This window comes from Rugamonas sp. GW822-FHT03B10, assembly GCF_058801745.1.
On the sequence record NZ_JBXANP010000006.1, the window covers coordinates 112676 to 169107 of the forward strand.

Genomic DNA, 56432 nt, shown 5'->3' on the forward strand with positions numbered 1-56432 from the left:
CGCGTTGATGCGCGGCGGACGCAGATCGAGCTGCGCCAGGCTGTCCACACCGCACACGCCGCAGCCGCTGCGGCCGGCCAGCGTGCGGCGCCGGTCCTTCAGGCGCATGAACGCTTCCTGGCAGATGGTCAGTTCCACCTCGGCGCCGTCGTCGCTCTCGCGCAGCACCAGGTCGTAGATGTCGTCGCGGTGATCGACCACGCCTTCGGACAGCGCGAAGCCGAGCGCGAACGCTTCCAGGTCGCGCGGCGTGGCCATCATCACCGCTTGCGAGACGCCGTTGAACACCAGCGCCACCGGCATTTCCTCGACCACGCGGTCGGTGGTGCGCGATTGGGCCTGACCCTGGTGGCGCACCACGGTCCGCTGCTGGAAGCCGTCCCGTTCCAGCTCTGTGTCAAATAGCATGCCGCCTCCGCGCTCGTATCATGTTGCCATGATACATGCGCGGCGGCGGCGGCGCAGCTTCTCAGGCGGCTTCGCCGGCCACGCCGTAATGACGGGCGTAGCGGTTGTCCAGGTTCCCCAAGGGCAGCAGCAGGAACAGGTCGGCGCTTTCGAAATCAGGATCCCAGGCCGGTTCGCCGCAAATCCACGCGCCCGAGCGCATGTAGCCTTTCAGCAGCGGCGGCACTTGCGCCTTGGCGGACGCCTCCAGTTTGCTGATCGGGAATGGCAGGTGGGGCGTGACGCGGTACTCGGGCGGGGCGATGTGCTGGGCGGCCAGCGCCCGGTAGACGGCGACGGCATTGTGGCCGCCGTCGGCCAGGCTGATGCTGGCGCAGCCGATCAGGTAGTCGCACTGTTCGCGCCGCATGTATTCGGCCAAACCCGACCACAGCAGCATGATCACGCTGCCGCCACGGTAATCGGGATGGATGCAGGCGCGCCCCGCCTCCACCATGCGGCCGCGCAGGTTGTTCAGGCGGCCCAGGTCGAATTCGTTCTCGGAGTACAGGCGGCCCAGCTTGCGGGCGCGCGTGGGGCTCAGCAGGCGGTAGGTGCCCACCACTTTCAGCGTGTTGGTGTCGCGCACGATCAGGTGATCGCAGTGTTCGTCGAATTCGTCGCTGTCGAGGCCATCCTCGCGCGCCAGCGAACTGAGTCCCATCGTCTCGATGAACACCTTGTAGCGCAAGCGCTGCACTTCGCGCAGCTCTTCCGGTGTGCTTGCCATGCTGAGCACCAGCTTGGCCGACGCTGCCCTGACGTCTGCTTGTACGATCGAATGTTGCATGCTTCATCCTTTCAGTGGGTGACGAAGCAAGCGTAACGGTCTAATACTTCAAGAAAATGACAAGCCGGTGTCGGTTCCGTGACATCAGGACAGTGTTGTTTTTTTGCTAGTTCTTTTTCGGACGGCCCGTCTTCAACTGCGGCAGCGCGGACAACACGTTCTGCAGCGTGGCCAGGTCGATCTGGCTGATCAGGGCCACGCCGATGCGCAGCAACTCGCTCTTCTTGATCTCGAAGCCCGCCTTCAGGCACGCCTTCTTGACCTGACCCAGCACCGCGTATTCCTGCTCGGGCATGGTGAAGCTGTCGCGCACCAGTTTGTCCTTGCGCTGTTTATCCTTGGCCGGCTCCACCGGACGGACGGCCGGCGCCTTGGCTGCGGCCTTGGGCGCGGCCTTGGGGGTGGCTTTCACGGCAGCCTTGGCGACCGGCTTGGCTGCCGGTTTGGCCACAGCTTTAACGGCTGGTTTGGCGGCTGGTTTGGCCGCCGGCTTGGCGGTCGCCTTCGGCGCGGCCTTGACGGCTGCTTTGGCGACCGGCTTGACTGCGGCCTTGGGCGCAACTGCCTTCGCAGCCGCCTTCGGCGCCGCCTTGGCGGCTGGTTTCGCGACTGGCTTCGCCGCCGCTTTCACCGTGGTTTTGGCGACTGGCTTGGCGGCCACCTTCGCGGCGGGTTTAGCGGCCGGGGTCGCGGCTTCGGCGCGCGCGGCCGGCTTGGCCTTGGCGGCGGGCGCCCTGACCACCGGCGCCTTGGTCATCTTGGGCAGCGGCGCCGCCTTGCCGTTGGCGACCGGGTCACCGGCCGTGGATTTCATGGCGATTGCTTTGCTCATCATCACTCCTCGTTAACAATATAAATAATATATACTATTTTTGAAGATTGTGTTTGAGCAATATCACGCCAGGCAAAGGCAATTCAGGTACCGGCGCGGATGCTGAAGTCCACACCCACCTCGTCCCACAGCTCCTGCTCCTTCTCCATCCAGTACGACACGGTGGGATGGTCGGCCACCCAGTCGCGCCGGATTTCCAGCTCGATGCGGTTCTTCATGCGCAGCTTGAGCTGGCGGAAGTCGACGTCGATCCGCGCGTGCATGAACAGGATGGCCAGCCGCAGCGCCACCACGGCCTTGGCGAAATCGGGTTCCGCCAGCGCCTCGCCCACCTTGCGCAGATTGCCCTTCTGGGCCACGATCAACCGGCTCATGGTCTTCTGCTCGCGCGTGGTGAAGCCGGGCAGGTCGGCGTTCTCGATCATGTAGGCGGCGTGCTTGTGGTAGCCCGTTTGCGACACCACCATGCCCACCTCGTGCAGCAGCGCGCTCCAGAACAGCGGGCGGTTGTACGTGTCCGAGGCCGGTTTCATCTGCCCGTAAAGGGCCAGCGCGTCGTTCGCCACCCGCTCGGCGCGGTGCTCGTCGACATGGAATTTCTGCTGGAACGCGCGCACGGACTGCTCGCGCCGGTCACGCTTGGTCGAACGCAGGTACAGGTCCCACATCACGCCCATGCGCAGGCCGGCCTCGATCGGCTGCACCACGGGGATATCGAGTTCATGCACCAGCGCGATCATGATGGCCAGGCCGCCGATGATGGTGGCGGCGCGCTCGGGGCGCAGTCCGGCCATTTCGATCTTGCCCACGTGGCCGATCTGGATGAAGCGCTGTTTGAGCGCCTCCAGCGTGGCGGCGTTCATCTCGCGCCCCAGGCCATTCTTGATGATGATCTCGGCCAGCGTGCGCGCCGTGCCGGACGAGCCGTAGCACTGGCGCCAGTATTGCGGATGGTAAGGCGGCGCCGCGTCCTCCAGATGGCTGCGGGCCGACAGGATGGCCGCCTCGAACGAGGGCGCGTCGATGCGCCCGCCCACGAAGAACGACAGGCTTTGCTTGACCGTGCCAAGACTGAACGACTCGACCCGCTCGATCTCCTGTCCCCGTCCCAGGATCAGTTCCGTGGAGCCGCCGCCGATGTCGATCACCAGCCGCCGCTCGCCCGGCAGCGCCAGCGCGTTGGACACGCCCATGTAGATCAGGCGCCCCTCCTCCTCGCCGGAGATCACCTCGATCGGATAGCCGATGGCCTGTTCGGCGGCCGGCAGGAAGGCGGCCACGTTGCGCGCCACCCGCATGGCCGACGTGGCCACCACGCGCACGGCTTCGAGCTGGTAGGCCGCCAGCGTGACGCGGAAGCTCCGGAGGCAGTTCAGGGCCGATTGCATGGCCGCCTCGGTCAGGTTGCCGTTGGCGTCCAGGCCGGCCGCCAGCCGGATCGGCTCGCGCACGCTCTTGAGCACGCGGATCGCTTCGCCATCGTGCTTGCCGATGTGCAGGCGGAAGCTGTTGGAACCCAAATCTACTGCTGCATACATAGGAGAAGCCTCTTTTCTGATGAACACCGCGAAGGCTTTCAGAATATCAGGTGAAAAATCCTCACACAGTAAGCGTCTATTGTGACGGGCCGATGACAGCCGTACCGTGCGCCACGCCTCAGGCCTCGAGCGGGCTCTCCGCGCGCGCCTCGACCACGCGGTTGCGGCCAGCCAGCTTGGCTTGCTGCAACGCCTCGTCGGCCCGCTTGAACAGGCTCACTGTGCTGTCCTCGGCGCGGATGGTGGTCACGCCCAGGCTGGCCGTGAGGTTGATCACGGCCCGCTCCGTCTTGACCGGGTGGCCGGCCACGGCGTTGCGGATGCGCTCGGCCACCATCAGCGCGTCCGGCAGGGCCGTGCGCGGCAACTGGATGGCGAACTCGGCGCCGCCCAGGCGGCCCATCAGGTCGCTGTCGCGCAACTGCTTCTTGCACACGTCGACCATGGTCTTGAGCACGGTGTCGCCCACCGGGTGGCCATAGCTGTCGTTGACGCGCTTGAAATGGTCGAGGTTGAGCACGATCAGGGCGGTCGGCATGCCGGGCCGGCGCGCCAGCGCCATCCACGGCGTGAGCGCCTGGTAGAAGCCGCGCCGGTTGGGCACGTCCGTCACCGTGTCGACCGTCTCCAGCCGCGCCAGTTCGCCCTGCAGCGATTCGCGCGAGAGCAGCAGGTAGCCGAAGGCGTTGGTCAGCATCATCAGGTACAGCACGGCCAGTCCCAGCCATTGGATCATCACCGCGCTGACCCAGCCCCAGCCGTCCGGCGCCAGCACGGCCAGCAGGCCGCGCGCGGCCACGGCCAGCGACAACAGCACCATGGTCACGACGAGGAAGCGGCGCAGCATGCTGCCGTCGCGCCAGCGCAGGGCCAGCGCCAGCACGCCGGCCAGGAAGAAGCCGGCCACGATCAGCGCGCCGGCCGCGGCCCGGATCGCCTTGTCCAGTTCGCCGAGGTAGGCGCCCAGGAACACGGCCACGGCCAGCGCCAGCGCGGGCGCCAGGTAGCGGCGCCAGATGGGGCGGCCGGCCAGTTCCCACAGCGCGGCCGCGTCCAGCGCCATGCCGGCGAACAGCAGGGCGTTGCCCACGCCGATGCTGAGCAGGTCGGGCAGGGTGCCGCGCAGGTACAGCAGCAGCCAGGCGCCGGCCTGGCACTGCTTGGCCACGGCCCAGGTCGACAGGCTGAGCGTCTGCTTGCGCTCGTACTCAAAAAAGAACAGCGCCGCGCACAGGCTCAGATTGCCCAGCGCCAGCGCCAGCAGCAGTGTTTTGATATCCATGGATGCAACGATGCACGGCGCGCCGGGGCGCGCCGCTTACACCTCGTGTTCGACGTTGGTGCTGCCGTCGCCGATCTTGCTGCCCCAGGCCTTGACGAAGTAAGCCTTCTCTTCCTCGGATGGCGCCTCGTGCCAGAAGACGATCAGCGTGCCCTTGTGGTCATGAATCTGGGAAAACTTTTCGATGAAACCCGTATTGCCGGCCAAATCGGCCAGCGCCACCACGTAGCCGTACACGCGGGTCAGGCGTTCGATACGGTCCGGCTCGGTGAAACTGTTGGTCGCGGTGATGGTGGGGTGGTCTAGAAACATCTTTCTCTCCAATGTGGCCGACAGGCTGCCAGCGGGGCTGGCACTGGCTTTCGCCAATGTACCTACAAATTGCTCATCTGTAAATGCGGATGACCGGCCCGCCGCCCGCATGCTACTATAAAAACACGCCCGGCCGCCGTCAACTGGCGGCTCGCCCGCCCTCCTCCGCCCCTTCACCAATGCCGACGAACAACCCGACGCCCAAGCCGACGCCCGAGCCGCTGCCGGCCCCGCCGCCCGGTCCCAGCGCGCCGCGCGTGCGCACGCGCGGCGACTGGCGCTCGCTCGAATTCCTGCCCGGCATGGTGCAAAGCGAGATGCGCCTGTCGCGGCCCGACGCGCTCGTGCTCAGCTACGCGCGCGCCATGATGTGTTTCGTGCTGTTCCAGCCACAGCCCGAACATATCCTGATGGTGGGTCTCGGCGGCGGCTCGCTGGTCAAGTTCTGCCACCGCTACCTGCCGCGCACCCGCATCACGGTGCTGGAGTTGCGGGCCGACGTGATCGCGCTGCGCGACCAGTTCGCCATCCCGCCCGACGATGCGCGCCTGCGCGTGATCCACACCGACGCCGTGCACTACATGGCCAGCCAGAGCGCGTGCGCCGACGTGCTGCTGGTCGACGGCTTCGACGCATCGGGCCTGCCGCCGGCGCTGGGCAGCGCCAGCTTCTACGCCGACTGCCGGCGCGCGCTGCGTCCCGGCGGCGTGCTGGCGGCCAACATCTTCAGCTACGACCCGCTCTATCCGGCCATGCTGCGCCGGCTGCGCCAGACGTTCCAGAACCAGTTGTGCTGGTTCCAGGGCGCGGCCGGCAACAACCGCATCGTGTTCGCCGTCAAAGGCGGCGGCCGCTCGCCGGCGCTGGCCATGCAGCGGCGCGTGGCGCGCCGCCAGGGGCTGGGGCTGGCCGTGCTGAACCGGCTGCTGGCGCACTGGGTGGTGCTGCGCTTGCGCTGGGCGGCATAGGGCCGGCCCCGAGGGGGCGCCCCTGGCTCGACCCGCGCGCCCTATTCCTGCGCCGGCTTCTTCTTGGCGCCATGCACCATCTGGCGCGCCTGCTTGCGCAGCTGGGCCTGGGCGTGGCGCGAGAGCTGCTCGGGCGTGACCGGCACCAGCGGCGGCACGGCCACCGGCTTGCGGTGCTCGTCCACGGCCACCATCGTGAAGTAGCAACTGTTGGCGTGGCGCACCATGCGCTGCTGGATATTCTCCGTCACCACCCGGATCCCCACCTCCATCGAGGTGCGGCCCGTGTAGTTGATCGAGGCCAGGAACGTGACCAGCTCGCCCACGTGGATCGGTTGCAGGAACATCACCTGGTCCACCGACAGCGTCACCACATAGCTGCCCGAATAGCGGCTGGCGCAGGCGTAGGCCACGCTGTCGAGATATTTGAGGATGGTGCCGCCGTGCACGTTGCCGGCGAAATTGGCCATGTCCGGCGTCATCAGGACCGTCATCGTCAGCTCGTGGGCGGACCAGGTCATCGGTTTTTCCATCTTTATTCCTGTGTGAGTGCGTGGGGATGCCATCATCCTATCCGCTCAGGCCGTCACTAGCAAATACTCAGTGGCGCGCATGTGGCACGTTACAAAGCCGTGTCCAGATGGTAATGTATGCCATTGAGTCCGCCACCCGCTCCCCGGTCCGCAACAACGAGCCCATCCATGCCAGCCAGTTCACCGCCCGCTCCCAACCTCGACACCCTGGTCAAACTGCGCAAACTCTTCACCCGGCTGGTCGCGGCGGTGGCCACCGTGTTGCTGATCCTGTCCATTTTCGTCGTCCACGCGCTCAACCAGAGCCGCCTGCGCTACTACGCGGCGGCCGGTGAAACGTCGCGCAACCTGTCGGTGGCGCTGGAGAACTTCCTGCTGTCGCACTTCCAGGAGGTGGACTTGTCGATGCGGCGCGCGGCGCAGGAATTCCGCGCCATGCAGGCGAGCGGCCATTTCGACGACGCCGCCTTCAGCGCCTACCTGCGCACGCTCAAGGAGCGCACGCCGCACGCGCAGTCGGTGCGCGGCTCGAACGCGGACGGGCTGGTGATCTACGGCGACGAGGTGGACCCGGCCCACCCGCAGGACCTGAACATCCGCGAATTCTTCCAGCGCGCCCGCACCGAGCGCGATCTGATCTTCGGCGTGCCCGTCAAGTCGCGCATCAGCGGCGAATCGGTGCTGCCGCTGATGTACGCGCTCACCAAGCCGGACGGCAGCTTCGGCGGTACCGCCTACGTCAACATGAACACCTCGCGCATCACCGAACTGTTCGCCTCGCTCAACACGGGGCCGCACGGCGTGATCGTGCTGATCGACAGCCAGCGCCGCATCCTGCACCGCTATCCGGAAGCGCCCGGCATCGTCATCGGCAGCCCGGTGCGGTTGTCGGCCGCCACCGAGGCGGTGCTCGCGGCCGGCAGGGCGCACGCCACCTACCGCGCCGAAAGCCGGCTCGACGGCCAGTGGCGCGTGTTCAACGTCGAACGCATCGGCAACTACCCGGTCTACGTGCTGGTGGGCCTGTCGAGCGACGACTTCCTCGTGCCGTGGCACAAGGAGATCCGCAACGCCACCATCTTCCTCAGCGTGATGTACTTGCTGGCCGGCGCCTTCCTGGCCAGCGTGCGGATCGCCATGCGCAAGCAATACCAGTCGCTCACGCAACTGGTGGAGAAGGACGCCGCGCTGCAAAGCTCGCTGGCCCGGCTGACGGCGTCCGAGTCGCGCTGGCGCTCGCTGACGGAAGGCTTGCCGCAGATGGTGTGGACCACCACCCCGGCCCTGCAGCTGGACTTCCTCAGCCACCACTGGCACGACTACACGGGCGTGCCGACCGCGCAGTTGCTGGAGCGCGCGCGCTGGTCGGCCATCGTCCACCCCGACGACGAACCGGCGCTGGCGGCGGCCTGGCGCCAGGCCCAGGCCAACGGGCGCGAATTCCGCTTCGCCTGCCGGCTGCGCCGCCACGACGGCCAATGGCGGCTGTTCGACAACCATGCGCTGGCGCAGCGCGACGCCGACGGCACGGTGTTGAGCTGGGTCGGCAGCAGCACCGACATCACCGAGGCGCGCGCCGCCCACGACGCCCTGCTGCTGGCCAAGGAGCAGGCGCTGCAGGCGGGCCGCGCCAAGTCGGAATTCCTGGCCAACATGAGCCACGAGATCCGCTCGCCGATGAACGCCGTGCTGGGCATGCTGCAACTGCTGCAGCAGACGGCGCTCGACGGCCGCCAGCACGATTACGCGAGCAAGGCGGAGACGGCGGCGCGCGCGCTGCTGGGCCTGCTCAACGACATCCTCGACTTCTCCAAGGTGGAGGCCGGCAAGCTGGCGCTCGACCCGCACCCGTTCAGCCTCGACAAGCTGTGGCGCGACCTGGCCGTGATCCTGTCGGCCAACGTGGGCGACAAGAACGTGGAGGTGCTGTTCCGCATCGACCCGGCCCTGCCCTCGTGGGTGGTGGGCGATGCGCTGCGGCTGCAGCAGATCCTGCTCAACCTGGCCGGCAACGCCATCAAGTTCACCGCCTCGGGCGAGGTGGTGCTGTCGGCCACGCTGGCCGGGCGCAGCGAACGGGGACTGGCGATCGCGTTCGCCGTCAGCGACACCGGCATCGGCATCTCGCCCGACCATTGCCGCCACATCTTCGACGGCTTCTCGCAGGCCGAGGCGTCGACGGCGCGCCGCTACGGCGGCACCGGGCTGGGCCTGGCCATCAGCCAGCGGCTGGCGCGCATGATGGGCGGCACGCTGCAGGTGGACAGCAAGCTGGGCCAGGGCAGCGTGTTCAGCTTCGTGATCGATTTGCCAGCGGCGCCCGCGCCGGCCGCGGCGGCGCAGCCGGTGGCCTTGCCGGCGGCCGACACCCTGCGATTGCAGAACCTGGAGTGCCTGGTGGTGGACGACAACGCCAGCGCGCGCCAGATCCTGAGCGAGATCGCCCATTCGTTCGGCTGGCGCGTGGACGTGGCCGACAATGGCTACGACGCGCTGGCCGCCGTGGCGCGGCGCGCCCCCGAGCGCCCCTACGACGTGGTGTTCATCGACTGGCGCATGCCGGCACTGGACGGCTGGGAAACGAGCTGGCAGATCCGCCGCCTGCTGCCGGCGGGAAAGACGCCGCTGATCGTGATGGTCACCGCCTACGACCGCGAACTGCTGGCCCGGCGCCAGGCCGAGCTGGAGCCCGTGCTCGACGGGGTGCTGGTCAAGCCGATCACGGCGTCGATGATGTTCAACGTGGTGGCCGACGCGCGCCTGCACCAGCGCGACCCGGCGAAGGCCGTGGCGCCGCGCTCGCAGCAGCGGCTGGCGGGCCTGCGCCTGCTGCTGGTGGAGGACAATCCCACCAACCAGCAAGTGGCCGGCGAGCTGCTCGGCAACGATGGTGCCGACGTCGAGGTGGCCGGCGGCGGCCAGGCCGCCATCGACGCGCTGCTGCGCTCGGGCCAGCGGCCCGACCTGATCCTGATGGACATCCAGATGCCGGACATGGACGGCTACGAAGCGACGCGCCAGATCCGCGCCCGGCTGGGCGAGCTGGCCCCGCCCATCGTGGCCATGACGGCCAACGCCATGCCGGCCGACCGCGCCGCCGCGTTGGCGGCCGGCATGGTCGACCACATCGGCAAGCCGTTCGACCTGAGCCAACTGATCGCCGTGATCCTGCGCCATGCGCGTCCGGACGCCGGCGCGGCGGCGCAAGCCGGAGCCGGAGCCGGTGCCGATGCCGGTACCGATGCCGATGCCGGTGCCGGTGCCGGTGCCGGTGCCGCCCCTATGGCCACGGCCACGGCAGCCGATCCCGCCAATCCCGCCGGCAATGCCGATGAGCGCGCCACGTCCGCACAGAACGACGCGGCCGCACCATCCGTCCAGCTGAACAGCGCGGCCGCGCTGGCCCGCATGGGCGGACTGGCCCCGGTCTACCTGATGGCGCTGCGCAGCTATGCGGCCGAGGTCGAGCGCAGCAGCGCCGCCCTGCGCGACGCCGTGGCCGCACGCCAGCTGGACACGGCCACCCCGGTGCTGCACACGCTCAAGGGCGTGTCGGGCACGGTGGGCGCCGAGGCGCTGGCCGCCTTGGCGGCGCAGGCGGAGGCGACGTTGCGCGGCACGGCCGATCCGGCCGCCTGTACCGCCCAGATCGAAGCCGTGCTGGCCGCGCTGCCGGCCACCGCCGCCGCCGTCGCCCGATTGGCCGACCAGATGCAAGCGCAGTCGGCCGCCCTCGGCGCCTGAGCCCGGACGGCCATGCCGGCCGTCCGCGCCGCCCGCATGGCCGCGCACGCGCGCGCCCCGCACTGCACAATCCTGTTAGGCTGACCGCTGCGTCGAGACCGGCGTCCGGCGCGCACGCCCTCCCCTCAACGACAGGAGCACGTCATGGTCAGCATACAAAGGATCACTCCCTGCCTGTGGTTCGATCACCAGGCGGAAGACGCGGTACAGCACTACACGAGCATCTTCAACAACGCGAAAATCACCAGTGTGTCGCGCTATGGCGAGGCGGGACAGGAAATGCATGGCAAGCCGCCCGGTTCCGTGATGGTGGTCGCGTTCGAACTCGACGGCGTGGGTTTCACGGCGCTCAACGGCGGCCCGCAGTTCCACTTCAACGAAGCGCTGTCATTGCAGGTCAACTGCGACAACCAACAGGAAGTGGATTACTACTGGGGCCGGCTGACGGAGGGCGGCGACCCGGAGGCGCAGATGTGCGGCTGGCTCAAGGACAAGTTCGGGCTGTCATGGCAGATCGTGCCCACCCTGCTGCCCGCCCTGCTGATGGATCCCGATCCCGCCAAGGCCGGACGCGTGATGCAGGCCATGATGAAAATGAAGAAACTCGACATCATGCAGTTGCGCCAGGCCAGCGCGGGCTGAGCCGCGCGGCGCAACGGCGCGCGCTTACAGGCCCTGGCTGTCGATATCGGCCAGCGATTCGCGGCCCTTGTCGGTCAGGGTGAAGCCGGCGCCATCGGCGTTGGCGGCGATGTGGGATTTTTTACCGAGGAAGTTGGCCACGTCCGCGTCCAGCGGCGCCAGCGGATCGGCGTCCAGCGCCCGCATGCTGACGATGCAGCGGCGCAGGAACAGCGCTTGCTCGCCCTTGTCCGTCAGCGACAGACGGCCATTCTTGGCGACGCTGAACAGCTTGATGCCGGCCAGCCGTTTGGTGTTGCGGCCCACGCAGGCGCTCACACGGTCGCCCTTGAGGCCGCGCGCCACTTCGGCCAGTGCGTCGTATTCGTCTTGCGTCAATTTCACGTTTTTCATTACCAATTTTTCCATAAGAGACAACAGCGGCCCTCATGGTACGCGCACGGCCCAGCCTCGGCAAGGCAAGCCGCTCCCTACGCCCCTCCCGGGCGGGAGGGTGCGCGGTGTCGCAGCGGCGCGCAGGTGATCAACGCGCTTACTTGAACGCCCGGATCGCCAGCCACACGAGGCCGATGCTGGCGAACGCCCCGACACAGAGCATCGCTTGCACCCGCTTGCTGTTCAGCACTGCGACGCTACGGCGGCCGAGGTAGATTTTGTTGTGTAAGGAATTGCCCATGATGGCCTCCGTGAACGGGAAAACGATGTCGCGAATAAATTATATAAACGCTTCCGTGACGGCTGTGTGACGGCGGACACAAAGCCGCAGATTTGTATCCGATGAGCAACAAAAATGAAACAAACATACGAAATCGCCGGCGCCTGCCACAGCGCCGCCGCTGCCTCAGCACGCGCCGATCAGGTCTGGATCGGCGTGCGGGGCGGGGTCGGTTCCTCGATCGGCGCGTGCTCGGGCGAAGGCATCTCGTCCGGCGGCGGCTCTTTCTCGGGCTTGGGCGGGGGCATGTCCGGCTCCGGCGTGGTGTGGGCACGCCACACTGGCTCGGGCACGGTGGACATCGTGGCGGGGATCATCATGTCGTCCTCCTCAACTGTCAGGCAAAACACCTTCCAAAACAGATCGGGGACGGAACGCGGTTTTTCAAGGGCGCCGCGCCGGACACGCGCGCGACGCGCGCGGCCGTCAGCGGCTGATCGCCGTCAGCAACACAAACGTTTCATGACGGATGGCCGGTTCCGCCTCCTTGAACGCCTTGTCGGCTTTGACAAAGGCGGCCCGCTTCAGTTCCGCCTTTTCCTTGGCGGTGGGCACGGGCGCCGTGTCGTACAGCGAGGGGCCGCTGTTGTAGGTTTGCTTGAGCACGCGCTGGCCGTAGCTGGACTGGTAATAGCGCGTCATCTCCGTGGCCGTCTCGGTCGAGACGAGGCGCGCCACGGGGATGGACAGGCGCTTATAGATTTGCTCGGCGGGCACTTTGTCGAGCTTGTCGAACACGGCCTGGCGCTGTTGCGGGGTCGGATAGCGGCTCATGCCGGCTGTGGCCCGCATCATCTTCTCGGCCTGCATGGCGGCCAGCAGGTCATGCGCGGCCTGCACCTGTTGCGCATCAGGCATGGCCGGGGCGCTGGGCGTGGCCGCGGCCGAGGCCAGGTTGGCCGCCGTCATCAAGCCAGCCAGCGCCAGCATCTTCATCGATTTCATCTTCACTCCCATGGTTGCGCGACGATATGCGCGAGACAGGATGATATTATCGATTGATTAAAAATGCCAAATTTTCATGCCGGCACTGCCGAACAAGACGCGCCCATCCACTATTCGGCAAACACTTCCTGTAACGTCTGCAAGGTGGCAGCCAATGTCTTGGGAAGAATGGCGCCTAGTCTGGTCATCAACCTGGCCTTGTCAACGGTGCGGATCTGATCCAGGAGAACCAGGCCCTGCTTACCGCCATGCGTAACCGGAATGCGAAATGGCGCGGCCCGGCTTTTCGTCGACATGGGCGCGATGATCACTGTCCGCAGATAACCGTGCATTTCGGGCGGAGAAATGATCACGCAGGGGCGTGATTTCTGGATTTCGCTGCCCACGGTCGGGTCGAGATTAACGAGCCAGATATCGCCCCGTTTTACCATGCGATCGCCTCATCCTCGTCGTTGGCAAACTCCGGCAAGATCAAGGCATCATCCCCCGTTGCAGCCAGTGCCTTGCTTGCTTCCGCCCATCCGCTGCGCGCAGGCTGGGCAGGAGCACGCACGACGATGGCGCCGTCTTCCACGGAAACATCGGCCTCGTCCGTCAGACCGATCTGCGCCAACAGCGCGGTTGGAATGATCATGCCTCTTGAATTGCCGATACGGCGGATAGCGATGCGCATATGAACTCCTTCGTTATGCCTATGCTATACCACCCCGCCATGCGCATCAAGAACAATGTTATAACATTTGATTGATGTCACGCGCGGCCGCCCTGGCCGTCAGGATGCAGCCTGGCAAGAAGGTGCCCTCCAATGAACGCTTGCCGCACGCGCCGCCGCCGCCAAAGCCGGCCGCCTCCCCCACCGAGTACAGACCAGCCAGCGCCCGACCATCGGCGCCCAGCACGCGGCTGCGCAGGTCCGTCACCAGCCCGCCCAGGCTCTTGCGCGTGATCAGCTGCATCCGCATCGCGATGTAGGGACCGGCGCCGCGCTGTTGCAACGGAGCGGGCTTGCAGGTGCGCAGCCGGTCCGGGCCCCACTGGCGCGCGTGCACGATGCGGCGCAACTGCGCATCGTTGTGGAGCTTGTCGCCGTGGGCGAAGTTGGCGTCGAACGCATCGGCGGTCGCCTGCAGCACCTCCGCCCGCACATGGTCGCCGCCGGCCAGCGCGTTCATTTTGGCCGCCAGTCCCGCCAGCGTGTCGTCCACCAGCACGTCCGGACTCTCGCGCGCGAGCTGGCGCACCAGGCGGTGATTGCCGAGCAGCGTCTCGCGCAGGAAGGCGAACAACTGGCGGTCGCGGATGCGCTGGTTGTGCTCGGCGCCAGAGATGGCCAGCTCCTTCACCGCGATCCGCCAGTTGAGCAAATGCCAGGTCCACGCCTGTTCCAGGCCCGCCACGCGCTGGCACAGGTGGTGCGTGTCGAACCCTGTCACCAGCGGATCGGGGCCGATGCGCCGGCCCCGGTGGTCGAGCCACAACGCCGATTTGCAGGGGATGGCGGACAAGCCGTGCCCCTCGAAATGGGGCTGCGGATGGGGAAAGCCGGCGGCGTAGTTCCACATTTCGCCGGCCGCCGCGATGCGCCCGCCCATGCCCGCCACCAGCCGGTGCAGCTTGCCGTCCGAATACGGATGCGCGCCGTTCAGCATGCCAGCCGGCTGCGGCCGGTCGGCCGGCCAGTTGGCGCGGACTTCGGCGTGGCCGCCGTTGAGACCGCCCATGGCCAGCACCACCACCGGCGCGGCGAAGCGCAAGGCCTCCCCCGTCTCTTCGTTCACGCCGTGGGCGCCGCGCAGCGCGCCGTTCGCATAGTCGAGCCCGTCGATACGGGTGCGGCTCAACACGGTCAACTTGCCGTTCGCGCCGGCCGTTTCCATTGCCGCGATCAGCGTCACCGTCATCAGGCGGGACGTGCCCCACAGCACGTGATAACGCGGCAGCGTATTGCCGTCGCCAAAACGGCCGCGCTCGACCCAGTTCACGGCCGGCAGGAACTTGAGGCCATGGCCGAGCAGCCAGTCGTACACGTCGCCGCGCACATGCTCGACGTAATGGCGCGCCCAGGCGAGCGGCAGCGTGTCGGCCACGCCCAGTTCGCCAAACCGTATCCAATCGGCCAGCGCGCGTTCCGGCGTGTCGGGAATCTTCATGCGCGCCTGCAACGGCGTGCCGACCAGCGCCATGCCGCCGAACGCCCAGCGCGCCAGGCCGCCGAGCCGTTCGCGGCTGTCGCGGTCGACCACGGTGACGCGCTTGCCCGCCCGCAGGCATTCGAGCGCGGTGACGATGCCGGCCAGGCCGCCGCCCACCACCAGCACATCGGATCGCAGCGGCTGGCTCACGGCGCCACCTTGCGTTTGATGGCGTGCGCCACCGGCTGCGGCAGGCGTTCAAGCGAGCGCAGCACGTAGGGCAGCAGGCGCAGCTTGAGTCCGGAGAACGCGCTCGGCACCACGGCTTCGATCAGATGCGGGCCCGGTGTGGCCAGCGCGCGTTCCAGCGCCGTGGTGAACTGCTCGGCCGTGGTGGCGCGCACGGCGGGCACGCCCATGCCTTGCGCCAGATGCACGAAGTCGAGTCCGGGATGCTTCAAATCCAGTTGCGACCTGGCCTTGGGGCCGGCCTTCTCCGCCCCCACCCGTTCCAGCTCGACGTTGAGGATGCCGTAGGAGCCGTTGTTGAAGATGATCGACACCACGTTCAGCTTCTCGCGCGCCATCGTCCACAGCGCCTGCAGCGTGTACATCGAGGAACCGTCGCCCACCAGCGCCAGCACCTGCCGCTCCGGACACGCCACCGCCGCGCCGACCGCGGCCGGCAGCCCGTAGCCGATGGCGCCGCCGGTCAGGGCCAGCACGTCGTGGCGCGGCGCGCCGGCCGTCAACATCGGCAGCATGGTGCCCGACGTTTGCGCCTCGTCGACGATGATGGCGTTCTCGGGCAGCAGGTGGCCGATGGCCTTGCACACCTTGGGCGCGGACAGCTTGCCGCGCGGCCGGCCGGGGCGCTGCGCCGCTTGCAGCACGGGCGTGGCCTGCCCGGCGTCCATCCGCTGGCACAGACGATGGAGGCTGCCAACGGCGTCCTGCGCCGGCAAGACCAGCTGGTGCACCTTGCAGCCTTCCGGCACCAGGTCGCTTTTCCTGCCCGGATAGGCGAAGAACGACACGGGCGAGCGGGCATCGACCAGGATCAGGTTGTCGAGCCCGGCCAGCTGCACCGAGGCCATCTCGGCCAGATAGGCGATGCGCTCGACGTGCGGCAAGCCGGCGCCGCGCTCCATGCGCGTCGGGAACACCTCGGCGTACAGCTTGGCGCCGCACTTGGCCGCGATGCGGGCGGCGTCCAGCAAGGCCGGCTCGCGCAGCGCCCGTCCGCCCAGCAACAAGGCGTTCTTGCCGCCCGCGTTGAGGACGTCGGCGATCCGGTCGATGACGGCCTCGTCCGCGCGCGGCGGCGGGGCCACCGGCTGCGCCGGCAAGGCCTCGGCGCCATCGCTCCAGGACACATCGGCCGGCAGGATCAGCGTCGCCACCTGCCCTTGCGGGCCCTTGGCCGCCGCCACGGCCTCCACCACGTCCCGGCACAGCGCCTGCGGACTTTGCGAGGTGCGCACCCAGCTCGACACGTTGCGCGCCGCCGTCTCTATGTCCGACTGCAACTGCGCATCGAATTTGGTGTGATAGGTGGCGTGGTCGCCGACGATATTCACGATCGGCACCCTGCCCTTGCGCGCGTTGTGCAGGTTGGCCAGGCCGTTGCCCAAGCCGCAGCCCAGATGCAGCAGCGTGGACGCCGGCTTGTCGGCCATGCGCGCATAGCCATCGGCAGCGCCGGTGGCCACGCCCTCGAACAGGGTCAGCACGGCGCGCATCTCCGGCGCGCCGTCGAGCGCGGCCACGAAGTGCATCTCCGATGTGCCGGGGTTGGTGAAGCAGACATTCACGCCTGCGTTGATCAGGGTGCGCAGCATTGCTTGAGCGCCGTTGGCCATCACTGTCTCCTTTGTTGATTTTTCCATATCATGCTGGAAACGGATGGCCCGGTATTGACATTTGGCGACTATAAGTTAACACTTGAAGACACCCTCCATCCACCATCGGCGCGCTCATGACGGTCCTGGTTCGCTCGGCGACCCTCTCCACTTTCGACATCCTGGCCAAAGGCTTGCGGCTGGACGTGCCCAGCCTGCTGGCGCGCTTCGGCATCCCGTTGCAGGCGCTGCACGATCCGGACATGCTGGTGTCCTACCAGGGCTTCATCAACCTGCTCGAATATTCGGCCTCGCTCGGACGCTGTCCCGACCTGGGCTTGCGGCTGGCGCAGGCGCGCGGCATCAGCATCCTCGGCCCCATCGCGGTGCTGCTGCGCCATGCGGGCACGGTGGGCGAGGCGTTGGCGCTGGCCTCGCGCTACCTGTTCGTCCACAGCCCCGCATTGAAACTGCAGACACAAATCGTGCCCGGCCAGCCAGACCTGATCGACGTGGTGTTCGACCTCAGCCACGCTAAGCTGACGGCCCGGCCGCAAGTGATCAGCCTGGCGCTGGGCATCGTCTGCCAGGGATTGAGTGTGATGACGGCGGCGCGCATCGCGCCGCAACTGGTGATGCTGCCGCACGCGCCGGTCGCGGACGAGCAGGCCTATCGGCAAGCGTACAACTGCCCGGTGCAATTCCGGGCGCCGGTGGCGGCCGTGCGGTTGCGGGTCAGCGATTTGAAAGTGGAAGTGTCGGGCAACGACCCGCAGATGAAGGAATTGGCGCTAGGTTATCTGGAGCAACAAGGCGGCAAACCGCAGACCTTGTTGTCCGAGCGCGTGCGCCGGCTGGTGCGGCATTTCCTCAGCGCCGGCCACGCGCGCCACACCGACATCGCCAGCGCGCTGTCGCTCCATCCGCGCACCTTGCAGCGACGGCTGGCGGCGGAAGGCGCCACGTTCGAACAGTTGGTCGACGCGGTGCGCAAGGAGCAGTTCCTGGAACTGATCGACCTGCCCATGGCGCCGTCGATGACGCAGATCGCGCACATCCTCGGCTACGCGGAAGTGTCGGTGCTCACGCGCAGCTGCAAGCGGTGGTTCGGCGTCACGCCGCGCGCCATGCGACGCCAGGCGCAAACGCCTTAACGTACTTCGAGCAACTCGACGTCGAAGATCAGGGTGGCGTTGGCCGGGATCGGGCCGGCGCCGCCGGCGCCGTAACCCATGGCCGGCGGCACGATCAGCGTGCGCTTGCCGCCCACCTTCATGCCCTGCACGCCCTCATCCCAACCCTGGATGACCTGTCCGGCACCGAGCTGGAAACTGAACGGCGCGCGCCCGACCGAGGAATCGAACTGCGCGCCGTGCTTCAACGGCGCATTCGGCTCGTACAGCCAGCCGGTGTAATTGACCACCGCCGTCGTGCCGGCCACAGCTTCCTTGCCGGTGCCGACCACGCCATCGATCTTTTGCAATGGCGCGGCGGCGGCGTCGGCCGAAGCTGGCGGGGTGGCGCGGTTGCAAGCGGCCAAGGCGAAGGTGAGGGTCAGACCGATAATGCTGGAGGAAAGCAGTCGTTTCATGGTGTTGTTGGCGCGCCGGGAGGCGCGTGTCTGAGTGTGTGGATGAAGCGAGGCATTGTACTCGACCGGCGCGCGCCTACGGGCATGTCGCACCACGCCCCGCCGGGCCATGCCGCAAGAAAGTGATTGCAAATCGTCTAATTTTTAACTAAATTGGGCTGACATACCGCCGGGGCTGCGCGGCGCCGCCGTCGCCCCTCCGCGCCCCGGCCGTTTGCTCCCTGCGCACCAGCCTAGCATGCGTCTCACCCCGTACCCGCCGTCGCAGATAAAGAACAAACCAGCGCGTTTTTTTCGCCACCACCTAGGAGAATTTGCCATGCCAAATGAACGAGTGTTGATGGGCAAGCTGAGAATATTCGGGAAACGTCCGGGCGACAAGACGCTGGGATGGCTTTACGATCAATCGAAATTCCTGTTCAAATCGAACGCACCGGACGGGCATGCACAGGAATATGACGATTTCTGCCGGCAAGTCATCACCGCCTCGGTGCAGATCAGCCAGAACGCCGAGGGCAAGAAGGTGGCCGACAAGTTCCGCAACCTCAAATTCATGGTCGACATCGTGCCGGCCTGCGGCGGCGGCTTTTTCGTGCCCTACGGTTCGGATGCGAGCGCCACCTACGAATTGCCCAACCGTGGCGAGACGGGCGCCGTGATCGTCTGGGACCCGAGCGGCAGCTACCGGCACAACAACACGGCCGACGGCGGCTCGACCGAGTATCCGCCCTGGGTCATTCTCGCGCACGAGATGGGTCACGCCATCCAGCTGGGCGAATCGGGCCAGAACGGCAACGCCTGGCTGTCCCACTACGCCAGCAACCAGGAAGAGGTGGAGATGGACAACATCGGCAAGCACGAGACGCCCATCGTCCAGTCGCTGGGCCTGAAAGCACGCACAAAATATCAGTAAGGCTGGGCAACCCTGAATGAATCAACACAAAAAAACCGCCGTCCCAGTGTTGGGATGGCGGTTTCTTTGATGTCCATCTAACTGACTGGACGGTACCCTGGCGGAGAGGGGTGGGATTCGAACCCACGGTAGGGGGAAACCCTACGCCTGATTTCGAGTCAGGTACATTCGACCACTCTGCCACCTCTCCGGTGTTCTTTTCGAGCGCTCGGCCAACAACGTTGGCACAAGGGTGGTCTGTAACAAACGACGACCTATTTGGCGGAAAGGGTGGGATTCGAACCCACGGTAGGGGGAAACCCTACGCCTGATTTCGAGTCAGGTACATTCGACCACTCTGCCACCTTTCCGGGTCTAACTACTGTCGCTTGCTGCTGCGAAGGCAAAATTATAGCAGAGCAAAACTGAATTGGAAGGGAAAACGTAAAAAATTTGTTCGCCCCACCCCACAATGTGGCTCAGTCCGCCTTCAGATGCGTCAAGCCGCCCATGTACGGACGCAGCACGGCGGGGATCTCGACGCTGCCGTCGGCCTGCTGGTAGTTCTCCAGCACGGCCACCAGCGTGCGGCCCACGGCCAGGCCGGAACCGTTCAGCGTATGCAGCAGCTCAGGCTTGCCCTGGGCATTGCGGAAGCGGGCCTGCATGCGGCGCGCCTGGAACGCTTCGCAGTTCGACAGCGACGAAATCTCGCGGTAGGTGTTCTGCGCCGGCAGCCATACTTCCAGGTCGAAGGTCTTGGTCGCGCCAAAGCCCATGTCGCCAGTGCACAGCGCCATCACGCGGTACGGCAGACCCAGGCGTTGCAGAATGGTTTCCGCATGGCCCACCATCTCGTCCAGCACCTGGTACGAGGTGTCGGGATGCACGACCTGCACCATTTCCACCTTGTCGAACTGGTGCTGGCGGATCATGCCTCGGGTGTCGCGGCCATAGCTGCCCGCTTCCGAGCGGAAGCACGGGGTGTGGGCCGTCATCTTCAGCGGCAGCGCATCGGCGGCCAGGATCTCGTCGCGCACGATGTTGGTCAGCGACACTTCCGAGGTCGGGATCAGGTAGAAGGTCTCGCCCTCGCCTTCTGCGCCGCCTTTTTTCACGGAGAACAGGTCGGCTTCAAACTTGGGCAGCTGGCCGGTGCCGCGCAGCGAATCGGCGTTGACCATGTACGGCGTGTAGCACTCGGTGTAGCCGTGCTCGTCGGTGTGGGTGTTCAGCATGAACTGCGCCAGCGCGCGGTGCAGGCGGGCAATGCCACCCTTCATCACGGAGAAACGCGAGCCGGTCAGCTTGGTGGCCACGTCGAAATCCAGGCCCAGCGCGGCGCCCACGTCGACGTGGTCCTTGACCTCGAAATCGAAGCTGCGCGGCGTGCCGACGCGGCGCACTTCCACGTTGGCCGTCTCGTCGGTGCCCACCGGCACGGATTCGTGCGGCAGGTTGGGGATGGCTTGCATGAAATCGCTGAGCTTGGCCTGCAGGGCCGACAGCGCCGTCTCGTTGGCTTTGAGCTCGTCGCCCAAGCCGCCCACTTCGGCCATCACGGCCGACGTATCTTCCCCTTTGCCCTTCATCATGCCGATCTGCTTGGACAGCGAATTGCGCTTGCCTTGCAGTTCTTCGGTACGGGTCTGGATCGCCTTGCGCTCCGCTTCGAGCGCGTTGAAACCAGCCACGTCGAGCTGGAATTTGCGGGTCGCCAGGCGCTCGGCGACGGTGGCGATGTCTTTACGAAGGAGTTGGATATCTATCATGGGGGAAAACGTGCCGTTATATCGAAAACGCAATTGTACCAAGAGGATGACGTTTATCCGCCAGTTTTACGCTCGGCCTGCGGCGCCACGCCGGTGGCCGTCTCGTCCAGCCAGGCCGCGACCGCCGCGTTGAACGCCCCGGGTTCGCGCACCATGGGCCAGTGGTCGGCCTTGAAGCCCAGCACCCGGCACCCCGGCTGGCTGGCCAGCGCCTCGGCCCATGGCTTCGAGTGGAACATGAACGCCTTCCTGCTGCCGTAGATGAACAGCATCGGGCAGGCCGGCACGAAGCGCTGGCGGCCGCGATAGGAGCCGTGCGCGCCGGTCCAGGTGATGTAGTACGGGAAGTTCATGGCCGACGTGATGTAGCGCGGATCGGCCGGTACCTTCATCAGCCGCACCATGAAGTGCGTCATCCGGTCGCCCAGGCGGCCACCCACCTTCCACGCCACGGCCAGCCACAGCTGATACCACACCACCATCAGTTTGGCGCCCAGCGACAACGACTGCATGTAGACCTTCGATTCCACGTCGCCGATATCGACGCCGACGATGCGCTCCACCAGTTCCGGATGGCGCATGTAAAACTGGTAGCCGAACACGCAGCCCCAGTCGTGCAGCATCAGCGTCACCTTGCGGCCGGGGCTGACCTCGGCGACGATGCGCTCGAACGTGGCCAGCATCTCGGCCAGGCCGAACGCGCGGCGCGGCTTGCCGCAATCGAAGCCGGGCAAGGTGAAACGCACGCAGCGGTAACGCGGCGCCAGCGCGGCCACCTGCGCATCCCACAGGCGATAGGTGTCGGGCCAGCCGTGAAGCATGACGATCGTCTCGTCGCCCTCCCCTTCGATGAGGACGTCGATGCCATCTATCTGCAATTGTTGCTTCATGCCTGCTCCTGGTGTGAACGCTGGGTTGATATTGCACGGATGACCATCTTGAACCAAGCCGCGCACAGGATCAATGACCTCACAGATCATGTCTGCTTGACCTCGCAGGTCATGGCTGCCGCGCCGCCCGGGGCGGTAGAATGGGCTGATGGAATCCCTCTCCCCGCCAAACACCCCGCCCGCGCACGCCGGCGTCCTGCTGCGCGAGTGGCGCACCGCGCGCCGCCTGAGCCAGCTCGACCTGGCACTCGACGCAGGCTTGTCCACCCGCCACCTGAGCTGCGTGGAAACCGGCAAGGCCCAGCCCAGCCGCGAAGTGCTGACCCGCCTGGCCGACACGCTGCAAATGCCGCTGCGCGCGCGCAACGCGCTGATGGTGGCCGCCGGCTTCGCGCCGCGCTACCCGGAGACGGCGCTGGTCAAGCCGGAACTGAGCCAGATGCGGCGCGCGATCGAGTTCATCCTCGGCCAGCAGGAACCGTATCCGGCCATGCTGATGAACCGGCATTGGGACGTGCTGATGGCCAACCGCGCCTCGGCCCGCGTCAACCGTTACGTGATGGGCGGCAAGCGGACTGCCCACCGCAACCTGCTGCGCCAGATATTCGACCCGGCCGACCTGCGCGCGGCCATCGTCAACTGGGAGGAAGTGGCGGGCAACCTGATGCGCCACCTGCACAGCGTGGTGGCCGGCGCGCCCACCGACCACGTGGCGCGCGCGCTGCTCGACGAGATGCTGGCCTACCCCGGCGTGCCGTCGCGCTGGCGGCTGCGCGAGCTGGACGCGAGCGCCGTGCCGCTGCAAAACACCATCCTGCGGCACGACGGCGGCGAGCTGCGCTTCTTCTCCACCATCACCACCTTCGGCACCCCGCGCGACGTCACGCTGGACGAGGTGCACATCGAATGCTGCTTCCCTGTCGATGAAGCGACAGCCGAACTATGCCGCGAACTGGCGCGGCGCGATCAGTCCAGCCCCGCCAGCAAATGATGTGAACCAGACCGTGACCATAGCGCGCATGCACGGGCCGACGCCGATGCCAACCAAGCCAGCTAAGCGATGGGCGGCGCGTTCGGATGGAACCGCTCCGCGCGCCACACGCTGGGCGGCTTGCCGAAGCGGGCGATGAACCAGCGCGTGAATGACGCCTGCCGCGTATAGCCGAGCAGCGCGGCGATGCGCCCGATGGGGAAACGCGCATTGCCCAGGTAGCGCACGGCCAGCTCATGCCGCACGTCCGACAGCAGGTCGATGAACTCGGTGCCATGCTCGCGCAAATGGCGCTGCAGGCTACGCCCGCTCAGCCGCAGCTTGACGGCCACCCCATCGACGGTCGCCTCGTTCAACGGCAGCAGCAGGTAGATCGCGCGCCGCACTTCGAACACGATCGATTCATGGTCGGCCGCGTTGAGCGGCGCGGCCAGGCTTTCCGCGTAGCGCACCAGGGCCGGATCGGCGGCCGGGTTGGGCGCGTCCAGGTCGGCCGCCACGCACACGATGCCGTTGAACTCGCGCCCGAAATGGACGTTGCAGCCGAAATAGCGCCGGTGGAAGCTGGCATCGGCCGGCCCCGCGTGCGTGAAGTTGACGCTCTTGGGGCGCCATCCCTCCCCCAGCAGCACGCGGCAGATGCGCGACAGCACGCCCACGGCCAGCTCCGTCGCCTGCCGCGTCTGCACCTCGGCGCCGGCGATGATTTCCTCGCGGATCAGCACCGTGTCGTCCACGGTTTCGATGTGGATGGCCAGCGCGTCGTTGAGCAGGTGGTGGTAGCGCTCGGCCGTCAACAGCGATTCGCGTAAGGTGCGCGCGTGCGACATCAACAGGCCGATGGGGCCCACGTCGCGCCGCTGGCGCAGCGCCGCCATCTCCAGCCCGAACGTGGCGCAGGCCGAGCGCTGGGCCGACAGTTCGAGCAAGCGGCACACGGCCTCCAGCGGCACGCGCTGTTCCTGATCGCCCACCTGCGCCGCCGCGATGCCCACTTCGCCCAGCAGCGCCAGCGCGTTGAGCTTGTGGCGGCTGGCCACTTCCAGGTAGCCGGTCAGCGTACTGGCCCGAATTAATGTTTCCATTTGGCTCCTTTTAAACCAGGGTCTGACCCGAGGGGTCAGACCCTCCTCCCGCTGACACCACTGTGCTTTTGACCCGAGGGGTCAGACCCTCCTCCCGCTGACACCACTGTGCTTTTGTGCGCGAAATCAATTCCTGATTTCAGTATAGCGGGGTTGGCGCAAAATGAGAAAACATTGGCGCATAAAGAGAAACTTTGACGGGCCGCCTCCCTATACTTGCTCTCAACCGCAACACATTTGCGGCGATCCACCAAGACGACAACACGACGGAGACAAGATGAAAATCGAACAAATGACCTGCGCCATCGGCGCCGAGTTGCTGGACGTGAATCTGGGCGACGCGGTCCGCGACGACGGCCTGTTCAACGCCATTTACGACGCCCTACTCAAATACAAGGTGCTGTTCTTGCGCGACCAGACGCTGGACAAGCTGTCACGCCACGACCACATGGCGTTCGCCCAGCGCCTGGGCCAGCTGGAAACCCACCCGATGGCGCCCAGCCATCCGGAAGCGCCGGGCCTGGTGCAGATCTACAAGACGCCGGACACGCCGATGGACCGCTACGAAAACAGCTGGCACAGCGACGGCACCTGGCGCGCGACGCCGGCGCTGGGCTGCGTGCTGCGCTGCATCGAGTCGCCCGCCGTCGGTGGCGACACCATGTGGGCCAACATGGTGCTGGCCTATGACAAGCTGCCGGCCCACGTCAAACAGGACATCGAAGGGCTGATCGCCAACCACAGCTTCAACGGCTCGTTCGCCGCCGCCATGCCGCTCGAACAGCGCCTGAAGATGAAGGAACAGTATCCGGACGCCGAACACCCGGTCGTGCGCACCCACCCTGAAACGGGCGAGAAGATCCTGTTCGTGAACGCCTTCGCCACCCATTTCGTCAACTTCCACAACAAGCAGCACGTGCGCTACGGCCAGGACTACAACAAGGGCGGCAGCGACCTGCTGCAATACCTGATCAGCCAGGCCTACGTGCCCGAGTATCAGGTGCGCTGGCGCTGGAAGCCGTACAGCATGGCCATCTGGGACAACCGCAGCACCCAGCATTACGCCGTCATGGATTACCCGCCCTGCCATCGCAAGATGGAGCGCGCCGCCATCATCGGCGACAAACCGTTCTAAGCCTGGGCCATCCCAGAAAACCACCCCGCATCTCAGACCAAGGAGCAAAAAATGAATTTCCTCGATGGCTCGCTGTTCCCGGAAAACCAGCAAAAACTCGTCATCACGGCCGCCCCGTTCGGCCCCGAATGGCAACCGTCCGACTTCCCCGAGGACATCCCCGTCACGCTGGAACAGCAGATCCAGAAAGCCGTGGACTGCTACAACGCCGGCGCCACCGTGCTGCACGTGCATGGCCGCGAGGACGACGGCAGCGGCTCCAAGCGCCTGGAGCGCACCAACGAACTGGTGGCCGGCATCCGCGCGCGCTGCCCGGACATGATTTTGCAGGTGGGCGGCTCGATCTCGTTCGCCCCCACCGAGGAAGGCGCAACGGCCAAGTGGCTGTCGGACGACACCCGCCACGGCCTGGCCATGATCGAGCCCAAGCCGGACCAGGTGACGATCGCCATCAACAGCAACCAGATGAACGTGGTGGAGCAGATGTGCGCGGCCGACGTGCAAGGCACCTCGCTGGCCGTGGGCACGCCCGGCTACTTCGCCTACCGCGAAATGACGATCCCGGCCGGCCCGGAATGGGTGGAGGAACACATCCGCCGCCTGTCGGCGCGCGGCATCCAGACCCACTTCCAGCTGGCCAACATCGCCCAACTGGAAACGGTGGAACGCATGATGCGGCGCGGCGTGTGCAACGTGCCGCTGATCCTGACGTGGGTGGCCATCGGCGGCGGCTTCGAAGCGCCCAACCTCTACAACCTGGCCAACTTCGTGCGCGCCTGCCCGGACGGCTCGGTGCTGACGCTGGAAAGCTCCATGCTCAACACCCTGCCGCTCAACATGATGGCCATCGCCATGGGCTTGCACGTGCGCTGCGGCATCGAGGACAACCTGTGGACCCAGGACCGCTCGCGCAAGATGTCGACCGTGGAGCAGATCGAACAGCTGGTGCGCATCTCGCGCGAGTTCGGCCGCGACGTGGCCAACGGCAAGGAGGCGCGCGAGATCTACAAGATCGGCACCTTCTACGAAACGGCGGACGAGGCGTTGGCCAAAAACGGCTTCGCGCCCAACCGCAAGCCGGGCCAGAAAGGCTTCACGCAGTTCGGCCGCTGATCGGGCCTATCGCCCGGCGGACCTGTTCGCCGGGACACATCCTCCGCCCCCGCGCATCGCCGCGCCGGGGCGGAATTCGTTCGCGTGCGCGGGCACGCGCAAGCACGCGCAAGCACGCGCGGATGCGCGAGGCGCGCGGAAGAACGCGGGGGTGCGTGGGGCACACCAAGGTACGTGATGCGAGGGGCGCCAACCAGCGTCCGTACTGCCTCACTGCTTGCCGGCGTCCTCATCGAGCTTGCGCAGGAACGCCATCTTGTCGGCGATCTTGCTTTCCAGCCCGCGCGGCACGGGCTGATACCAGCCCGGCTCCCCTATCCCATCGGGGAAATAGGTTTCGCCGGCCGCATACGCATGCGGCTCGTCGTGCGCGTAGCGGTATTCGTGACCGTAGCCCAGTTCCTTCATCAGCTTGGTCGGCGCGTTGCGCAGATGCACGGGCACCTCGCGCGACTTGTCCTTTTTCACGAACGCCATGGCCTGGTTGAACGCCATGTAGCCGGCGTTGCTCTTGGCCGCGATGGCCAGATAGATCACGGCCTGCCCCAGCGCCAGCTCCCCTTCCGGCGAGCCGAGCCGCTCGAAGGTGGCGGCGGCGTCGTTGGCCAACTGGATCGCGCGCGGATCGGCCAGGCCGATGTCCTCCCACGCCATGCGCACGATGCGGCGCGACAGGTATTTGGCGTCGGCGCCGCCGTCGAGCATGCGGCACAGCCAGTACAGGGCCGCGTCCGGATTGGAGCCGCGCACGGATTTGTGCAGGGCCGAAATCTGGTCGTAGAAATTGTCGCCGCCCTTGTCGAAACGGCGCGCGTTCAAGGTCAGCGCGTTCTGGATGAATTCGGGTGTGACGACGTTGGTGCGGGCCGCGTTGGCGGCCGTGCTGGTCTGCTCCAGCAGGTTGAGCAGGCGGCGCGCATCGCCGTCCGCGTAGCCGACCAGGGTGTCGATGGCGGCGTCCTCGATCTGCAGGTGGGACAGCACCTTCTCGCGCGCCTTGGCCACCAGCTGCTTGAGCTCGTCCTCGTTCAGCGATTGCAGCACATACACTTGCGAGCGCGACAGCAATGCCGAGTTGACTTCGAACGAGGGGTTTTCCGTGGTGGCGCCGATCAGCGTCACCAGGCCCGATTCCGCGTACGGCAGCAGCGCATCCTGCTGCGACTTGTTGAAGCGGTGGATCTCGTCAACGAACAGGATGGTGTGCTTGCCCATGGCCAGATGCTGCTCGGCCTGCTCCATGGCGGCGCGGATATCCTTCACGCCCGAGAACACGGCCGACAGCGCGATGAACTGGCAATCGAAGGAGTTGGCCGTCAGCCGCGCCAGCGTGGTCTTGCCCACGCCGGGCGGGCCCCACAGGATCATCGAATGGGGCTGGCCCGATTCGAACGCGAGGCGCAGCGGCTTGCCCGGCCCCAGCAAATGGCTTTGGCCGATCACTTCGTCCAGGGTCTTGGGCCGCAGCGCTTCCGCCAGCGGCTGGCGCGGTTCATTGGAGAAAAGGTCTGCCATGCTCGTTTGCCGTATCAAAAGAAAAAGCGCCGCAAGCACAAGCTGCGGCGCATGCTACCGTGCTGTCCAGGCTTAATTATTGAAGACGTCCGCGCCCTTGGGCATGACGAACTTAAAGCTCGTCGCATTTAACGGCGGATTACGTTCGATTTTCCTGAACGCCAGCACCGAGGTCTGGCCGAACGTGTCCTTCAGCTCCATCGCTTCGGGCAAGCCGTTGCGCAGGCCGATGGTGATTTCCTCGAAGCTGGTGTCCTTGGCCTTGGGCACGGCCTTCAGCCATTCCACGCCATCCTTGGTCCCCGCTTCCGACAGGGTGAAATTCTTTTCCAGGTCGTTGCTGCCGAACAGGATGGCGGCCGGCGAGGAACCGAGCGCGTTGCCCAGCTTCTTGACCGTGACCTGGTTCAAGTCCTTGTCGAAAATGTAGAGCTGCTCGCCATCGGCCTGCAACACCTGCTCGTACGGTTTCGCGTACGTCCAGATGAATTTGCCCGGACGGGCGAACACGAAGGTGCCGGTGGACGAGTTGGACGTCTTGGTGCCGCCGCTTTCCAGCCTCTTGACCTGATGCTGCGTGAATTCGCCCTTGGCCGACTTGGTGCCGGCCACGAAGCTCTTGAACTGTTCCAGCGCGCTCGCGTGGGCCGCGCCCGCCAGCAGCAGGCCGCTGACCAGGGCGGCCACGGTCTTGGCCAAGGTATTGCGATGTTTCATACTGTTTATCCTGTTTATGCTGTTTATTCCGCGCTGGCGGTGGGCGCCAGAATGTCGCGGTTGCCGTTCGACTGCATCGGCGACACCACGCCGCTCTGCTCCATCTGTTCCAGCAAGCGCGCCGCGCGATTGTAGCCGATGCGCAGATGACGCTGCACCAGCGAAATGGACGCGCGGCGGTTCTTGAGCACCACCTGCACGGCCTGATCGTACATCGGATCGGCCTCGCCGCCGCCCTCGCCGGGCGCCGCGCCGTCCGCGCCCCCCTCGCCTTCCAGCGTGCCGCCCTCCAGGATGCCCTCGATGTAATCGGGTTCGCCGGTGGTCTTCAAGTGCTTGACGACGCGGTGCACCTCCTCGTCGGACACGAACGCGCCGTGCACGCGCACCGGCAAGCCGGTGCCCGGTGGCATGTACAACATGTCGCCCATGCCCAGCAGGGTTTCCGCGCCCATCTGGTCGAGAATGGTGCGCGAGTCGATCTTGGACGACACCTGAAACGCGATCCGGGTCGGGATGTTGGCCTTGATCAGGCCCGTGATCACGTCCACAGATGGACGCTGCGTGGCCAGAATCAAGTGCAGGCCGGCCGCGCGCGCCTTCTGCGCGATACGGGCGATCAGTTCCTCCACCTTCTTGCCGACCACCATCATCAGGTCGGCCAGCTCGTCGATGATGATGACGATGGTGGGCAGTTTTTCCAGCGGCTCCGGCGAGTCCGGCGTCAGGCTGAACGGATTCGGGATGTGCTCCTCGCGCTTGCTCGCTTCCTCGATCTTGGCGTTGTAGCCGGCCAGGTTACGCACGCCCAACTTGGACATCAGCTTGTAGCGGCGCTCCATCTCGTTCACCGCCCAGTTGAGCGCGTGGCCGGCCTGGCGCATGTCCGTCACCACGGGCGCCAGCAGGTGCGGGATGCCTTCGTAAACCGACATCTCCAGCATCTTCGGATCGATCAGGATCATGCGCACGTCGAGCGGATCGGACTTGTACAGCAGCGACAGGATGGTGGCGTTGATGCCGACCGACTTACCGGAGCCGGTGGTACCAGCCACCAGCAAGTGCGGCATCTTGGCCAGGTCGGCCACCACGGCCTTGCCGGCGATGTCCTTGCCCAGCGCCACGGTCAGGCTGGAAGGGTTGTCGTTGTAGACCTTGGAGCCGACGATTTCGCTCAGGCGCACGATCTGGCGCTTAGGATTGGGCAGCTCCAGCGCCATGTAATTCTTGCCGGGGATGGTTTCCACCACGCGGATCGAGGTCAGCGACAGCGAACGGGCCAGGTCGCGCGCCAGGCCGACGATCTGGCTGCCCTTGACGCCGGTGGCCGGTTCGATCTCGTAGCGCGTGACGACGGGGCCCGGATAGGCCGCCACCACCTTGGCTTCCACGCCGAAGTCGGACAACTTCTTCTCGATCAGGCGGCTGGTGAACTCCAGCGTCTCCACGGCCACGGTTTCCTGCACCGGCGGCGGTTCGTCCAGCAAGGAGAGCGGCGGCAGGTGGCTGCCATCGGCCAGATCCTGGAACAGGCTGGCCTGCTTCTCCTTCTCCACGCGCTCGGACTTGACCACCGTGACCACCTGCGGCTCGATCTTGACGGGCGGCGCGGCCACGTGTTTCTCCACATGCTTGGCGCGCTCGCTGACCACCACTTCGTCGCGCTTGACGGCCGCCACCTCGCCCTGGCGGCGATCCTCGCGGTACTGGTAGCGCTGGATGAACCACTCGATGGCCGTCTCGATGCCGCCGCCGATGCGCTCGGCCACGGCCAGCCACGACACCTGGAAGAACAGGCTGAAACCCAAACCGAACAGCAGCAACAGCAGCAAGGTGGCGCCGGTGAAGCCCAGCGCCACGTGGGCCGAATGGCCGATCAGCTGCCCCAGCACGCCCCCGGGCGCGCGCGGCAACTGCACCTTGAGCGACCACATGCGCAAATATTCCAGCCCCACGCTGCCGAGGAACAGCAGCACAAAGCCGGCGATGCGGATGATGTACTCGTGCTGGTGTTCGGGCTCGGGCGTCTTCGACAACACAAACTGCTGGGTCAGCCCCGTGTAGCCCTTCCACACGAGGCGCAGCAGGCACAGGCACAGCCACCAGGCGGAAAAACCGAAGATGAACAGCAGCAGGTCGGCCAGCCAGGCGCCGGCCCGGCCGCCCAGATTGTGTACCCGCGGCACCACACTGGCGTGCGACCAGCCCGGGTCGCCCTTGGAATAACTGATCAGAATGAGCACGAAATAGACGGCCAGCGCCGCCAGCGCGAGCCAGCGCGCCTCCGACAACAGGCGCACCAGCCGGTTGGGCAAAGGTTGGCGTTCAGTCACAGTGCGGGTGTAGCTGGAGGGTGTCGATGGGCTGGATTTCGTCATACGCTCTGGGACTCGTGCTGCTGCCGGCGCCGCCGCCGGCCAAGAATTATTGCAATATTATCGACCATGAAACAGTCATCCCATCTATTCTACGGCATACGGGGCGTGCCCGGCCCCCTGATTCGTGCCGAATCGCCGCTTGGACTATAATCCTGCATTGCTTAACCGTGTGCAATAGCTGGCGCACCCTCGCCGCTCTTGCCGAACCGGAATTAGCCCCCAATTCGGATACGTTATCCTTCGTCCAACCTCTGAATAAGAAGCCATCCCATGACCACTCCAAAACACGCCCGCGTCTTGATCCTCGGTTCCGGCCCAGCCGGCTACAGCGCCGCCATCTACGCCGCGCGCGCCAACCTGAATCCGATGCTGGTGACGGGCGTCGAACAGGGCGGCCAGCTGATGACCACCACCGACGTGGAGAACTGGCCGGCGGACCCCATGGGTGTGCAAGGCCCGGACCTGATGCAGCGTTTCCTGCAGCACGCCGAGCGCTTCAACACGGAGATGGTGTTCGACCACATCCACACCGTCAAACTGAATGAAAAGCCACTGCGCCTGATCGGCGACAGCCATGAATACACCTGCGACTCGCTGATCATCGCCACCGGCGCCTCGGCCCAATACCTGGGCCTGCCGTCCGAGCAGGCGTTCATGGGCAAGGGCGTGTCGGCCTGCGCCACCTGCGATGGCTTCTTCTACCGCAACCAGGAAGTGGCCGTGGTCGGCGGCGGCAACACGGCCGTCGAGGAGGCGCTGTACCTGTCCAACATCGCCAACAAGGTCACCCTGATCCACCGCCGCGACAAGTTCCGCGCCGAGCCCATCCTGGTCGACCGCCTGAACGCCAAGGTCGCCGAAGGCAAGATCGTCATCAAGTACAACCACACCCTGCATGAAGTGGTGGGCGACGACAGCGGCGTGACGGGCGTGAAGATCGCCTCCACCGCCGACGGCGCCATCACCGACATCGCCGTGCACGGCCTGTTCGTGGCCATCGGCCACAAGCCGAACACGGACATCTTCGAAGGCCAGCTGGAGATGCACAACGGCTACATCAAGACCCGCACCGGCACCGAGGGCATGGCCACGGCCACCAACATCCCCGGCGTGTTCGCGGCCGGCGACGTGCAGGACCATGTCTACCGCCAGGCCATCACCAGCGCCGGCACCGGCTGCATGGCCGCGCTGGACGCCCAGCGCTACCTGGAAAGCCAGGAATAAGCGGCCATGGCGCTGAAGGACTTCGCCGACCTCAAGTCCCTGGGCAAGCAGCTCAAGGAACAGGCCGAGGCGCGCGCCGTGGCCAAGGTCGAAGCGGCCAAACAGGCCAAGGTGCAGGCGGTGGAAGCGAACCTGTTCCACGCCAGCGTGGGCGGCGTCAAGCGCCTGCCGGAGCAGAACCGGCTGGCGCCGGGCGCGCCCAGGGCGGCCGGCTTCACGCCGGCCACGCCCGCCCGCCCCCGCACCCAGGACGAGGATGACGCGGCCGTGCTGCGCGAAATGATGTCGGACCAGTTCGACGTCGAGCACCTGCTGGAGACGGAACCGACCGTCAGCTTCCTGCGCAACGGCGTGGGCCAGGACGTGATGCGCAAGCTGCGCAAGGGCCACTGGCCGGTGCAGGATGAGCGGGACCTGCACGGCATGCGGCGCGACGCCGCGCGCGACGCGATCGGCGCCTTCCTGCAGCAGGCCAAGCGGCGCAACGCGCGCTGCGTGGCCGTCATCTACGGCAAGGGCTACGGCTCGGTCAACGGCGAACCCGTGCTACGCTCCATGGTGCACAGCTGGCTGGAACAGAAGGAGGAAGTGATCGCCTTCTGCGCCGCCCGCCCGCTGGACGGCGGCGAAGGCGCGCTCATGGTGCTGCTGCGCGCCGCCCTGCAAACGCCGCGCTGACGCGCCCCGAGGGTCTGCCCCTTGGGTCTGAGCGGATTAGGGTCTGACCCTTGGGTCTGACCCTGGTTTTTGCGTGCCGGAGACGCAGCCAAACGAACAGCAAGGAAAAGACCAGGGCCTGCCCCAAAGGGTCAGGCCCTATCGCCCCCTATCTCACATAAAAAGAACATGAAGCACATCCCGCATGTCTCCCTCATCACCGTCATTGAAATCCTGGCGATACTGGTGGGGGCGATGTCGGGCTTCGTGGAGGCGCGCCGCAAGCGCATGGATCTGGTGGGCGTGTTCACGGTGGCCTTCATCACGGCCTTCGGCGGCGGCACGCTGCGCGACATTCTGCTCGACGTGCGGCCCCTGTTCTGGGTCGCGCACCAGGGTTACGCGATCCTGATCTTCGTGCTGGCCCTGGTGGCCACGCCGCTGGTGCGCACCATCCGCCAGATCGTCTCGGAACGGATCATCGTTGTGGCCGACGCCATCGGCCTGGGCCTGTTCGCCGTGGCCGGCGTGTCGCAGGCGCAGGCGGCCGACATGCCGGTGTTCATCGCGGCCATGATGGGGGTGATCACGGGGATCTTCGGCGGCGTGCTGCGCGACATCGTCTGCAACGAAGTGCCGATGGTGTTCCGCGACGGGAAACCGTACGCCATCTGCGCCTTCGCCGGCGCCTGGCTCTACATCGCGCTACAGTACACGCAGGTGTCGAACGACTTCGCGCTGTGGTTCAGCGCCGCCTTCATCACGCTATTGCGGCTGCTGACGTGGAAGTTCGATATGCGGATCAACCGCTGACCTTGCGCGCCGTCGTTCCCGCGCAGGCGGGAACGACGTGGTTCGCTTAAACGGCGTCGGCGCCCGTTTCGCCTGTGCGGATGCGGATCACCTGCTCCACGTTCTGCACAAAGATCTTGCCGTCGCCGATCTTGCCGGTGCGGGCGGCCTTGATGATGGCGTCCACCACCTGCTCGGCCACGCCGTCGTCCACCACCACCTCCACCTTCACCTTGGGCAGGAAGTCGACCACGTATTCGGCGCCGCGATACAGTTCCGTGTGGCCCTTCTGGCGACCGAAGCCCTTCACTTCCGTCACGGTCAGGCCGGTGACGTTGACTTCGGCCAGCGCTTCGCGCACTTCGTCCAGCTTGAACGGTTTGATCACTGCGGTAATCTGTTTCATGACATCTCCTCGAATGTAAATCGTATTGCTTAAAACCGGTGCGTCAATGGACAGGCGCCCGCCGGTGGCGGCGCGGTCCCGGATCTTGAGCAGGCTGGTAACCCATGCCGTGCCGCGCGGCGGGTAGCCGGCGGCCATGACGGCGGCGATCGGACGATGTAATGCACGGTATCCAGACCGCATTGTAAGCTACCCGGCGCCGCTCTCCTACCCGCTCACGCCGATACCGAGGCGCCGCTCGGTTCCGGCGCCGGCCCCGCGCCCCGCCTCAGACGGGAATCCGTTGCAAATCCTGCATCCAGACCACGCTCTGCCCGTCGGTGGGCGCGCGCCAGTCTCCGCGCGGCGACAGCGAACCGCCCGTGCCCACCTTTGGTGCATTGGGCACGCAGGTGCGCTTGAACTGGCTGGTGCGGAAGAAGCGGTCCAGGAAAATGCCCAGGTTCTTCTTGATGGCCGCCAGGTCGTACTGGTTGCGCGCCACGTGCTCGCCGTCCGGCCAGCGGCCCTGCTCCCGGTCGTGCCAGGCCGCCAGCGCCAGGAAGGCCACCTTGGACGGCGCGAAACCGTAGCGCAGCACGTAGTACAGGTTGAAGTCCTGCAGCTCATACGGGCCGATGGTGCTTTCCGTGCGCTGCTCCGGCTGGCCGTCGGCCGTGCCGGGCACCAGTTCGGGACTGATCTCCGTGCTCAGGATATCGAGCAGCACCTGCGCGTCGCTGCGGCCGATCACGCCCGACTCGGCCACCCAGCGCACCAGGTGGGAGATCAGCGTCTTGGGCACGCTGGCGTTCACGTTGTAGTGCGACATATGGTCGCCCACGCCGTAGGTGCACCAGCCCAGCGCCAGCTCGCTCAAATCGCCCGTGCCGATCACGATGGCGTGGTGGTGGTTCGCCAGCCGGAACAAATGGTTGGTGCGCTCGCCCGCCTGCACGTTCTCGAACGTGATGTCGTACTGCTGCTCGCCGGCCGCGTACGGGTGCCCCAGGTCCTGCAGCATCTGCACGCAGCTCGGGCGGATGTCGATTTCGGCCGAGGTGCAGCCCACCAGCTTCATCAGCCGGTGGGCCTGCGTCAGCGTGCGTTCGCTGGTGGCGAAACCGGGCATGGTATAGGCCAGGATATTGGTGCGCGGCAGTTTGAGCTTATCCATCACGCGCGCGCATACCAGCAGCGCGTGGGTGGAATCCAGGCCGCCCGAGATGCCGATCACCACTTTCTGGATACCGCTGGCCTGCAGCCGCTGGGCCAGCGCCTGCACCTGGATATGGTAGACCTCGTTGCAACGCTCGTCGCGGCGGCGGCTGTCAGCCGGCACGTAGGGGAAGCGCTCGACGCAGCGCTTGAGCTGCAGCGGGCGTTCCAGCGGCAGCGCCAGTTCGAAACTGACGACGCGGAAACGCGCCACTTCCTCCGCATGGCGCTGCGCGGACTGGCCGAACGTGGTCTGGCGCATGCGCTCGCGCGACAGCCGCTCCAGATCCACGTCCGCGTAGATCAGGCTCGGCTCATCCTGGAAGCGCTTCGATTCGGCCAGCAGTTCGCCGTTCTCGGAAATCAGGGCCTGGCCATCCCATGCCATGTCGGTGGTCGATTCGCCGCTGCCGGCCGAGGTGTAGAGATAAGCGGACAGGCAGCGTGCCGACTGCTGCGCCACCAGCTGGTGACGGTAGCCGGCCTTGCCCACCAGCGCATTGGAGGCCGACAGGTTGACCAGCACGGAGGCGCCGGCCAGCGCCGCGAACGACGACGGCGGCACCGGCACCCACACGTCCTCGCAGATCTCGACGTGGAACTTCAGCAGCGGCAGGTTGGCCACCTCGAACAACAGGCCGGAGCCGAACGGCACCGTCTGGCCCAGCAGCGTCACTTCCGTGGCGGCCGCGTAATCGCCGGTGCTGAACTGGCGCGCCTCGTAGAATTCGCCGTAGTTGGGCAGGTAGCTCTTGGGCACCACGCCCTGGATGCGGCCGCCGGCGACCACCACGCCGCAGTTGTACAACTGGTGCCGCACGCGCAGCGGCATGCCCACCACCAGCGCCAGCGGCAATTCGGCCGACGCGGCCACCACCGAGGCCAGCGCCGCCTCGCAGGCGTCGAGCAGCGCGCGCTGGTGGAACAGGTCGTCGCAGGTGTAGGCCGACAAGCCCAGTTCGGGGAAGGCCACCAGGGCCGCGCCCTGCTGGTGCGCCTCGGTGGCCATGGCGATGGTCTGGGCCGCGTTATAGGCCGGGTCGGCCACGCGGCACCGCGGCACGGCCACGGCCACGCGCGCGAAGTCGTGGTTGTACAGGTTGAAGAAATTCTTGGTCATGTGCGTCTTTCTCACCGGCGTGGCGGGCGCCCGGCGGTGATGGAATATTTTGCGTAGAATGCCACACTGGTCAGAGCAAACATGATGAGCGGGCAACAAAAATGAATTATCGCACGGGGATCATTTCTTCTCTCGCCGACGTGGGCGAAGCGGCATGGACGGCCTTGCTGGCGGCCCAGGGCGACGCCAACCCCTTTCTGTCCTACGCCTTCCTGCACGCGCTGCACGAATCGGGTTCGGCCTGCGCCGACACGGGCTGGCAGCCGCAGTACCTGGTGCTGTGGGACGGTCCGGCGCTGGCGGCGGCCATGCCGCTGTACGTCAAATCGCACTCCTACGGCGAATACGTGTTCGACTGGGCCTGGGCCGACGCCTACCAGCGCCACGGGCTCGAATATTATCCCAAGCTGCTGTCGGCCATTCCGTTCACGCCCGTCACGGGCCCGCGCCTGCTGGCGCGCGGGCCGGCCGAACGGGCCGCGCTGGTCGAACTGCTGTGCGCCCAGCAGCAGGCCGCCGGCATGTCGTCCACCCACGTCCTGTTCCCGCCCGGGGAACAGGCGCGCCAGCTGCAGGAGGCCGGTTTCATGCTGCGCAGCGGCGTGCAGTTCCATTGGCTGAACGATGGCTACCGCGATTTCGAGCAGTTCCTGGCCACGCTGGAACACAAGAAGCGCAAGAACATCCGCGCCGAGCGGCGCAAGGTGCGCGAGGCCGGCGTGTCGCTGCGCCAGCTGCGCGGGACGGACATCAGCGAGGCCGACTGGCGCTTCTTCCACCGCTGCTACGCCAACACCTACGCCGAGCACCGCTCGTCACCGTATCTGAACCTCGATTTTTTCCTGCGTGTGGGACGTACCATGCCCGATAACGTGATGCTGGTGGTGGCCGAGCGCGCCGGCCATCCGGTGGCGTCGTCGCTGGTGTTCCACACGGCCGACACGCTGTACGGCCGCTACTGGGGCGCGCTCGAACACATCCCCTGCCTGCATTTCGAAACGGCCTACTACCAACCGCTGGAATTTTGCATCGCGCAGGGCATCGCCACCTTCGAGGGCGGCGCGCAGGGCGAGCACAAGATGGCGCGCGGCTTCCTGCCGCAAAAGACCTGGTCGGTCCATTGGCTGGCCCACCCGAGTTTCGCCGATGCGATCGAACGCTTCCTCGCCCGCGAAGGGGGCGGGATCGACGCCTACCTCGATGAACTGAACGAGCGCAACCCGTTCCGCGACCCGGGCGGACGCGATGGTGGCGCGGACGGCGACGACGGCGGCGGCGTCAGTGCGGCGCCGTCAGGCGCAACGGATCGCTGAGCTTGAGGATGTGGCGGTAGTCGTCGGCGTCCACCACCTCCATGCTGCTCACCTGCCCCAGTTCGATATCGACGAACACCGTGCGCGGGGAGCGGATCAGGTGGTTCAAGCCTTCCACCATCACGCTCAGGATATCGTCGCGCGGCTCGTACGTCAGGCCCAGCAGGGGTATCCACTCCTGCTCGACCTGGCTGCCCAGCGACAGCGCCTCGACGTCGATCTCCACACTCTTGCCTTCCAGTTCCTTGGATACCCGGTCGAAATAGCTGTGCCATTCCGCCTTCTCGATTTTCGCGACCGTCATTTCCCGCCTCCTGTTGTCGTCAGCATCGCCGGTCGCCGTCCAGCCGCAAGGGCTGCCGACGGCCGGTGTCGGAGCGTCCAGTATGCGCCGCCCTCCCCGCGCACGGTATAAAAAATACTGATCGGTATCACGTCGTGAAATGAAAAACGCAGCCGGCCGGCATGGCGCCGGGCGGCTGCGCGCGGGTCCGGCCAGCGCCGGCCAACCGTCAGCTATGCGACTGGTGGGTGGCCGTCAGGCGGCGCATCATGGGCAGCGCGGCCAGCGCGATGGCGGTGCAAACGACGGCGCCGAAGCCCAGTTTGGTGAACAGGTTGGTGTAGATCGGCAGCGTCAGCACGGGATCGACGACATCCTTGGGCACGCTGGCGAAGTTGGCCACCACCCCGCCCATGTACTGGGAGATGCCGACCGCCACGAAATAGGCGCCCATCATGAAGCCGCCCATGCGGGCCGGCACATAGCGCGCCATCGCGGCCAGCCCCAGGCCGCCCACCAGCAGTTCGCCCAGCGAATAGAAGCCGTAGCCGGCGATCATGATCCAGGCCGAGGTCTTGCCCTCCACGGCGAAGCGGCCGGCAATGCCGTACACGAAGAAGCCGATGGCGACGATCGAGAAGCCGACCGCGAACTTGCCGGCGATCGACAGATCCTTGCCCTGGCTACCCGCCTTGGCGTAGGCCCAGGCCAGCACGGGGCTGAGCAGCATGATCCAGATCGGGTTCAGGGCCTGGAACTGGGCCGGCGCCCAGGTCCACAAATGGGCGCCGAACAGCGCGAAATCGCCGTCCACATTGCGCAGCGCGAACAGCGACAGCGAGGTCGACATCTGTTGGTAGAAAATAAAGAAGAACACGGTCTGCAGCATCAGGATCAGGGCCGCCATCAGGCCGGCCCGCTCGCTGACCTCGCTGCTGCGGATCAGGTGGGCGAAGATGCCCAGCACCACGAAGCCGGCCACGTACACGAAGGCGCGCGCCACGCTCTGGTATTGCAGGATCATTGCCGCGCAGACGATGGCCACCAGGCCGCCGCCCAGCACCATGGCCAGCTTGCGCAGATCGAGCGGCAATTCGTCGGGCCGCGAGCCGACCGCGTTCAGGGTCTGGCGCATGGCCAGCACGGTGAACAGGCCCACCACCAGGCCCACGCTGCACACGGCGAACGCCATGTGCCAGCCCAGGCCCTCGCCATACTGCGCGTTGACGTAGTCCTTGACCCACGGCGTGGCCAGCATCGACACGGTGGAGCCGACGTTGACGGCCATGTAGTACAGGGTGAACGCGCTGTCGATCTTGGAATCGTCGCCCTCGTAGATCTTGCGCACCAGGTTGGCCGTGTTGGGCTTGAACAGGCCGTTGCCGACCACGATCACGCCCATCGCCGAGAAGATCTGCCACGTGTTTTCGCCCGGCACGGCCAGCAGGCCGTAACCGACGCTGAGGATCAGCGCGCCCAGCAGCATGCAGCGCTTGGTGCCCAGCACCTTGTCGCCGATCCAGCCGCCGATGGCCGGCGACACATACACCAGGGCCGAGAACGCGCCCCACACCAGGTTGGCGCGGCTGTCCTCGAAGCCGAGGCGCTGCACCATGAAGTAGACGATCAGCGCCTGCATGCCGTAATAGCCGAAGCGCTCCCACAGTTCGATCAACGCGATGGTCGCGAACGACCGCGTCTGCGTGTAGACAGGGACGGAGGTATTCATGAGTCTCCAGTGACTTTTTAAGTGTTGTTTAAGTGGCATACGTGTGCCGACGCCGCATGCTACGCCACTCCACGTCAACTGGCAATTTCAGGAAAGCAATTTCCGCGGCCGTGGCCGCCATCGCCGCCGGCGCTAGCCGTGCCGCCGTTCCGGCGGCGCCGGATCCGGTTCTTCGCCGTTGAGCGCGACGCGGTTGCGGCCCAGGTGCTTGGCCCGGTACAGGGCCGCGTCGGCCAGCCGCAGCAGCGCGTCCGTGTCGGCCACGGCCTGGCAGTCGACGCTGGCCACGCCGACGCTGATGGTGACGATGGCGCCGGGCGCCTCCTCGTGCGCGATGGCCAGTCCGGCGACGGCCGCGCGCAGCGCCTGCCCCACCTCGGCCGCCTCGGCCGGGCCGGCGTTGGGCAGCACGACGGCGAACTCCTCGCCCCCGTAGCGGGCCACCAGGTCGGCCGCGCGCCGGGCCCCGCCGCGCAGCGCCTGCGCCACCCGGATCAGGCAATCGTCGCCGCGCTGGTGGCCGTAGCGGTCGTTGTAGCGCTTGAAGTAATCGACGTCGATCATCAGCACGGCCAGCGGCTGGCCGGCGCGGCGCGCGCGCGCCCACTCGTTGCGCAGCACGTCGTCGAAATGGCGGCGGTTGGCCAGCCCCGTCAGGCCGTCCGTGATGGCCAGCGCCACCAGTTGCGCGTTCGCCTCCTCCAGCTGGGCCGTGCGTTCGGCCACGCGCCGCTCCAGGCTGTCGTACAGCCGGGCGTTGGCGATGCCGGTGATGGCTTGCGCGCACAGGATGCGCAGGAACTCCACCCGCGCCGCCGTGAACGTGCCCTCGGCCAGCTGGTTCTCCAGGTACAGCATGCCGTCGAGCCGCCCGGCCTGGCGGATCGGCAGGCACATGACGGAACGCCCGCCGGCCTGGTTCACATACGGGTCGGAGGCGAAACGGGGCGACGCCGCCAGGTTGTCCTCGATGACCTCGGCGTCCGTGCGCGCCACATAGCGCAGCAGCGACAGCGGGAACTGCGGATCGCTGGCGGCCTCCAGGTCCACCGCGCGCGGCTGCGGCAGGGCCGTCACGCCATCGACCGCCTCGGCCTCCAGCCGCCAGCCGTCGTGCTCGTGCAGCAGCAGGCGCGCCACCTGGGCGCCCGAGTTCTCGCACACGATGGCCATCAGCCGCCGCAGCACATTGGCCAGCCCCACCTCATGCGACACGGCCTGGGCCGCCTTGAGCAGCGTCATCAGGTCCAGCTCCGCGTTGGCGCCCGCGCGCCCGCGCGTGGTCCAGCCGGGCGTGGACGGCGCCGCCCAACCGGGCGTGGACGGCGCGGCCCAGGCGGATAGCGCATGCCCGGTCAGCACCGGCCCGTGGCGCGCGCTCAGGTCGCTGGCCTTGCCATCGGCGCCCCACTGGCGGTAGCGGGCCAGCGCGTCCGTCAGGTAGACGGCGGCCACGCGCGGCTGGCCCTGCTCCAGCCAGCATTCGCCGCACAACTCGTTGCCCAGCGCCTGCAGCGGCACGCAGTCGGCCGCCGCGTCCAGCCCGCGCTGGTAGTGCGCGGTGGCCTGCGCCAGATCCTGCGCGCCGCGCGCCAGTTCGCCCAGCACCAGGCAATGGCGGGCCCGGAACAGGGGCGGTCCCAGCCCGGACCAGCGCGCCAGCAGTTCCTGCAGGACGGCCAGGCGGGCCCGCACGGCATCCGCGTCGGGCCGCCCCGGGTCGCGCCGCAAGGCCCGGATCCAGATCAGGGCCGCGTAGAAGGTGGCGTCGGGCACCTTGGCCTGGCCGCGCATTATCTGCGCCACCAGCTCCAGCTGGCCGGCCAGCGCTTCCGCGTCCGGGCCGTCGAACAGGAAGGCGTTGCGGATCTTGCCCTGCAAGAAGTAGGCGCGGTACAGCTTGGAGTCGCCGTAGCGCGCGAGGAAGCGGGCCTCGCTGAAGCCCTCGTCGTCGTAGCTGGCGCCGTCGGCCGTCTGCCCCATCAGGCATTTGATCGGCTGCACGGCCGCCGCCACGCAGCAGTCGGCCATGGCTTGCTGGCCGTTGGCGCGCATCAGCAGCAGGTCGTGCGCGATGGCCAGCTTCAGTTCCGGCAGGTAGTGGCCCAGGATCAGGCGGTCGGTGGCGCGCACCGCCGCCACCGCGCCCACCTGCACGTAGTCGGCGATGTCGAGCGCCCAGCCGAAGGCCTCGTCGTACAGCAGGTCGGAGCTGCGCAGCGAACGCACCCAGTGGTTGCACAGGGCCGCGAACATCAGGCCGGTCAGGGTGCGGGTCTGCAGATTGGGGCGGCGGCGCGCCAGCGCCAGCGCCATCTCGCCGAAGCGGTAGGCCAGGTCCATGTCGCCGGTGCGCAGGGCCAGCATCAGCGCGTGGCCGACATAGGCCACGGAACTGAAATCGCTGATGCCCTGCTGCATGGACAGCCGCGTCATCGACTGCATCATGTGCACGCTCAGCTCCTGCTGCCCGGCGTAGTAGGCGGCCATCCACATCGACTGCATCATGTGCATGGCGGCCAGCGCCGCGCCGTCCTCCAGTTCGGGCGCGTTCAGCAGCGCCTGCGTGTCGCGCGCCAGCGGATGGCTTTCGATCTCGGCGTACAGCGCGTCCGAGCGCGCGCTCAGCTCGGCCACGTCGTGCGGGACCGGTATGCCCAGCAGCGCCAGTCCCGCGCGCAGCACGGCGATGGCGTCGGGCAGGCGTCCCTGCAAATGGTACTGGTGGGCCTGCACGGCGATGCAGCGCACCTGCTCGAGCGGCGTCGCGTGGCGCATGAGCAGCGGATAGAGGGCGTCGGCCCGCTCGAACTGGCCGCACAGGTAGGCCGCTTCGGCCGCGCCCAGCTGCAGCTCCAGCCACAGCGCGCCGTGCGCCTGCCAGGCCTGGTCCGGCAGCAGCGCCAGGCCGATGCCCATGTGGTCGAGCGTGGCCTGGAACGCGGCCGAGTGGCGCGCCTTGACGCCGGCCCGGCAATTGAGCTGCGCCAGTTGCAGCCGCTCGGACGGATCGTCGAGCAGCGCGCGGCCGGCGTTGCACTGCTCGACGATGGCGAACAGCTCGTCCTCGAGCTGGCGCGCGTCCGCGTGGCGCAGCAGCAGCCGGCCGATGCGCAGGTGCAGCGCCGCGCGCGCCTCGGCCGGCACCAGCGCGTAGGCCGCCTGCTGCACGCGGTCGTGCAGGAAGCGGTAGCTGACGTCCGTGCCGGGCGCGTCCGGGTCCAGGTACTTGTAGCGCAGATCGCGCGGCTGGATCAAGCCGGCCTGCAACGCCGGCCACAGGGTCTGCTGGGCCTGGGCCGGCGTCGCGCCCACCAGCACGGCCAGCGTGTCGAGCCGGAACTGGTTGCCGACGGCGGCCGCCAGCTGCAACAACTGCTGGGTGGACGGCGCCAGCCGGCGGATCTTCCCGGCCAGCAGTTCGACCACGTTGTCCGTGTAGGCGGCCTGTTCGAGCACGGCCAGGTCCCAGTACCAGCAATCGTGGGCGGGCTGGTAGTGCAACTGGCCGGCGTCGTGGATCGCGTGCAGGAACTGCCCGAGGAAGAAGGGATTGCCACCGGTCTTGCGCAGGCACAGCCGGGCCAGCGGCGCGGCCGCCTCGGCCGGCACGTGCAGGCTGTCGGCCACCAGTTGCGCCACGTCGGCTTCGGCCAGCGGCGCCAGCGCCAGCCGGGTCAGCCGCGCGCCGTGCCACTGCACGCGCTCGCACAGCCCTGTCAGCGGATGGGCGCTGCCCACCTCGTTGTCGCGGTAGGCGCCGATCAGCAGCAAATGCCCCCCTTCGCGCTCGCGCAGGAACAGCTCCACCAGGCGCAGCGTGGGCGGGTCGGCCCACTGCAGGTCGTCCAGGAACAGCACCAGCGGATGGTCGGCGGTGGCGAACACCTGCACGAAGCGGTGGAAGGCGCGGTCCAGCCGGGCCTGGGCCTGATCCGGCGCCAGCGCGCCGCCGGGGTCGGACGGACCGGCCACCAGCGCCAGTTCCGGCAGCAGTTCCGCCAGCACGCCCAGGCTGTCGCCCAGCGCCGCGCGCAGCCGCTCGGCCCAACGCCGCAGGCCTTGCTCGGGTTCGCCCAGCAACTGGCGCAGCAATTCCTGGAACGCCTGGATCAACGGCGCGTAGGGCACATCGCGCCGGTATTGGTCGAACTTCCCCGACAGGAAGCAGCCGCGGCGCGCCACGATGGCCGGCTGCACCTCGTCCACCACGGCCGACTTGCCGCTGCCGGCCGGCCCGGCCACCAGCAGCAGTTCGCTGGCGCCGCCGGCCGTGCGCTCGAACGCCGCCAGCAGGGCCGCCGTCTCGCGCTCGCGGCCATACAGGCGCTGCGACAGGTTGAATGGCCGGTGGCGGTCGGCCAGGCCGGTCAGCGGCATGGCGATGCCGTCCCCGCCCACGTCCGCGCCGGCGCCGGCGCCGGCGCGGCAAGCCTGCAGGTCCTGCGCCAGCGCGTGCAGGGTCTGGTAGCGCTGCTCGGCGTTCTTTTCCAGCAGACGACGCATGATCGCCGTCAAGCCGGCCGGCGCGGCGGCCAGCGCCGGATGCGACCAGTCGGGCACACGCGCGATGTGGCAGTGCACCAGCTCCATGGCGTCGTTGCCGGCGAATGGCGGCTGGCCCGTCACCAGTTCGTACCAGGTGGCGCCCAGCCCGTAGTAGTCGGCCCGGTAGTCGACCCGCCGGTTCATGCGTCCCGTGCGTTCGGGCGCCATGTAGGGCAAGGTGCCTTCCAGCGCATAGGGATGGACGATGCCTTGCACCTCCTGCGCCAGTTCGCTGGCGATGCCGAAATCGATCAGCTGCAGCTGGCGCCGGGCGCCGTTCCAGATGATGTTGGCCGGCGTGATGTCGTTGTGGATGATGCCCTGGCCGTGCACGGCGTCGAGCGCGGCGCACAGTTGCAGCGCGATGGCGAAGAAGTCGTCGAGCGCCAGGCCGGGCTGGCCGGCCGCGGCCCGGTCGCGCAGCAGCACGCTGAGCGCGGTGCCGCCGATGTCCTCCTGCAGCATGACCCAGCGCCCGCCCTGCTGCGCCAGCGCCAGCGGCCGCACCACGCCCGGATGGACGCAACGGCGCGCCAGCGCGAATTCGCGCTTGAAGCGCGACACTTCCTCGTGCGACGGACAATCGGTGTTGGGGATCTTGACGATGAGCGGCGCACGCTCGGCCACGGAGCGGGCGCGATAGACCAGGGAACGCGCGCTGGCATGCAGCGGTTCGATGATCTCGTAGTCAGGTAGGGCGCGCACGGACTTCCAGTCGTAATAAGACGAAGCAATAGGTCCATGCCGGTTGCTGGCAACCAGGTAGTGACCTTAGCCGCTATATTACGTTAGCGCGACGACAATTACTATAAAGAAAAACAACTTATGGTGAAACAAGTTAATCCGATGTACAAAACGTGCAACCGGGCCGGCGCCGGCGCCGGTTGCGCGTTCCGGCGGGCGCTTAGGCCGCCGGATTTTCCTTCTGGTAGTTGGCCACGCCGCTCAGGATTTCCGCCTTCGCTTCTTCCGGACCGTACCAGCCGTCGATCTTGACCCACTTGCCCTTCTCCAGGTCTTTGTAGTGCTCGAAGAAGTGGGTGATCTGGCGCAGGCGCAGTTCGTTCAGGTCTTCCGGCTTCTGCCAGTGGCTGTAGATGGACAGCACCTTGTCGACCGGCACGGCCAGCACTTTGGCGTCCTCACCGGATTCGTCGGTCATCTTCATCACGCCGATCGGACGGCAGCGCACCACCACACCGGGGATCAGCGGGAACGGGGTGATCACCAGCACGTCGACCGGGTCGCCGTCGGCCGACAGCGTGTTCGGCACGTAGCCGTAGTTGCATGGGTAGTGCATGGCGGTGCCCATGAAACGGTCGACGAAGATGGCGCCGGACTCCTTGTCCACTTCGTACTTGATCGGATCGGCGTTCATCGGGATTTCGATGATCACGTTGAAATCGTTGGGCAAATCGCGGCCGGAAGGCACTTTATTCAAGCTCATGGAATTTCCTTGTTATGCAGGCGGATGGTTTAACCGCGCCATTATAACGAAAGCATGCCGGCTTGTGCGGCGCCGCACAAAAAACAGGCACGTCAGCGAGGCGTAAGCGCGCTGTGCAGCGGCGAAAAAAAACCCGTCGCGGGGACGGGTTTTTCGCAGGTCTTTACAGGATGGTGGCCAGTGCGCACTGGCGGAAGTGGTTGGCCGCCTCCTCGGGCTGCTGCAACGCCTCGTGCAACTGGGCCAGCTTGAGGTGGGCTTCGCGCACCATGCGCGCGTCGCTGGCGTCGGACAGCGCCTGCTCCAGGTGGCGCTGGGCCTTGCCCCACAGCTTCTGCTTCAGGCACAACGAGCCGAGCGTGAGCGCCAGCTCGGCGTCGGCCGGACGCTGGACCACCCATTTCTCGCAATGTTCGATCTGCTGCAGCAGCGCCGACGAGCCGGCCGGCGCGGCCGCTTCGCGGTAGGCCCGCACCACGCGCTCGTCCCAGTCGGCCGCCAGCGATTCCTCGGCCACCAGCCGCGCCTCGTCATGCAGGCCGCGCGCGTTGAGGGCGGTGGCCGCGCGCGAGGCGACGAACGGTTTGATGCGGTCGGCCGTGGGCACCGTGGCCCACACGCGCTGCAGCGATTCGGCGTCGTGGCCGTGGTCGGCCAGCATGTCCTCGTAGGCCATCTCGCGCAGCCGGGCCGACAGGGCCGGATGCAGGGCGCGGTGCTTGTCGAGCGAACGCACCAGGCGCAGCACCTCGGGCCAGTTCTTGGCCTGCTGCTGGGCCTTGAGCGACCATTGCAGCGCGTGGATGTGGCGCGTGCCGCTGGCGTTCAGCTCGGCCACGGCCTGCAGCGCCGCCTCGGGCTGGTGGTCGTCCACCAGCAGTTCCGTCATCGTCATCAGGCGCGCCGTCTTCATGGACGCGTCGCCGCTCAGGCGGGCCAGCCAGCCGTCGCGGCGCTCGCTCTGGCGCATGCGGTGCGCGGCGCGGGCGCCGATCAGGGCCGCCACGCCGGCGTTCTCCGGCAGCTCGGCGGCGCGGGCGGCCGCCTTCTCCGCGTGGCCGAAGCGGCCTTCGAACAGGGCCTTGAGCGCCTCGCGCAAGCCCTTGTTGCCGTCGCGCTCGCGCTTGCGCAGGCGGTAGGCGGCCACCCGGGCCGGCATCTTGAGCGTGGCGCGGAAGGCGCGGATCAGCACATACAGCAGCGCGAACAGCGCCACTTCCAGCACCACGAAGAAGTTCAGCGACAGGTCGATCCGGTGCGGCGGGTAGAACAGCACCACGTTGCCGGGATTGAAGCGGGCCGTCACGGCGATGCCGATGGCGGTGGCCATCAGGGCGACTAACCAGAGGAATAAACGCATGGTTATGGCTTCGCCTTGTAGTTGCGCACCGCGTTCAGGCTGTCGACCAGGGTCGGCATCTCGATGGCGAGGTTGCTGCCCTGGACCTGGCGCAGCAGCGCCTGCACGGTCTGGGTGGACTTGGCGCGCGTGTCGAAGTATTTGACCAGCGCATCCTGGGCCGCCTGCAAGTCGCTGCGGAACGCGCCCTCATTGCGCGACAACAGCGCCATGCGCGCGTTGAGCAGGCGCAGCTTGAGGTTCTCGCGCAGGAAATAAGCCTGGGTCGGCGACAGCATCAGCGCGTCCGGCGTCTCCACGCTGCGCACGCGGATCAGCTGGCGCACGTCGGTCCACATGTCGGTGCTCCAGACGCCCCACACATCCTGCAGCTTGGCCACCCACGGGCTGGGCGCCTCGGCCGGCGCGGCGGGCTTGGCGCCCGGCTTGGCCTTGGCCGCCTTTTTCTCGGGCGGCGCGGGCAGGGTCGGCTTCTCGTCGGCCAGCATCGGCAGCATGTCGATCTGGGCGATCACGTTGTCGAGGCGCAGCGCCAGGCCGACCGAATCGACGCTGGGCAGGGCCTTGAGCTTGTCCATGTCCTTGGCGATGGCGCGGCGGATGGTGATGAACTGCGGCTTGTCGGAACGCGACAGGCTGCGGTCGGCGTTCTGCAGCGCGATCAGCGCGCCGGGCACGTTGCCGGCCAGTTGCAGCTGCTGGCTGGCCGTGGACAGCACTTGCTCGATCTCCGTCAGCGCCCACTCGTCGCGGTTCTTGGACAGGTCCTGGTACAGCTGTTCGAGCGCCAGTTGCTGGCTCTGGGCTTCCACCTGCTTCGATTCCAGCAGCGCGACCTTGGCTTGCAGCTCCTTGCTCGTTTCCTGCACGCTGCGGGCCAGCGTGCCCGTCTCGGCGTTGGAGGCGTCGTTCTTCTGCAGGCGGTGCGCCATCTCCTCGCGCAGGCTGCGCACCTGGGCGTGGGTGGACCAGGTCTGGCCGGCCACCACGATGCCGAGCGCCACCACGGCGCAGCCCAGCACTTGCGGTTGCAGCAGGGTGTCCATCCAGGTCGGCGCCGGTGTTGTGGGCGGCGCGGACGGCGTCTCCGCAGCCGGGCCGGGAGCGGTGACAGGTTCAGGTAATGTAGGCAATTCGTTCATGGGTGTGATTGTAACGCGGCGAGCAGTCGTTCGTCGCCTGATCCTGTGAGCGTCAGTCGGGTAAAGCCCAATTGATTTGCCGTCTCGGCAATTCGGGCGTGCGGGATAATCAAATGTTGCCGTTGCATCATTACAACATATTTCGCATGGTTTGCGCCAGCGCCGGCACCAGCGCCGGCATCAGCACCAGCGCCATCGTGCCGCCCCAGCTGCTCCAGCAAGCCCACCAGGCCGCGCAGCGCCTCCGAGCTGGTGATGATCCAGTCGTTGGGCCGGGCCAGCAGCGTGCGCAGCTGAGCGGCCAGGGCCGGGGTCAGGGCCGGCACGGCGCGCCGGTAGGCGGCCACCACGGTGACGTCGGCGCCGGCCGCGCGCAAGCCGTCGGCCATCAGTTCCCTGCCCTGCTCGCCGCGCACGATCAGCACGCGGCGTCCGCGCAGGGCCGCCAGGTCCAGCGTTTGCAGCAGATGTTCGGAATCGCTGTGGGCCGTGTCGGCCGGGCTGACGATGGTGGCGTTGGCCGGCGTGATGCCGTGCGCGGCCAGCGCGGCGCGGCTGCCCTCGCCCAGCACGGCCAGCGTCACGCCCTCGGGCCAGCGGGCCGGATGGGCAAGATGGGCGAACGCGGCGTCGATGGCGTTGGGCGACACGAAGGCCACCATGGCGTAACCGGCCAGGCCGGCCAGCACGGCCTGGAGCGGCGCCGGATCGGCCAGCGGCGCGATCTCCAGCAGCGGCAGCAGCGCCACGTCGCGCCCGGTGGCGGCGATGCGGGCCGCCAGCGGCCCGGCCTGCGCCGCCGGCCGCGTGATGACGACCGTGGCGGTCATCCGCGTCAGGCTGCCGGCTGGTCGTCGGCCGGCGCCGCCGTGGCGCACACGGCCAGGATGGCTTCCGCGTCCTGGCCGCGCAGCAGCTCGGCCACCTGCTCGCCCAGCTGCTCCGGCGTGGCGGCCGGGCCGCTCACCTCGGCGCTGGCCATGCGGCTGCCGTCCGGCGTGGCCACCATGGCGCGCAGGCGCATCTGGCCGGCGTCCACGGTCGCGAAGGCGGCCAGCGGAATCTGGCAGCTGCCGCCGAACACCTTGGACACCTTGCGCTCGGCCGCCACGGCTTGCGCCGTCGCCTCGTGGTTCAGCGGCGCCAGCAGCGCGTGCAGGTCGAGGCCATCGTTGCGTTCGGCGATCTCGATCGCCATCGCGCCCTGGCCGGCGGCCGGCAAGCTCGTCTCCGGCTCCAGCAGGGCGCGGATGCGCTGCGGCAGGCCCAGGCGTTTCAAGCCGGCGGCGGCCAGGATGATGGCCGCGTAGTCGCCCCGGTCCAGCTTGCCGAGCCGGGTGTCGAGGTTGCCGCGCAGCGGCTGGATCACCAGCTGCGGATAGCGGGCCGCGATCAGCGACTGGCGCCGCAGGCTGCTGGTGCCGACCACGGCGCCGGCCGGCAAGTCGTCGAGCGAGGCGTAATCGTTGGAGACGAAGGCGTCGCGCGGGTCTTCGCGTTCGAGCACGGCGGCCAGCGCGAAGCCCTCGGGCAGCTCCATCGGCACGTCCTTGAGCGAGTGCACGGCCAGGTCGGCCCGGCCCTCGGCCATGGCCACTTCCAGCTCCTTGACGAACAGGCCCTTGCCGCCCACCTTGGACAGCGCGCGGTCCAGGATCTGGTCGCCACGGGTGGTCATTCCCAGAATCTCGATGCTGCACTGCGGATATAATGCAGCTAAGCGGGCCCGCACGTGCTCGGCTTGCCACATGGCAAGACGGCTTTCGCGCGACGCGATGATCAATCTGGACGGGAGAGGTTGGACCAATTCGGAAGTTTTCAAAACCAGTTCTTTCGCTGTAGCCGACGCTAACCGGCGTGGGCCAGTTATTTCGCGCATGTTTAAGATCATAAATTTTATCACGCGCGCCTCTTGCAGAACCGGGCCACAAGCCTTTGCACCGACATACATCACATTTTGCGACTGATCAAATGGCAAAACAATCTAGTGCAATAGACGAACAACCGGGCGTGGACGCGCAAGCCGACAAGGACGCGCCGCTCAAGGAAGACATCCGCCTGCTGGGCCGCCTGCTGGGCGAGGTGCTGCTCGAACAGGAAGGCGAGGAAGTGTTCGCCGTGGTCGAGACCATCCGCCAGACGGCCGTGCGCTTCCGCCGCGAGGCCGACGCCGGCGCGGCCAAGGAACTGGACGGCATGCTCAAAATTCTCACGCGCGAGCAGACCATCTCCGTGGTGCGCGCGTTCTCCTACTTCTCGCACCTGGCCAACATCGCCGAGGACCAGCACCACATCCGCCGCCGCCGCGCCCACCTGCTGGCCGGCTCCGCGCCGCAGCAAGGCAGCGTCAACTTCGCGCTGGGCAAGCTGAAGGACGCCGGCGTGGCCGAGGACACGGTCGCCACCTTCTTCCAGGACGCCCTGATCGCGCCCGTGCTGACGGCCCACCCGACCGAGGTGCAGCGCAAATCCATCCTCGACGCCGAACACGACATCGCCCGCCTGCTGGCCGAGCGCGACCTGCCGCTCACGCCCAAGGAGCGGGCCGCCAACCTGCACCTGCTGCGCGCGCGCGTGGCCACGCTGTGGCAGACCCGCATGCTGCGCTACTCCAAGCTGACCGTGGCCGACGAGATCGAGAACGCCCTGTCCTACTACCGCATCACCTTCCTGCGCGAGCTGCCCGGCCTGTACGACGACATCGAGGGCGACATCGCCCAGCACTACCCGCAGGCCGCGGGCCGCGCCATCAACGCGCCGTACGTGCAGATGGGCAGCTGGATCGGCGGCGACCGCGACGGCAACCCCAACGTCAACGCCGGCACCATGCAGCACGCGCTGGAGCGCCACGCCACCACCATCCTCGACTTCTACCTGGACGAGGCGCACACCTGCGGCGCCGAGCTGTCCGTCTCAACGCTGATGGTGGCCTGCAGCCCCGAGTTGCAACAGCTGGCCGACAGCTCGCCCGACACCTCGGCCCACCGCAGCGACGAACCGTACCGCCGCGCCCTGATCGGCATCTACGCGCGCCTGGCCAGCACCGCCCGCGCGCTGGGCGCCACCAACATCCTGCGCAAGGAAGTGGGCCACGCCGAACCGTACGGCGCGGCCGCCGAGTTCTCGGCCGACCTGCAGGTGCTGATCGACTCGCTCGAAGCCAACCACGGCGGCATGCTGGTCAAGCCGCGCCTGTCCACGCTCAAGCGCGCGGCCGACATCTTCGGCTTCCACCTGGCCTCGCTGGACATGCGCCAGAGTTCGGACGTGCACGAGCGCGTGCTGACGGAGCTGTTCGCCCAGGCCGGCGTGCTGCACGACTACGCGGCGCTGGACGAGGAAGCCAAGGTCGACCTGCTGCTGAATGAACTGAGCCAGCCGCGCCTGCTGTACACGCCCTACATCAGCTACTCGGCCGAGACGGAATCGGAACTGACCATCCTGCGCGCGGCGCGCCAGATCCGCGCCCGCTACGGCGCGCGCGCGATCCGCAACTACATCATCTCGCACACGGAAACCGTGTCCGACCTGCTGGAAGTGCTGCTGCTGCAAAAGGAAATGGGCCTGCTGCGCCTGAGCGAGCCGGAGCTGGACCTGATGGTGATCCCGCTGTTCGAAACCATCCCCGACCTGCAGCGCGCAGGCGGCATCATGGAGGCCGTGATGGCCGTGCCGCTGGTGCGCCAGCTGATCGCCAAGCAGGGCGAGATCCAGGAAGTCATGCTCGGCTACTCGGACTCCAACAAGGACGGCGGCTTCCTGACCTCGAACTGGGAACTGTACAAGGCCGAAACCCACCTGGTGACGGTGTTCGAAAAGGCCGGCGTCAAGCTGCGCCTGTTCCACGGCCGTGGCGGCACGGTCGGCCGCGGCGGCGGTCCCAGCTACGAAGCCATCCTGGCCCAGCCGCACGGCACCGTCAACGGCCAGATCCGCCTGACGGAACAGGGCGAGATCATCGCCTCCAAGTTCTCGAACAAGGATATCGGCCGGCGCAACCTGGAACTGCTGGTGGCCGCCACGCTGGAGGCGAGCCTGATGCCGCAGTCGGACGACCTGGGCCACCAGGCCCGGTTGCGCGGCTTCGAAGCCGTCATGGCCGAGATTTCCGACCGCGCCTACAAGGCCTACCGCGACCTCGTGTATGAGACGCCCGGCTTCACCGACTACTTCTTCGCCGCCACCCCGATCGCCGAGATCGCGGAACTGAACCTCGGTTCCCGTCCCGCCTCGCGCAAATCGACCAAGCGCATCGAAGACCTGCGCGCGATCCCGTGGGGCTTCTCGTGGGGCCAGTGCCGCTTGCTGCTGCCGGGCTGGTACGGCTTCGGCAGCGCCATCGGCGGCTGGATCGCCGACGGCGACCAGGAGGAACGGGTGGCCCAGCTGCGCGCCATGTGCCAGCAATGGCCGTTCTTCGCCACGCTGCTGTCGAACATGGACATGGTGCTGGCCAAGACCGACATGGCGATCGCCTCGCGCTACGCGGAGCTGGTGCAGGACAAGGAACTGCGCGAGCGCATCTTCAAGCGCATCACCGAGGAGCACGACCACACGCTGCGCATCCTGCAAAGCATCACCGGCGCCACCGAACGGCTGGCGGGCAACCCCCTGCTGGCGCGCTCGATCCAGAACCGCTTCGCCTATCTCGACCCGCTGAACCACTTGCAGGTGGAACTGATCAAGCGCCACCGCGCGATCAGCAAGGAGCCGGGCAAGGTCGACGAGCGCGTGCACCGCGGCATCCACCTGTCCATCAACGGCGTCGCGGCCGGCCTGCGCAACACCGGCTGACGCCAGCGCGCCAGCCGCTGGGGACGCGCAGTGGGGACGTAACACGGTCGATTGACCGTGTTACGTCCCCATTTCTTTTTCCCCTCCTGGTGCCAGCGCGTCCCCGCCCCCATCCAGGCCATTTGTTACATAAAAAGAAAGACAAATCCGCCAAATTATCATTACAATACACCAACATTTCATCGAGCGCCCCCACCCGGGCGTGCCCGGTGCGTTCCATCCCGTCATTCCAGGCATTCGTCGCGATGAAAAATTGGTCCACCCTCCTCTCGCGCCCCGCAGGCTCCGGCGCGGCGCTGCTGCTGGCCGGATGGCTGGGCGGGGCCGCGTGGGGCCACGCCAGCCCGCCCATCGCCGGCCATCTGCTCGGCGCCGCCATGCTGCTGGCGGGCGCCGCGCTGCTGTGGCGCCTGCATGCCGCCGATGCGCGCCAGCGCGCCGATGGCGCCGCACTGCTGGCCACCGCGCAAGCCCACGCCAGCGCCGACCTGCAATTGCGCGAAATCGTCGCCATGATGCCGGCGCCGCTGTTCATCAAGGATACCCAGCACCGCATCGTGATGATGAACGCGGCCTGCGAGGAGTTGTTCGGCGTGCCGTTCGCGGTGATGGGCGGCACCACCGGCAGCCGCCATTTCCCGGTCGAGCAGATGGATGGCTTCCTCGCCAACGACCGCGCCGCCTTCACCGGCGGCCAGTTGATCGTCAACGAGGAATTCGTCTGGTGCGGGGCGCGCGCGGAGAACCGGCAGATGCAAACGTTCAAGAAGCCCGTGTTCGACGCCGACGGCCGGCCGCAGATGCTGATCGGCATGTGCTTCGACATCACGGACCGCAAACGCACCGAGGCGGCCCTGCAGCGCACGCTCGACCAGCTGCGCGCCATGACGCTGCACCACGACCGCATCCGCGAGGATGAGCGGCGCCGCATCGCGCTCAACATCCACGATGAGCTGGGCCAGAACCTGCTGGCCATGCGGCTCGACGTGGCGCGCCTGCATGCGCGCGCGGCCGCCAGCCACGCGGCGCTGCATCGCCTGACCGGCCACACGCTGGCCACGTTGGACGCGACCATCAAGTCGGTGCGCGAAGTGATCAACGATCTGCATCCGAGCACGCTGGAACTGGGCCTGTGCCCGGCCGTCGAGTGGCTGCTGGGCCAGCTGGAGCAGCGCAGCGGCCTGCGCTACCGGCTGCAGGTGCTCGACGATGGCGCCAACGCGCTGCTGGACCAGGGCCAGACCTCCAGCCTGTTCCGGCTGGTGCAGGCGGCCCTCACCAGCATCGCCTGCTTCGCGCGCGCCGGCGCGGTGACGGTGTCGCTCAACCTCAAGCCGGAAGTGATGACCATCGTGCTGCACGCGGACGGCGCCGGCATGGTGCACGCCGAGCAGCTCACGCTGGACGCCTTCGGCATCCGCGCCATCAAGGAACGGGTGGCGGCCATGGGCGGGGAAATGGTGCTGGCGCGCGGCCAGGGCGGCAGCATGATGACGCTGCTGTTGCCGGGCGTGGCCGCGCCGCGCGCGGCGCCCGAGACGGCGCCGGCCTGACGGGCCGTCAGTGCGGCCGTGCGCCATCCATGCGGGCGCGCATGGCCGGCGTCATCATCACGTTGCGCCGGGCGTCGACCAGCATCACTTCCTTCAGGCCCAGGCGCTGGGCCATCGCCTCCCAGCCGGCCGGGCCGGTGATGAACAAGGGCTTGGAATTGCCGTCCGAGCGCAGGCCGGGATCGCTGCCGCCCGAGGCGATCACGGTGACCGACGCCACCAGGTCGATCGTCTCGCCCGTGCGCGGGTCGATGATGTGCGGATGGCGCTTGCCATCCTTCATGAAGTAGCGCTCGTAGTCGCCGCTGGTGCCGATCGCCTCGTTGTCGCGCAGCGACAGCGTGGCCAGCGTGCCGTCGCCGCGCGGGTCGCGGATGCCGACCTGCCACGGCCGTTTGCCGGGCTGGCCGATGGCGAGGATGTTGCCGCCCACGTTGATCAGGGCCGCGTTGACGCCGGCGTCGCGCAGGATGCGGGCGGCGCGGTCGAGCGCGTAGCCCTTGGCGTAGCCGCCCAGGTCGATCATCACGGCGCGGTTGGTGCTGGTGATGGTGTTGCCCTGGTAGCGCAGGTCCGACAGGCGCGGATTGGCCGCCACCCACCGTTTGATCTCGTCCGGCGCCGGCCCCAGGTCGTGGATGTCGCTGCTCTGGAAACCCCACAGCCGGATCAGATGGCCGATGGCCGGATTGAACAGGTCATCGGACTTGGCCGACAGCGCGGCCGCCGATTGCAGCAGCCCCACCAGTTCGGCGTCCGCCTCGAACGGCTGGCCGGCCGCGATGGCGTCGTTCAGCCCCGTCAGCATGCTCGGCTGCCAGGCGTGCAGCTTGTGGTGCAGACGGTCGAATTCCTTGAGCACGGCGGCGCTGAGGGCGTCGGCCCGCTGCGGCGTCTCGCCGTAGATGCTGATCTCGACCACGGTGCCGAACACGTGGCCTTGCGTCTTGTAGGTGTGGTATTCGCGGGCGCAGCCCGACAACAGGCCCGACAACAGCGCCAGCGCGACCAGGGTCGACAGCCAGCCGGCCATGGCGGCGCTCTTCTTCCAGGTGCCTCGCATGCGGGCGCCCTCCTTGCAATGGGGGGACCGGGCGGACCCGGTCCCGTGTACATCACGCCGCCGTCACGGCGGCGGCTTCAATCTCAGCTCGACTTGGTCGCCATGAAGTCGACGGCGGCCTTGACCTCGTCATCCTTCAGGCCTGGGTTGCCGCCGTGCGGAGGCATCATTTTGAAGCCGTCCAGCGCGCTCTTGTAGAGGGCTGGCAGGCCTTTGCCCACGCGTGGTTTCCAGGCGGCCTTGTCGCCGAACTTGGGGGCGCCCATCACGCCGGCGCCGTGGCAGGCGAGGCAGGTGGCTTTGTAGACCTTCTCGCCTTTGACCAGGTCGGGCGCGGCTTGGGCGGTACCGGCGGCGCAGACGGCCAGCAGCAGGGAAGAAACGATAGTAGCTAATTTCATGGGGATAAACTCTCAAATAAAAAAGAACAAAAAAAACCGGGGGCGAACGTGGCTGGTCGATCAACGCATGATTGCCCCCTTTCTCAGTGCGACATGGCGTCGTCATGGGCGGCGCTGCCCCCCATGCTGACCATGTCGCGACCGATCTGCTCGAAGCGCAGCACCTTGCCGCCCTCGGCGGCCGCGAAGTCCTGCGCCCCCTGCAAGGTGGCGAAGGAACCGAAGGTGGGGCCCATCGAGCCCTGCTTGCGGCTGCCCGCGACGTAAAACGCGCCGCGCGCCTCTATCCAGTTGCCGGCCGGGTGCGCCCAGTCGGCCTTGCCCATGTCCTGCACGTACAGGCCGGCCACGGCCCGCTTCTGCTCGGGGTTGAGCACCACGGCGAACAATTCCATCAGGTCGCAGTAGAAATCGGGCTTGCCTTCGGCGTACTGGATCTGGGCCTTGGGACCGGGGAAGTCGCGCAGCATCATGCCGTCCAGCGCGCACGCGGTGTCGGCGCCCGGCTCCTGGGCCGCCACCTTGGGGGTGTTGGGGGTGCAGGCCGCCAGCAGCAGCACGCCCACGAACAGGACGCGGCGGGCGGCGGGGGCCGCCAGTGGG

Annotated in this window: 49 protein-coding genes and 2 tRNA genes (2 of these 51 running past the window's edge); 14 read left to right on the top strand and 37 right to left on the bottom strand. The window is 67.1% G+C overall.

Going from position 1 to position 56432, the window contains the following annotated elements; all coding sequences use genetic code 11:
- The 6 genes from fdhD to AC1RQG_RS12035 all read right to left on the bottom strand — a co-directional run.
- Positions 1-408, bottom strand: partial view of a formate dehydrogenase accessory sulfurtransferase FdhD gene (gene fdhD / locus AC1RQG_RS12010; RefSeq protein WP_493131558.1) — the 5' portion only. Its footprint begins 396 nt before the window's first position; the window shows 408 of its 804 coding nt (coding positions 1-408); its start codon is at positions 406-408; the stop codon falls past the left edge of the window.
- A 61-nt stretch (positions 409-469) separates the two neighbouring features.
- Positions 470-1237 carry a GNAT family N-acetyltransferase gene (locus AC1RQG_RS12015; protein ID WP_493131560.1) on the bottom strand — a complete coding sequence of 256 codons (768 nt, stop codon included), beginning with the start codon at positions 1235-1237 and terminating at the stop codon, positions 470-472.
- 106 nt (positions 1238-1343) lie between these two features.
- Positions 1344-2072 carry a hypothetical protein gene (locus AC1RQG_RS12020; protein ID WP_493131561.1) on the bottom strand — a complete coding sequence of 243 codons (729 nt, stop codon included), beginning with the start codon at positions 2070-2072 and terminating at the stop codon, positions 1344-1346.
- A gap of 80 nt (positions 2073-2152) precedes the next feature.
- Positions 2153-3607, bottom strand: coding sequence for a Ppx/GppA phosphatase family protein (locus tag AC1RQG_RS12025; protein ID WP_493131563.1), 1455 nt, complete (start codon positions 3605-3607; stop codon positions 2153-2155).
- Positions 3608-3725: 118 nt separating this feature from the next.
- On the bottom strand, positions 3726-4889 hold the full coding sequence (locus tag AC1RQG_RS12030) for a GGDEF domain-containing protein (RefSeq protein WP_493131564.1): 1164 nt from the start codon (positions 4887-4889) through the stop codon (positions 3726-3728).
- A 36-nt stretch (positions 4890-4925) separates the two neighbouring features.
- A complete protein-coding gene (locus AC1RQG_RS12035) occupies positions 4926-5201 on the bottom strand; it encodes a hypothetical protein (protein ID WP_493131565.1) in 276 nt (91 codons plus the stop codon).
- A 179-nt stretch (positions 5202-5380) separates the two neighbouring features.
- On the opposite strand from AC1RQG_RS12035, the gene AC1RQG_RS12040 reads away from it, so the two are divergent.
- Complete coding sequence (locus AC1RQG_RS12040; RefSeq protein ID WP_493131567.1) at positions 5381-6169, top strand: fused MFS/spermidine synthase; 789 nt, start codon at positions 5381-5383, stop codon at positions 6167-6169.
- Positions 6170-6210: 41 nt separating this feature from the next.
- Here AC1RQG_RS12040 and AC1RQG_RS12045 read toward each other — a convergent pair whose 3' ends face one another.
- Positions 6211-6702, bottom strand: a complete 492-nt coding sequence (locus AC1RQG_RS12045; RefSeq protein WP_493131569.1) for an acyl-CoA thioesterase — start codon at positions 6700-6702, stop codon at positions 6211-6213.
- 168 nt (positions 6703-6870) lie between these two features.
- Between AC1RQG_RS12045 and AC1RQG_RS12050 the strand changes: the two genes are divergently transcribed.
- On the top strand, positions 6871-10446 hold the full coding sequence (locus AC1RQG_RS12050; RefSeq protein ID WP_493131570.1) for a response regulator: 3576 nt from the start codon (positions 6871-6873) through the stop codon (positions 10444-10446).
- A gap of 144 nt (positions 10447-10590) precedes the next feature.
- A complete protein-coding gene (locus tag AC1RQG_RS12055) occupies positions 10591-11088 on the top strand; it encodes a VOC family protein (RefSeq protein WP_493131572.1) in 498 nt (165 codons plus the stop codon).
- 24 nt (positions 11089-11112) lie between these two features.
- Here the strand turns inward: AC1RQG_RS12055 and AC1RQG_RS12060 are convergent, their stop codons facing one another.
- From AC1RQG_RS12060 to AC1RQG_RS12095, 8 genes are all read right to left on the bottom strand, one after another.
- The gene (locus AC1RQG_RS12060; protein WP_493131574.1) at positions 11113-11481 is read right to left on the bottom strand and encodes a hypothetical protein; all 369 of its coding nucleotides are present in this window, start codon (positions 11479-11481) and stop codon (positions 11113-11115) included.
- Between the two features lie 139 nt (positions 11482-11620).
- A complete protein-coding gene (locus AC1RQG_RS12065; protein WP_493131575.1) occupies positions 11621-11764 on the bottom strand; it encodes a hypothetical protein in 144 nt (47 codons plus the stop codon).
- Positions 11765-11943: 179 nt separating this feature from the next.
- Positions 11944-12123 carry a hypothetical protein gene (locus AC1RQG_RS12070; RefSeq protein WP_493131577.1) on the bottom strand — a complete coding sequence of 60 codons (180 nt, stop codon included), beginning with the start codon at positions 12121-12123 and terminating at the stop codon, positions 11944-11946.
- A gap of 106 nt (positions 12124-12229) precedes the next feature.
- The gene (locus AC1RQG_RS12075; protein ID WP_493131579.1) at positions 12230-12748 is read right to left on the bottom strand and encodes a hypothetical protein; all 519 of its coding nucleotides are present in this window, start codon (positions 12746-12748) and stop codon (positions 12230-12232) included.
- Positions 12749-12858: 110 nt separating this feature from the next.
- Positions 12859-13179: a type II toxin-antitoxin system PemK/MazF family toxin gene (locus AC1RQG_RS12080; protein ID WP_493131581.1), complete on the bottom strand. Its 321-nt coding sequence runs from the start codon at positions 13177-13179 to the stop codon at positions 12859-12861.
- A complete protein-coding gene (locus tag AC1RQG_RS12085; RefSeq protein WP_493131583.1) occupies positions 13173-13421 on the bottom strand; it encodes an AbrB/MazE/SpoVT family DNA-binding domain-containing protein in 249 nt (82 codons plus the stop codon). The genes AC1RQG_RS12080 and AC1RQG_RS12085 overlap by 7 nt, the downstream gene beginning before the upstream one ends.
- Before the next feature lie 58 nt (positions 13422-13479).
- Complete coding sequence (locus AC1RQG_RS12090; protein ID WP_493131585.1) at positions 13480-15090, bottom strand: FAD-dependent oxidoreductase; 1611 nt, start codon at positions 15088-15090, stop codon at positions 13480-13482.
- Positions 15087-16742 carry an acetolactate synthase large subunit gene (locus tag AC1RQG_RS12095; protein WP_493131586.1) on the bottom strand — a complete coding sequence of 552 codons (1656 nt, stop codon included), beginning with the start codon at positions 16740-16742 and terminating at the stop codon, positions 15087-15089. The genes AC1RQG_RS12090 and AC1RQG_RS12095 overlap by 4 nt, the downstream gene beginning before the upstream one ends.
- A gap of 116 nt (positions 16743-16858) precedes the next feature.
- Here AC1RQG_RS12095 and AC1RQG_RS12100 point away from each other — a divergent pair, with 116 nt between their 5' ends.
- On the top strand, positions 16859-17875 hold the full coding sequence (locus AC1RQG_RS12100; protein WP_493131588.1) for an AraC family transcriptional regulator: 1017 nt from the start codon (positions 16859-16861) through the stop codon (positions 17873-17875).
- Here AC1RQG_RS12100 and AC1RQG_RS12105 read toward each other — a convergent pair.
- Positions 17872-18312 (bottom strand): FKBP-type peptidyl-prolyl cis-trans isomerase, encoded by a 441-nt coding sequence (locus tag AC1RQG_RS12105; protein ID WP_493131590.1) that lies wholly within the window; start codon positions 18310-18312, stop codon positions 17872-17874. The genes AC1RQG_RS12100 and AC1RQG_RS12105 overlap by 4 nt on opposite strands.
- Before the next feature lie 319 nt (positions 18313-18631).
- Here AC1RQG_RS12105 and AC1RQG_RS12110 point away from each other — a divergent pair, with 319 nt between their 5' ends.
- Positions 18632-19225 carry a hypothetical protein gene (locus tag AC1RQG_RS12110; RefSeq protein WP_493131592.1) on the top strand — a complete coding sequence of 198 codons (594 nt, stop codon included), beginning with the start codon at positions 18632-18634 and terminating at the stop codon, positions 19223-19225.
- A gap of 98 nt (positions 19226-19323) precedes the next feature.
- On the opposite strand, the gene AC1RQG_RS12115 is transcribed toward AC1RQG_RS12110, so the two are convergent.
- The 4 genes from AC1RQG_RS12115 to AC1RQG_RS12130 all read right to left on the bottom strand — a co-directional run bounded on the left by AC1RQG_RS12115 (position 19324) and on the right by AC1RQG_RS12130 (position 21866).
- Positions 19324-19415: transfer RNA gene (locus AC1RQG_RS12115), tRNA-Ser, on the bottom strand.
- Positions 19416-19484: 69 nt separating this feature from the next.
- Positions 19485-19575: transfer RNA gene (locus AC1RQG_RS12120), tRNA-Ser, on the bottom strand.
- Positions 19576-19683: 108 nt separating this feature from the next.
- A complete protein-coding gene (gene serS, locus AC1RQG_RS12125) occupies positions 19684-20976 on the bottom strand; it encodes a serine--tRNA ligase (protein WP_493131593.1) in 1293 nt (430 codons plus the stop codon).
- Between the two features lie 53 nt (positions 20977-21029).
- The gene (locus AC1RQG_RS12130; RefSeq protein WP_493131595.1) at positions 21030-21866 is read right to left on the bottom strand and encodes an alpha/beta fold hydrolase; all 837 of its coding nucleotides are present in this window, start codon (positions 21864-21866) and stop codon (positions 21030-21032) included.
- Between the two features lie 148 nt (positions 21867-22014).
- On the opposite strand from AC1RQG_RS12130, the gene AC1RQG_RS12135 reads away from it, so the two are divergent.
- On the top strand, positions 22015-22857 hold the full coding sequence (locus tag AC1RQG_RS12135; protein ID WP_493131597.1) for a helix-turn-helix domain-containing protein: 843 nt from the start codon (positions 22015-22017) through the stop codon (positions 22855-22857).
- Positions 22858-22919: 62 nt separating this feature from the next.
- Here AC1RQG_RS12135 and AC1RQG_RS12140 read toward each other — a convergent pair whose 3' ends face one another.
- The gene (locus AC1RQG_RS12140) at positions 22920-23942 is read right to left on the bottom strand and encodes an AraC family transcriptional regulator (RefSeq protein WP_493131599.1); all 1023 of its coding nucleotides are present in this window, start codon (positions 23940-23942) and stop codon (positions 22920-22922) included.
- 277 nt (positions 23943-24219) lie between these two features.
- Between AC1RQG_RS12140 and AC1RQG_RS12145 the strand changes: the two genes are divergently transcribed.
- Together AC1RQG_RS12145 and AC1RQG_RS12150 are read left to right on the top strand one after the other, a co-directional pair.
- The gene (locus tag AC1RQG_RS12145; RefSeq protein WP_493131601.1) at positions 24220-25077 is read left to right on the top strand and encodes a TauD/TfdA dioxygenase family protein; all 858 of its coding nucleotides are present in this window, start codon (positions 24220-24222) and stop codon (positions 25075-25077) included.
- A gap of 51 nt (positions 25078-25128) precedes the next feature.
- Positions 25129-26190: a beta-keto acid cleavage family enzyme gene (locus AC1RQG_RS12150; RefSeq protein ID WP_493131603.1), complete on the top strand. Its 1062-nt coding sequence runs from the start codon at positions 25129-25131 to the stop codon at positions 26188-26190.
- A gap of 210 nt (positions 26191-26400) precedes the next feature.
- Here AC1RQG_RS12150 and AC1RQG_RS12155 read toward each other — a convergent pair whose 3' ends face one another.
- The 3 genes from AC1RQG_RS12155 to AC1RQG_RS12165 form a co-directional block, all read right to left on the bottom strand.
- Complete coding sequence (locus AC1RQG_RS12155) at positions 26401-27705, bottom strand: replication-associated recombination protein A (RefSeq protein WP_493131605.1); 1305 nt, start codon at positions 27703-27705, stop codon at positions 26401-26403.
- 72 nt (positions 27706-27777) lie between these two features.
- Complete coding sequence (gene lolA, locus AC1RQG_RS12160; protein WP_493131607.1) at positions 27778-28422, bottom strand: outer membrane lipoprotein chaperone LolA; 645 nt, start codon at positions 28420-28422, stop codon at positions 27778-27780.
- Between the two features lie 23 nt (positions 28423-28445).
- Positions 28446-30800 carry a DNA translocase FtsK gene (locus tag AC1RQG_RS12165; RefSeq protein WP_493131609.1) on the bottom strand — a complete coding sequence of 785 codons (2355 nt, stop codon included), beginning with the start codon at positions 30798-30800 and terminating at the stop codon, positions 28446-28448.
- 270 nt (positions 30801-31070) lie between these two features.
- Between AC1RQG_RS12165 and trxB the strand changes: the two genes are divergently transcribed.
- From trxB to AC1RQG_RS12180, 3 genes are all read left to right on the top strand, one after another.
- Positions 31071-32024 (top strand): thioredoxin-disulfide reductase, encoded by a 954-nt coding sequence (trxB, locus tag AC1RQG_RS12170; RefSeq protein ID WP_493131611.1) that lies wholly within the window; start codon positions 31071-31073, stop codon positions 32022-32024.
- Positions 32025-32030: 6 nt separating this feature from the next.
- Positions 32031-32702, top strand: a complete 672-nt coding sequence (locus AC1RQG_RS12175; RefSeq protein ID WP_493131613.1) for a Smr/MutS family protein — start codon at positions 32031-32033, stop codon at positions 32700-32702.
- Between the two features lie 168 nt (positions 32703-32870).
- Positions 32871-33494: a trimeric intracellular cation channel family protein gene (locus AC1RQG_RS12180; RefSeq protein WP_493131615.1), complete on the top strand. Its 624-nt coding sequence runs from the start codon at positions 32871-32873 to the stop codon at positions 33492-33494.
- A 46-nt stretch (positions 33495-33540) separates the two neighbouring features.
- Here the strand turns inward: AC1RQG_RS12180 and AC1RQG_RS12185 are convergent, their stop codons facing one another.
- On the bottom strand, positions 33541-33879 hold the full coding sequence (locus AC1RQG_RS12185; RefSeq protein ID WP_008447011.1) for a P-II family nitrogen regulator: 339 nt from the start codon (positions 33877-33879) through the stop codon (positions 33541-33543).
- A gap of 268 nt (positions 33880-34147) precedes the next feature.
- On the bottom strand, positions 34148-36196 hold the full coding sequence (locus AC1RQG_RS12190) for an NAD(+) synthase (RefSeq protein ID WP_493131618.1): 2049 nt from the start codon (positions 36194-36196) through the stop codon (positions 34148-34150).
- Positions 36197-36297: 101 nt separating this feature from the next.
- On the opposite strand from AC1RQG_RS12190, the gene AC1RQG_RS12195 reads away from it, so the two are divergent.
- Positions 36298-37509, top strand: a complete 1212-nt coding sequence (locus AC1RQG_RS12195; protein WP_493131620.1) for a GNAT family N-acetyltransferase — start codon at positions 36298-36300, stop codon at positions 37507-37509.
- Here the strand turns inward: AC1RQG_RS12195 and AC1RQG_RS12200 are convergent.
- The 8 genes from AC1RQG_RS12200 to hemC all read right to left on the bottom strand — a co-directional run bounded on the left by AC1RQG_RS12200 (position 37475) and on the right by hemC (position 49897).
- On the bottom strand, positions 37475-37813 hold the full coding sequence (locus tag AC1RQG_RS12200) for a DUF5335 family protein (RefSeq protein ID WP_493131622.1): 339 nt from the start codon (positions 37811-37813) through the stop codon (positions 37475-37477). The two genes, AC1RQG_RS12195 and AC1RQG_RS12200, sit on opposite strands and share 35 nt — an antisense overlap.
- Before the next feature lie 208 nt (positions 37814-38021).
- The gene (locus AC1RQG_RS12205; RefSeq protein ID WP_493131624.1) at positions 38022-39521 is read right to left on the bottom strand and encodes a peptide MFS transporter; all 1500 of its coding nucleotides are present in this window, start codon (positions 39519-39521) and stop codon (positions 38022-38024) included.
- A gap of 132 nt (positions 39522-39653) precedes the next feature.
- The gene (locus tag AC1RQG_RS12210) at positions 39654-44774 is read right to left on the bottom strand and encodes a diguanylate cyclase (RefSeq protein ID WP_493131626.1); all 5121 of its coding nucleotides are present in this window, start codon (positions 44772-44774) and stop codon (positions 39654-39656) included.
- Between the two features lie 199 nt (positions 44775-44973).
- A complete protein-coding gene (gene ppa / locus AC1RQG_RS12215; RefSeq protein ID WP_493131628.1) occupies positions 44974-45516 on the bottom strand; it encodes an inorganic diphosphatase in 543 nt (180 codons plus the stop codon).
- Between the two features lie 163 nt (positions 45517-45679).
- Complete coding sequence (locus AC1RQG_RS12220) at positions 45680-46876, bottom strand: heme biosynthesis protein HemY (RefSeq protein ID WP_493131630.1); 1197 nt, start codon at positions 46874-46876, stop codon at positions 45680-45682.
- Between the two features lie 2 nt (positions 46877-46878).
- Entirely contained in the window at positions 46879-48018 is a 1140-nt protein-coding gene (locus tag AC1RQG_RS12225; protein WP_493131632.1) for a uroporphyrinogen-III C-methyltransferase, read from the bottom strand.
- Entirely contained in the window at positions 48015-48848 is an 834-nt protein-coding gene (locus tag AC1RQG_RS12230; RefSeq protein ID WP_493131633.1) for a uroporphyrinogen-III synthase, read from the bottom strand. The genes AC1RQG_RS12225 and AC1RQG_RS12230 overlap by 4 nt, the downstream gene beginning before the upstream one ends.
- 5 nt (positions 48849-48853) lie before the next feature.
- Positions 48854-49897, bottom strand: a complete 1044-nt coding sequence (gene hemC, locus AC1RQG_RS12235) for a hydroxymethylbilane synthase (protein WP_493131635.1) — start codon at positions 49895-49897, stop codon at positions 48854-48856.
- A 92-nt stretch (positions 49898-49989) separates the two neighbouring features.
- Here hemC and ppc point away from each other — a divergent pair, with 92 nt between their 5' ends.
- Entirely contained in the window at positions 49990-52812 is a 2823-nt protein-coding gene (gene ppc, locus AC1RQG_RS12240) for a phosphoenolpyruvate carboxylase (protein WP_493131637.1), read from the top strand.
- Between the two features lie 245 nt (positions 52813-53057).
- A complete protein-coding gene (locus AC1RQG_RS12245) occupies positions 53058-54365 on the top strand; it encodes a PAS domain-containing sensor histidine kinase (RefSeq protein ID WP_493131639.1) in 1308 nt (435 codons plus the stop codon).
- Between the two features lie 7 nt (positions 54366-54372).
- Here the strand turns inward: AC1RQG_RS12245 and AC1RQG_RS12250 are convergent, their stop codons facing one another.
- The 3 genes from AC1RQG_RS12250 to AC1RQG_RS12260 all read right to left on the bottom strand — a co-directional run.
- Positions 54373-55428 carry an FAD:protein FMN transferase gene (locus AC1RQG_RS12250; protein WP_493131641.1) on the bottom strand — a complete coding sequence of 352 codons (1056 nt, stop codon included), beginning with the start codon at positions 55426-55428 and terminating at the stop codon, positions 54373-54375.
- 83 nt (positions 55429-55511) lie between these two features.
- Positions 55512-55829, bottom strand: a complete 318-nt coding sequence (locus tag AC1RQG_RS12255; RefSeq protein ID WP_493131644.1) for a c-type cytochrome — start codon at positions 55827-55829, stop codon at positions 55512-55514.
- A gap of 83 nt (positions 55830-55912) precedes the next feature.
- Positions 55913-56432, bottom strand: the 3' portion of a protein-coding gene (locus AC1RQG_RS12260; RefSeq protein WP_493131646.1) for a nitrous oxide reductase accessory protein NosL. It continues 11 nt past the right edge of the window; the window shows 520 of its 531 coding nt (coding positions 12-531); the start codon falls outside the window, past its right edge — the gene reads right to left on this strand; the stop codon is at positions 55913-55915.

Coding starts and splice junctions, on each gene's coding strand:
- AC1RQG_RS12015 (WP_493131560.1), bottom strand. CDS start 1,237: ATGCAACATTCGATCGTACAAGCAGACGTCAGGGCAGCGTCGGCCAAG.
- AC1RQG_RS12020 (WP_493131561.1), bottom strand. CDS start 2,072: ATGATGAGCAAAGCAATCGCCATGAAATCCACGGCCGGTGACCCGGTC.
- AC1RQG_RS12025 (WP_493131563.1), bottom strand. CDS start 3,607: ATGTATGCAGCAGTAGATTTGGGTTCCAACAGCTTCCGCCTGCACATC.
- AC1RQG_RS12030 (WP_493131564.1), bottom strand. CDS start 4,889: ATGGATATCAAAACACTGCTGCTGGCGCTGGCGCTGGGCAATCTGAGC.
- AC1RQG_RS12035 (WP_493131565.1), bottom strand. CDS start 5,201: ATGTTTCTAGACCACCCCACCATCACCGCGACCAACAGTTTCACCGAG.
- AC1RQG_RS12040 (WP_493131567.1), top strand. CDS start 5,381: ATGCCGACGAACAACCCGACGCCCAAGCCGACGCCCGAGCCGCTGCCG.
- AC1RQG_RS12045 (WP_493131569.1), bottom strand. CDS start 6,702: ATGGAAAAACCGATGACCTGGTCCGCCCACGAGCTGACGATGACGGTC.
- AC1RQG_RS12050 (WP_493131570.1), top strand. CDS start 6,871: ATGCCAGCCAGTTCACCGCCCGCTCCCAACCTCGACACCCTGGTCAAA.
- AC1RQG_RS12055 (WP_493131572.1), top strand. CDS start 10,591: ATGGTCAGCATACAAAGGATCACTCCCTGCCTGTGGTTCGATCACCAG.
- AC1RQG_RS12060 (WP_493131574.1), bottom strand. CDS start 11,481: ATGAAAAACGTGAAATTGACGCAAGACGAATACGACGCACTGGCCGAA.
- AC1RQG_RS12065 (WP_493131575.1), bottom strand. CDS start 11,764: ATGGGCAATTCCTTACACAACAAAATCTACCTCGGCCGCCGTAGCGTC.
- AC1RQG_RS12070 (WP_493131577.1), bottom strand. CDS start 12,123: ATGATGATCCCCGCCACGATGTCCACCGTGCCCGAGCCAGTGTGGCGT.
- AC1RQG_RS12075 (WP_493131579.1), bottom strand. CDS start 12,748: ATGAAATCGATGAAGATGCTGGCGCTGGCTGGCTTGATGACGGCGGCC.
- AC1RQG_RS12080 (WP_493131581.1), bottom strand. CDS start 13,179: ATGGTAAAACGGGGCGATATCTGGCTCGTTAATCTCGACCCGACCGTG.
- AC1RQG_RS12085 (WP_493131583.1), bottom strand. CDS start 13,421: ATGCGCATCGCTATCCGCCGTATCGGCAATTCAAGAGGCATGATCATT.
- AC1RQG_RS12095 (WP_493131586.1), bottom strand. CDS start 16,742: ATGGCCAACGGCGCTCAAGCAATGCTGCGCACCCTGATCAACGCAGGC.
- AC1RQG_RS12100 (WP_493131588.1), top strand. CDS start 16,859: ATGACGGTCCTGGTTCGCTCGGCGACCCTCTCCACTTTCGACATCCTG.
- AC1RQG_RS12105 (WP_493131590.1), bottom strand. CDS start 18,312: ATGAAACGACTGCTTTCCTCCAGCATTATCGGTCTGACCCTCACCTTC.
- AC1RQG_RS12110 (WP_493131592.1), top strand. CDS start 18,632: ATGCCAAATGAACGAGTGTTGATGGGCAAGCTGAGAATATTCGGGAAA.
- serS (WP_493131593.1), bottom strand. CDS start 20,976: ATGATAGATATCCAACTCCTTCGTAAAGACATCGCCACCGTCGCCGAG.
- AC1RQG_RS12130 (WP_493131595.1), bottom strand. CDS start 21,866: ATGAAGCAACAATTGCAGATAGATGGCATCGACGTCCTCATCGAAGGG.
- AC1RQG_RS12135 (WP_493131597.1), top strand. CDS start 22,015: ATGGAATCCCTCTCCCCGCCAAACACCCCGCCCGCGCACGCCGGCGTC.
- AC1RQG_RS12140 (WP_493131599.1), bottom strand. CDS start 23,942: ATGGAAACATTAATTCGGGCCAGTACGCTGACCGGCTACCTGGAAGTG.
- AC1RQG_RS12145 (WP_493131601.1), top strand. CDS start 24,220: ATGAAAATCGAACAAATGACCTGCGCCATCGGCGCCGAGTTGCTGGAC.
- AC1RQG_RS12150 (WP_493131603.1), top strand. CDS start 25,129: ATGAATTTCCTCGATGGCTCGCTGTTCCCGGAAAACCAGCAAAAACTC.
- AC1RQG_RS12155 (WP_493131605.1), bottom strand. CDS start 27,705: ATGGCAGACCTTTTCTCCAATGAACCGCGCCAGCCGCTGGCGGAAGCG.
- lolA (WP_493131607.1), bottom strand. CDS start 28,422: ATGAAACATCGCAATACCTTGGCCAAGACCGTGGCCGCCCTGGTCAGC.
- AC1RQG_RS12165 (WP_493131609.1), bottom strand. CDS start 30,800: ATGACGAAATCCAGCCCATCGACACCCTCCAGCTACACCCGCACTGTG.
- trxB (WP_493131611.1), top strand. CDS start 31,071: ATGACCACTCCAAAACACGCCCGCGTCTTGATCCTCGGTTCCGGCCCA.
- AC1RQG_RS12175 (WP_493131613.1), top strand. CDS start 32,031: ATGGCGCTGAAGGACTTCGCCGACCTCAAGTCCCTGGGCAAGCAGCTC.
- AC1RQG_RS12180 (WP_493131615.1), top strand. CDS start 32,871: ATGAAGCACATCCCGCATGTCTCCCTCATCACCGTCATTGAAATCCTG.
- AC1RQG_RS12185 (WP_008447011.1), bottom strand. CDS start 33,879: ATGAAACAGATTACCGCAGTGATCAAACCGTTCAAGCTGGACGAAGTG.
- AC1RQG_RS12190 (WP_493131618.1), bottom strand. CDS start 36,196: ATGACCAAGAATTTCTTCAACCTGTACAACCACGACTTCGCGCGCGTG.
- AC1RQG_RS12195 (WP_493131620.1), top strand. CDS start 36,298: ATGAATTATCGCACGGGGATCATTTCTTCTCTCGCCGACGTGGGCGAA.
- AC1RQG_RS12200 (WP_493131622.1), bottom strand. CDS start 37,813: ATGACGGTCGCGAAAATCGAGAAGGCGGAATGGCACAGCTATTTCGAC.
- AC1RQG_RS12205 (WP_493131624.1), bottom strand. CDS start 39,521: ATGAATACCTCCGTCCCTGTCTACACGCAGACGCGGTCGTTCGCGACC.
- ppa (WP_493131628.1), bottom strand. CDS start 45,516: ATGAGCTTGAATAAAGTGCCTTCCGGCCGCGATTTGCCCAACGATTTC.
- AC1RQG_RS12220 (WP_493131630.1), bottom strand. CDS start 46,876: ATGCGTTTATTCCTCTGGTTAGTCGCCCTGATGGCCACCGCCATCGGC.
- AC1RQG_RS12225 (WP_493131632.1), bottom strand. CDS start 48,018: ATGAACGAATTGCCTACATTACCTGAACCTGTCACCGCTCCCGGCCCG.
- AC1RQG_RS12230 (WP_493131633.1), bottom strand. CDS start 48,848: ATGACCGCCACGGTCGTCATCACGCGGCCGGCGGCGCAGGCCGGGCCG.
- hemC (WP_493131635.1), bottom strand. CDS start 49,897: ATGCGCGAAATAACTGGCCCACGCCGGTTAGCGTCGGCTACAGCGAAA.
- ppc (WP_493131637.1), top strand. CDS start 49,990: ATGGCAAAACAATCTAGTGCAATAGACGAACAACCGGGCGTGGACGCG.
- AC1RQG_RS12245 (WP_493131639.1), top strand. CDS start 53,058: ATGAAAAATTGGTCCACCCTCCTCTCGCGCCCCGCAGGCTCCGGCGCG.
- AC1RQG_RS12250 (WP_493131641.1), bottom strand. CDS start 55,428: ATGCGAGGCACCTGGAAGAAGAGCGCCGCCATGGCCGGCTGGCTGTCG.
- AC1RQG_RS12255 (WP_493131644.1), bottom strand. CDS start 55,829: ATGAAATTAGCTACTATCGTTTCTTCCCTGCTGCTGGCCGTCTGCGCC.